The organism is Mesorhizobium tianshanense (assembly GCF_007830515.1).
Lineage (GTDB): Bacteria > Pseudomonadota > Alphaproteobacteria > Rhizobiales > Rhizobiaceae > Mesorhizobium > Mesorhizobium tianshanense.
In genome coordinates, this window is the sequence record NZ_VLKT01000002.1 from 56988 (window position 1) to 113880 (window position 56893).

Here is a 56893-nt window from a genome sequence, read left to right on the forward strand (position 1 = left end):
GTGGCAACGTCACGATCGGCCTCGTCGACACGGCGATCAATCCGGCGCATGCCGCCTTCGCGAAAGGCCGGATCGAAGTTCTTCGCCTGTCGGACGACGGCCTTCCCGAGTCCGGCCGCCAGCACGGCACGGCCGTCGCGGCGCTGCTCGTCGGCGGCGCCGACAGCCGCACGCCGGGCCTCCTGCCGCACGCCAGGCTGATCGCAGTCGATGCGTTTCACCGGGGCGATCGCCAGGATGACCGCTCGGATGTCTATGATCTTCTTCGCGCGCTCGATCTTCTTTCCGTGCGCGGGGTGCAGGTGACGAATATGAGCCTGTCGGGTCCCGCGAATGCTCTTCTCGAGCAGGTTGTCCGAAAACTTGCCGAACGCGGCATGGTGATCGTCGCCGCCGCCGGCAATGGCGGTCCAAAGGCCGGACCTGCCTATCCGGCGGCCTATGCGGATGTGATCGCGGTGACGGCGGTGGACCGCAGGAAACGTCCCTACAGGCGTGCCGGGCGTGGCGATCATATCGACCTGGCCGCCCCCGGCGTCGAAGTGTGGACGGCCGCCTCGGTCAGCGGCGCGCGGCCGAAGACCGGCACCTCCTTCGCGGCGCCGTTTGTTGCCGCCGCGGCGGCGTTGATGAAATCGGCAAACAGCAACGCCACCGCGGCCGACATTCACGACGCGCTTGGCAAGTCGGCGGAAGATCTCGGCGCGCCGGGCAAGGACGCCGTCTTCGGCTGGGGCCTGCTCAATGCCCGCGCTGCTTGTGCCGTCTCGCAGAAGAAAGCGACGTGAAGCTCGGGGTCGAAACTCGGCGCCGCCAACCGGGGATCTAGCGCCCCAAGGAGGGATTGCGCCTCGCCCGTTTCTGCTTACGGTTGCTGTTGGAGTTTTCCACCACAAGAATAGCAACGGAGAGTCTGCGTGAACCGTGTTTTGCCAACCGTCTTTGTTCTCGCGCTCGGCGCGCCTGCCTTCGGCCAGACCGTCGATGGCGAGGGCGCGAAGCAACTCTCCGAAGACCTGTCCCGCTATGTCGGCAAGCAAGCGATCGACAAAGGCATTTTGGCGGTTTCGGTCGAAGGCGATGCTTACAAGATCAGCTTCGATTTGAGGGCGCTTGCAGCGAAGCTGCCGAAGCAGGATCTGCCGAAATTCGACTTCCCGCTTTACACGCTGCTGGTCAAACCGCTCAGCGACGGCAGTTGGAACGTCTTCTCCGATTTTTCGACCAGCGCGTCATTCGAGATGAATGGGCCGGACGGCCAGCAAAGCACGCAATTCGTCATCAAGGACGGCAAATTCACCGGCGTCTATGACCCCGAATTGGCGGCGTTTGCCAACGGCTCCAGTTCGTTGTCGGGCATGACAATGACGTCGCGTAGTGCCAAGCAAGAAACGGATTTGAGTGTCGGCTCGAGCACTTCCAAGCTTGCCGCCACCAGGTCGGCCAATGGCGGCGTCGATTTTACCGTGACGCAGGCGTCGGCCGGCTTCGTCGAGACGATCAAGATCAATGATCCCGCGATCGGAATGAAGGTTGCAGGGGCATTCAAGGCGTCGGATCTAGCCGTGGATGTGAGCGCCAAAGCCATGCGGACAAAGCCGCTTCTTGATCTGTTGGCATTTGGCGTGGCCCACGAAGACGAGGCTCAACTGAGAGCCGATCAGGGAGAACTCAAAGCTCTTCTGCTCGCCGCACTGCCGCTGTGGGAACGGATCGACGGCACCTACATACTCAAGAACTTCGCCCTTGAAACATATGGCGGCAATTTCGGCGCGGCGCAATTGAGCACCTCATTCGGGGCCGACGGCGTCGCCCAGAACGGCAAGCTCGATTATGCAATCAAGGCCTCCGGTTTGACCCTGCCCCAGACTCTGCCGGGCTGGACAGCCACATTGCTGCCCACTGACATCGATCTCAATTTCGGCGGCGCCAACATCGATCTCGACAGCATGGCGAGAAAAGCGATCGAGGCCTTTGATCTCAACCAGAATCCGCCGCTGCCGGTCGGCTTCGGCGACACGCTGACCGCCGATTTCATGGCCAAAGCGCCGAAGGCCGTCATCGGGCACAGCACCATGAAGAACAGCGACATCGAGGTCGCGATGGAAGGGGAGATGACGTTCCCCGGCATGAAGCCCGAGGCAAATGTGACGATCGATATCGCCGGCTACGACAAGATCGTGGAAAGCCTGCAGACCGCGGCGAAGTCGGAGCCGGAAGCCGCGCAATATTTCCCGGTGGTGCTGGCTGTCAAAGGGTTTGGCAAGACGCTGCCGGATGGCCGGATGGAATGGGTCATCAACGCCAAGGCCGACGGCTCGATCACGGTCAACGGCGCCATGCTGAAGCCGGCCGATGCCGTCCAGGGCGGTCCCCTTACTGACCCGAGTGATGCTACCGCGGGCGATAACGGCGGAGCCGGAACGAAGCTCCAGCCTTAAGCGTTTGATCAAAATCCGAGCGCTGCCGCGATCTTCGGTGTGGCTTCACGCCAGTGGATGAATTCGAGCACGACATCGTCGACATCGAGCACCAGCAGCGGCCGGTCGTCGGCGGCCAGTTCCTCGATTTGCCGCGCTGTTTCGGGATCGTCGCTCATATGGAATGCTCATGATCGTCGTTGCCAAGCGGCAGCGCCCGCAGCGCCTTGCCGACGGAAGCCGGCGGCGTGCCGGTTTCCTGCGCGAACCGCATGAGCGTCGGCTCGTGGGCGAGGATGAACTGCAGAACGCCGGCCAAAAATCCCGGCTCGCCGGCTGCCTGGCGGATGGAATGCGCCTCGATGCCGGTGATCGCCAGGAAGCGGGGCAGAAGTTCCGGATCGGCGGCGACGAAGCCCAGCGCCTTCACGGCAATGGTTTCCGCTTCCTCACGCATTGACGCTGCGTTTGCCATCACTACCTTCTTGTGCGGTGGAAATGAGTCTCTTTTCGGCAGTAATCGCAAGCGCCGCCTGCGGCAAGCCATCTACCTCTTCAATGCTGTGTTCGAGGTGAAATCCGAAGCTTTTCCGGCAGCCGGTTTCCGTTTCGTCAATTATATTGCCGTAGCGTCGAGCAGGGTTTGGTGCGTGCCGGCGAGGGCGCATGACGGCAACCTTCCAGCGGAAGGCGGGCCGGGACGGGAATTTGATGCCTAAGAAGGTCATGATCGTCGAGGACAACGAGCTCAACATGAAGCTCTTTCGTGACCTCATCGAAGCGAGCGGTTACGAGACGGTCCGCACGCGCAACGGCCTTGAAGCGCTGGATCTGGCGCGGCTGCACAGGCCGGACCTCATTTTGATGGACATCCAGCTGCCCGAAGTGTCGGGGCTGGAAGTGACCAAATGGCTGAAGGAGGACGATGACCTCCATGTCATCCCGGTCATTGCGGTCACCGCCTTCGCGATGAAGGGCGATGAGGAGCGCATCCGCCAGGGTGGCTGCGAAGCCTATATCTCCAAGCCGATCTCGGTGCCGCGTTTCATCGAAACCATCAAATCCTACCTGGGCGACGCCTGATGCGTCCTTCCAGCCGAGCCGGAGCTTTGTGATGACTGCACGGATCCTCGTCGTCGACGACATCCCTGCCAATGTGAGGTTGCTCGAGGTCCGGCTGCTTGCCGAATATTTCGATGTGCTGACCGCCACCAACGGGCTGGACGCGATCGAGACCTGCGAGAACGGCAAGGTCGACGTCGTGCTGCTCGACGTGATGATGCCCGATATGGACGGGTTCGAGGTCTGCCGGCGGCTGAAGAGCGATCCGGCGACGTCGCACATCCCTGTCGTCATGATCACCGCGCTCGACCAGGTTTCGGACCGGGTGCGCGGCCTCGAGGCCGGGGCCGACGATTTCCTGACCAAGCCTGTCAACGATCTGCAATTGATGACGCGCGTCAAAAGCCTGGTCAGGCTGAAGACGTTGACCGACGAGCTGCGCCTGCGCGCCTCGACCACGCGCAACATCGGCATCGAGGAGCTTTTGAGCCGCAACTTCGCTTCCGAAGACATCACGCCCAAAGTCCTGCTGATCGACGAGCGCAAATCTTCCTTCGAGCGCGTCCAGAAAATGCTGCGCGGCAGCGCCGACCTCGACATCGCCACCGATCCGCATGCCGGCTTCTTCCAGGCCGCCGAGACGCCCTATGAATGCGTGATGATCTCGACGGCGTTTGCCGATTTCGATCCGCTCAGGCTCTGCTCGCAACTGCGTTCGCTCGATCGCACCCGTTTCCTGCCGATCATCCTTCTGGCGCAGGAGGGCGAGGAAGGGCGCATCATCCGCGGCCTCGAACTCGGCATCAACGACTACCTGATGCGGCCGATCGACCAGCAGGAGCTGACCGCCCGGCTGCGCACTCAAGTGCGCCGCAAGCGCTACAACGACCAGCTCCGCGCCAGCGTCACCCAGACCATCGAGATGGCGGTGACCGACGCCCTGACGGGACTGCACAACCGCCGTTACCTCGACAGTCATCTGCAGACCTTGTTCGATCGCTCCGTGGCACGGCGGCGGCCGCTGTCGGTGATGATCACCGACCTCGACCGCTTCAAGACCGTCAACGACACGCATGGCCATGATGGCGGCGACGACGTGCTGCGCGAATTCGCGCGGCGGCTGCGCAAGAATGTGCGCGGAATCGATCTCGCCTGCCGCTTCGGTGGCGAGGAGTTCGTCGTGGTCATGCCGGACACGGACGGCGCGGTCGCCGAAAAGGTCGCGGAGCGCATTCGTGCGGAAATCGCCCAGATGCCGTTTGCCGTCGGCCACGCGGGCGAGACGATCGAGGTCACCGTCAGCGTCGGTGTTTCTTCGGTGCTGAAGGGCCTGGACTCGGTTGCCGGGCTGATGAAACGCGCCGACCTCGCGTTGTACGAAGCCAAGAGCGCCGGCCGCAATCGTGTGGTCGCCAAGGCGGCGTAAGGTCCGTTGATATCCAGGTGAGGCTGGCCTGCAACTGGCAGTTTCCTGCGCTTCCAGTACTCGCGTACCCGAACGTACGCTCCGTTCCAGTTCTCGGAACCACCTGTTCGGTCGCTTCGCGCCCGTCTTCGACACCGGCTCGGCCTGACCTGAATCTCAACAGACCTTAGTTCAGAGGCAGGCGCCGACGCCCAATTATTCAGTCAGTGCGACAGGGTTACGAATTTACCTTAATGCAAGCGATTCGGCGGGCTTGGTTAAGAAATTGTTGATTTTCGTAAGCCGTTGCGCGAATGTGCAGGCCAGTGACGGAACCGGCGCGAGGGTAGATCGCCGGGTCGATCCGAAAAATACCCCATGATTCAGGTCCGCCGCATCTCCTGGGTCCGTGGGGTCGGCCGGCCGGCGCTGGCACATAGTGGCCTCCTCGTACCGCTGCCAAACGCCGACCGGCCCCCTTTTCCGAAAAGACATCGAGACTCTGCGCCAAGCATTGGAAAATTCGGGGCTTTTCGAGGCCTTGAAACCAAAACGCCGCCCACAGGGGCGGCGTTTTGGTTGTTAAGCAGGAAACCGGATTACTTGATCTTGGTTTCCTTGAATTCGACGTGCTTCTTGGCGACCGGGTCGTATTTGCGGAACGACAGCTTGTCCGTCTTGGTGCGGCTGTTCTTGCTGGTCACGTAGAAGAAACCGGTGTCGGCGGTCGACAGAAGCTTGATCTTGATGTTTGCGGCTTTGGCCATGATATCAGTCCGTTATGTTCGTGGAGTTTTGGCCGCTGGAGCACGGGAAAACACCCGGACGCGGGAAACTTGGCGCGACACATAAAGAACGCGCCCGGAAAGTCAACCCCGTGAGGCCTCGGCGAAGTCTGTTGCGCAAGCCGTGTCCACTATCCGAGCCACGGGGGAGGCGGCGACGTTCCTGACTAAGCCCCTTCCCTAACAGGCGGCGCCACCCTTTTCCAGTCTCCCGTCGTGTTCCACCAGCGGTGCGGGTTGGAGCGGTCGTCGAGGCCCTTGGAGCGGCTGGCGAGGATCGGCTGAATGCGGATCACCGGCTCCTGATAGCTGTGGACCCGGAATATCGCTTCGACGATGCGGGCGGCCAGCGCCTGGTCGTCGGGCAGTTCGAACGACACCTCCACCGTACCCGGCCGTCTGCGCAATTCCGTCTCGGCGCCTGCGGCCGCCCCTTCGAGCGGCCGGTAGCGCTCGATGCCGTGCGCCGACTGGTAGGCGTTGCTGTCGTATTTGCCCATGGTCAGCGGGGCAATCGCAACCACCGCTTCCATGATGCGGTCGACATCGCCCACCGGTGCCTGAAAGGTCACCAGCAGCAGCAATTCCATCCGCACCGATTTTGTTTCAAACCCGGAATCGATCATGACGGTCTCCTCAAATTCTGCTGCTGACAATCTATCCGAGTGCTGCTGACACGGTTATGTCAGCAGCCTTGAGCCGCACGAGGCGTCGATCGGGTCTTTTTACAGGATTTTTCGGACGAGCCTGGCACCGACCAGCGCTATATAGAAGGCGAAGAACATGCCGAGCGCCCAGCCGAAGCCCGAGGGTCCGAAAATGTCCATGCCGATGCCGATCGCCTGCGGGCCGAGCACCATGCCGACACCGTAGCAGAGCACGAAGGCAGCGTTGGCCTTGGCCAGTTCGTGGCCGGAAAGCTGCGAGCCGAGATGGGCCAGGCCGATCGTGTACATGGCCGCGACGACGCCGCCCCAGACGAACAGAAGCGCCGCCATCAGATGCCAGTTCTGCGCGAAGTGCGGCATGAAGATGGTGCCGGCAAGCCCGATGGTCGCACAAGCCAGAAGCAGATAGCGGCGGTCACTGACACGATCGCTGATCATGCCGAGCGGGATCTGCAACAGCACGTTGCCGAGGCCGATCATGGTGAGCAGAAGGGCGGCATTGGCCTCGGAGTAGCCGATGCGGTTGCCATAGACGGGGAACAGCGCAAAGCCGCCGGTCTCGACCGCGCCGAACACCAGCACCGCGGCGGTCGCCGTCGGCACCAGCCAGATGTAGCGCAGGAAGTTGCTGGTTTCGCCATTGGAGACGATCGTCGGGCTCTCATTGCGTGCCGCGAGAACCGGAATGGCGGCCAGCGTCACCAGCGCTATGGTGACGCCGAAGGGCAGGAAGCCGCTGCTGCCGAGATGGGCGAACAGCCACGGCCCGGCGGCAAAGCCGAGCGACAGCACGGTGGCATAGATGCCCAGGACCAGACCGCGCCGGTGCGGCGGCGCCGATGTGCTGATCCAGAATTCCGACAGGATGAACAGCACGGTCAGCGCGATGTGCAGCAGGACGCGCAGCGGAAACCACATCCAGAAGTCCGGCGCGAAATGGAAGCCGACAAAGGCCAGCACTCCGGTGGCGATCATGGCCAGCATCGTCCAGGCGACGCCGAACCGCATGGCGAGCGGCGTGGCGAGCGGTGCGCCGGCGATCGAGGCGAGGCCGGCAACAGCGGTATTGAGGCCGATCATCGACGCCGAATGGCCGCGCGTTTCGAGGATGACGCTGAGCAGCGGCATGCCAAGGCCGATGGCGATGCCGACGACGCTGATCGACGAGATCGCAGCGATCATCGGCAACCAGTGTACGCGTTCCTCGACCTCTTGCTGGGTATCGACCGTCATGGGATGTGAGTGCTCTATGCTTTACAGAATTTCGCGGACGAAGCGATTGCCGACAAGCCGGTAGAACGGCACGGAACCACCGGGGCGCAGCAGCGGATCATCGACGAGCCGCTTTTCCAGTTCCTCCAGGATGGCCCTGGTGATGTCGGGAATATCGGCCTGCCTCGCCTTGGCGAGCGGCAGCCAGACCAGTTCTTCCAGCTCGTTGGTCGGGCCGCCGTCCGGCAGCTCCACGGCGACATCTTCGCGCCAGGCGCTGAAGAAGCGTGTATCGAAGCGCCGCACCCGGTTGGGCGGCGTGATGGCACGCGCGATGAAGCGCAGCGCTTCCAGCGAAGGCCTCACGCCGTGCTCGGCAAAACCCTGCCAATCGCGTTTGGTCGTCGCGAAGGCGCCTTTCCGGCCGATGAGCAGGCCAGCCTCCTCATAGGTCTCGCGTATCGCCGACAGGGCGATGGCGCGGGCGCGGGCCGGGCTGGTGCGGCCGGCACCCGCCGTCAGCTTCGCCTCTTCCTCAGGGTGCAACGCCGTGGCTATGGGAATGCGGCTGTCGGCCGGGTCGGTGCGGCCGCCGGGAAAGACGAATTTTCCCGGCATGAAGGCGTGACGGGCGTGGCGCCGGCCCATCAGCACCCGAAACTCGTGGCCCTCGCGGTCGAGCAGGATCAGCGTCGCGGCGTCACGCGGGCGAATCGGCTGGCTGTGAAGCGCGATCGCGCTCCGCTCAACCCTGTCGACGTCCGCCTTGGTCATACCGTCCATGCGCACGACCTAGCGGAATCTTCTCCGATGCGAAAGTGGCGTCCAGCCATGCCGATTGCGCCAGCCTCGGTTTTCAAGCCTCGGGATGCGACTCGATCAGATCGTCTTCCCCGCCGAAGCCGTGCATATAGAACGCCCATTGCAATCCAATGACGGCGCCCTTGATCGGCTGCAGCAGGACGACCGCCAGGAGAATGGTCAGCGGCACCCAGATGGCTATGTGCTGCCAGGTGGACAAAGTGGAGGTCGCTTCGATGCCCATGAAGGCGCCGAGCACGATATGGCCGACGATGACCACCACCAGATAGGCGGGCAGGTCGTCGGCGCGATGGTGATGAAGCTCCTCGCCGCAACGGTCGCATTTGTCGACGGTCTTGACGAAGGCGCGAAACAGCTTGCCTTCGCCGCAATGCGGGCAGCGGCCGAGCGCGCCGCGCTTCATCGCCGTCCACAGCGGTCGTGCGGCCCGGCCCGAGTGATGTTCGCCGCCGAAAACCTGTTGGTTCATTTTCAAATCGCCTGGCATTACCGTCTCCTGCCGCGCGAGCCTGGACGCGATTGCGACGCGCGGGCGCGGCCCTTGGCCTTGTGAAACGACCGTTTGGAGCCGGGCAGCGGCTTTGGGTCGGTCAGCATCTCGAAACGCATCGCGCCGGCCATAGGCGCCACCTCGATCAGGCGAACCTCGACGCGGTCGGCAAGCTGGTAGCCCTTACCGGTGCGTTCTCCGAAAAGCGATCGCGCAGTTTCGTCGTATATATAGTAATCGCCGTCCAGACTTGACACCGGGATGAAACCATCTGCGCCGTACTGCGGCAATTGGACAAATAGTCCCGATTTGGTGACGCCCGAAATGCGTGCATCGAAGCGATCCTCGACACGCTCGGCCAGATAGGCGGCGATCAGCCGGTCGACCGTGTCGCGCTCGGCGGCCATGGCACGGCGCTCGGTGGCCGAGATCAGCGCGGAAACCTCTTCCAGCCGCTCCGCTTCGTCCTGCGTCAACCCGCCCGCACCGAAGCCGAGCGCGGCTATCAGCCCGCGATGCACGATCAGGTCGGCATATCTGCGGATCGGCGAGGTGAAATGCGCGTAGCGCTTCAGATTGAGGCCGAAATGGCCGATGTTGCTGGGCGAATATTCGGCCTGCATCTGCGTGCGCAGCACCACTTCGTTGACCAGTCCCTCATGGTCGGCGCCGCGGACGCGATCCAGAATGCCGTTGAACTGGTTCGGCCGCATCTGTGCGCCGCGCGCCAGCGACAGGCCAAGCGTCTGCAGGAATTCGCGTAGCGATTCCTGCTTGGCGAGCGACGGCGCGTCATGGATGCGGTAGACCAGCGCCTGTCGCTTCGCCTCCAGCGTCTCGGCCGCCGCGACATTAGCCTGGATCATGAACTCTTCGATGAGCTTGTGCGCGTCGAGCCGCTCCGGCACGACGACCCGGTCGACGGTGCCGTCCTCCTTGAGCAGGATTTTTCGTTCAGGCAATTCAAGCTCGAGCGGCTGGCGCGTGTCACGGCCGCGCTTCACGACGGCGTAGGCATCCCACAGCGGCTTCAGCACGGTGCCGAGGATCGGGCCGGTCTTGTCGTCCGGCGCGCCATCGATCGCCGCCTGCGCCTGCGAGTAGGCGAGTTTCGCCGCCGATTTCATCATGATGCGGTGGAACGAATGCCTGAGCTTGCGGCCATCGGCCGCGAAAATCATGCGGACCGCCAGCGCCGGGCGATCCTGGCCTTCGCGCAGCGAACACAGGTCGTTGGAGATGCGCTCCGGCAGCATCGGCACGACGCGATCCGGGAAATAGACCGAATTGCCGCGCTTCAGCGCCTCGCGGTCGAGCGCGGTGCCATAGCGCACATAGGCGGCCACATCGGCAATCGCCACGGTGACGACCACACCGCCGGGGTTCTTCTCGTCCGGATCGGATAGGGCGAATACGGCGTCGTCATGATCCTTGGCGTCGGCGGGATCGATGGTGACCAGCGGCAGGTCTCGCCAATCCTCGCGGCCGGCCAGCGTCGCCGGCTTGACCGCCTCCGCCTCGGCAATGACGTCCGCCGGAAAGATATGCGGAATGTCATGCGCGTGGATGGCGATCATCGAGACCGCCTTTTCGCTGGTCAGCGAACCCAGAACGCTGAGCACCTTGGCTCTGGGCAGCCCGTAGCGGGAGGCCCGCGCCGGCTCGACCTCGACCAGATCGCCGTTCTTAGCGCCGTTCTGGAATTCCTTGTCGACGACCAACTCCGGCTGGCGTCTTTCGACGGGCTCGATCCGGAAGGTACCGTCCTGCAGCACCCGAAAAACGCCGAGAACGGCATCGGTGCGCTTCTCGAAGATCTTCATCACCCGCCCGGTGTAGGCGGGACCCGTCGCATCGTCGGTCGGAAAGGTCTTGGCCAGCACGCGGTCGCCGATGCCCGGTGTCGGGCCGCCGCCACCGCGCGACACGCGGATCGCTATGACGGGAGGCTCGCCGTTGCCCAGGGCTTCCGTCGGGTGCGCTAGAAGCACGCCGTCGGCGTCGCGACCATAGATGTCGAGCACGGCGACATGGGGCAGGGCGCCGACACGGGCGAGCCGCTTGCGCTCCTTGGTCAGCAGGCCCTCGTCCTGCAGGTCGCGCAAAATGTCCTTCAGCCAGATACGGTCCTCGCCGCGCAGCGCAAACGCCTTGGCGATGTCGCGTTTGCCGGAGCGATCCGGATTTTCGGCGATGTAGCGCAGGATTTCGTCACGGGAGGGCCGGTAGTCGTCCTTGACCTTGGCCCTCGTGTCGGCGGTGCGCAGATCGCCATGGCTTCTTCCGGAGACTCTGCGCGCCACGCTGCCCTATCCCTTTTTCTTGGCCACTTTCCTGGCCGCCGGTTTTTTGGCCGCCGCCGGCTTTTTGGCAGGTGCGGCGGCTTTGCGGAAGGGCTTTCTGCCGCCATTGCCACCCTTGGCTTCCTTCTCGGCAATCAGCGCCACCGCGTCCTCGATCGTCACCGACTGCGGGTCCTTGCCCTTGGGCAGCGTCGCATTGACCTTGCCGAAATTGACATAGGGCCCGTATTTGCCGTCGCGCACGACGATCTTGCCGCCGCCCGCCGGATGGTCGCCAAGCTCCTTCAGCGCCGCGGGCGTGCCGCCATTGCGGCCGCCCGGGCCCTTCGCCTGCTTCTCGGCGATCACCGACACGGCGCGGTTCAGACCGATCGAGAACACGTCCTCGATGCTGTCGAGATTGGCGTAGGTGCCGTCATGCAACACGAACGGGCCGTAGCGCCCCAGCCCGGCCGAGATCATCTTGCCGGATTCCGGATGCTTGCCGACGTCGCGCGGCAGCGACAGCAGGGCCAGCGCCTTTTCGTGGTCGATCGAATCAGCCGTCCAGCCCTTGGGCAGGCTTGAGCGCTTGGCTTCCTTGCCGTCGCCGCGCTGGATATAGGGGCCGAAGCGACCGCTGCGCAGCGTGATCTCCTCCGCCGTATAGGGATCTTTGCCAAGCACCTTGGTGCCATCCTCGCCATTGCCGTTTTCGCCATTGGGATTGGCGGCGTCGCCGAGCTGGCGGGTGAAGGAGCATTCGGGATAGTTCGAGCAGCCGACGAAAGCGCCGAACTTGCCGAGCTTGAGCGAGAGGTTGCCAGTGCCGCATTTCGGGCAGATGCGGGGATTCGAACCGTCTTCCCGCGCCGGAAACACCAGCGGCGCCAACTCCTCGTTGAGCGCGTCGAGCACGTCGGTGACACGCAATTCCTTGATGTCGGCGACGGCGCCGGAAAAATCCTTCCAGAAATCGCGCAGCACATCCTTCCAGGCGAGCTTGCCGTCCGAGATTTCGTCGAGTTTTTCCTCGAGCGAGGCGGTGAAATCATATTCGACATAGCGCTCGAAGAAGCTTTCGAGGAAGGCCGACAACAGCCGGCCCTTGGCCTGCGGCAACAGCTTGCGCTTGTCCATGCTGACGTAGTCGCGGTCCTCGAGCGTCTTCAGGATCGCCGTGTAGGTCGACGGCCGGCCGATGCCGAGCTCTTCCAGCTTCTTGATCAGCGAGGCTTCCGAATAGCGCGGTGGTGGCTCGGTGGTGTGCTGGGTGGCATTGATCGCCTCACGGGCGAGCTGTTCGCCGGCGCGGATCTCTGGCAGACGGCGGTCTTCCTCGTCTTCCGAATCCTCGTCCTTCTGGTCGGTATAGGCGGCAATGAAGCCGTCGAAGCGAACGACCGAACCGATGGCGCGAAGCTCTGCAGTGCGGGCGCCGTTGACCGCCTCGATCTCGGCCGTGGTGCGCTCGATCTCGGCCGGCTGCATCTGGCTGGCGATGGCGCGTTTCCACACCAGTTCGTAAAGCCGCGCCTGGTCGGCATCGAGATATTGCCTGACCGAAGCTGGCGTGCGCATGAAATCGGTCGGGCGGATCGCTTCGTGCGCTTCCTGGGCGTTCTTGGCCTTGGTCGTGTAGAAGCGCGGCTTTTCGGGCAGGTATTTGGGGCCGAATTCTTTTGCGATCGCATCGCGCGCGGCGGTGATCGCCTCGGGCGCCATCTGCACGCCGTCGGTTCGCATATAGGTGATCAGGCCGGTGGTCTCGCCGCCGATGTCCATGCCTTCATAGAGCCGCTGCGCCACCTGCATGGTGCGGTTTGCCGAAAAGCCGAGGCGCGAGGAGGCGGCCTGCTGCAGCGTCGAGGTGGTGAAGGGCGGACCTGGATTGCGCTTGGTCGGCTTGGCTTCGACCGACAGTGCCTTGAAGGTCGCGCCTTCGAGCATCGCCTTGATGTCGTCGGCCTGCGCCTTGTTGGAAATGTCGAGCTTTTGCAGCTTCTTGCGGTCGAAGGCGGTCAGCCGCGCCTCGAAGTTCTCGTTGCGCGGCGTGCCGAGGAGAGCTGATATCTGCCAGTATTCCTCGCGGATGAAGCGCTCGATCTCCAATTCGCGGTCGCAGACGAGCCGCAATGCCACCGACTGGACGCGACCGGCGGAACGGGCGCCCGGCAGCTTGCGCCACAGAACGGGCGACAGCGTGAAGCCGACGAGATAGTCGAGCGCGCGGCGGGCGAGATAGGCATCCACCAGCGGCGCATCGATCTGGCGCGGATTGGCCATCGCCTCCAGCACAGACGACTTGGTGATGGCGTTGAAGACGACGCGGCTGACCGGCTTGTCCTTCAGCGCGCGCTTCTGCTTCAGCACTTCCAGGACATGCCAGGAGATGGCTTCGCCCTCGCGGTCCGGATCGGTGGCGAGGATCAGGCCGTCGGCGTCCTTGACTGCCTTGGCGATGTCGGCAAGACGTTTGCCCGAGGCGGTGTCGACAGCCCAGGACATGGCAAAATCCTCATCCGGGCGCACCGAGCCATCCTTGGCCGGCAGATCGCGGACGTGGCCGAACGAGGCCAGGACCTTGTAGTTCTTTCCGAGGTACTTGTTGATTGTCTTCGCCTTGGCCGGCGATTCGACGACGACGACGTCCATGAGGTCTCATATCAGTTGTGATGCGGCAGAAGAATTCCGCTGCGCGCGACGAAATCTCGTACAATTGTCGCTCACATGGCCGCGCTTTTGCATCCGGTCAAGGGGAGACGCCCAAAATGCAGTTCCGCATTGAGTGCGCAACCCAAGGGCGCGTCATGTGAAATCCGCAATCCTGGATAGGGGAAATGGCAGCCCCGCAGTTGGACAAACCGGCGATGAATCCGGGAGAAACGGTACAAATTCCTCTGCGGATATAAGAGAAACATCGACCATGCGCCAGCCCCAGCCGAGGAGACGTCCGCATGAGGCGACATTTGGGCTCATGCCCGGCTGCGCGGCGCAAATATGTGACGCGCAAGAAGCTGGGCGCCGGGCGCCTGAAGGAATGCCCGGCGACCGGCTGATTTTCCCGTAGGCCGAAGCGGCCCCTGGTTCGAGGCTCAGTCGGCCTTGACGACGTGCCAGACCTCGCCGACGCCGTCGCCGGTCACATCACCGGCCTTCTTGTCCTTGATGAAGGTGTAGACCGGCTTGCCCTCATAGGCCCACATCCTGGTGCCGTCGGTGCGGTCGACGATTGTCCATTCGCCCTCGGCCTTGGCGTCGGCCTCCGCCTTCAGCGGCGGCCAATTGGTGGCGCATTTGTCGTAGCAGTTCGACCTGCCCGTCTCGTCCTTGTCGTAGGTGTAAAGGGTCATGCCGTTGGCATCGGTGTAGATCTTGGTGCCGCCGACATCGGCTTCCTTCCACGCCTCGGCGGCATAGGAAGCGGCGGTGCCGTGCAAAAGCACCGCCAGCCCAATCGTGATCGATTTCATGAGGTTCTCCCTGATATGATCGAGAAGCGCGCGGAAAGTCGCGGCCTCGTTGCATCAACGTGCTTGCGGTGCCGTTTCTTCCTCGATGCGGGGCGGCAACTTGCCACGTAATGGTGATTGGCGGACAAGCCCGTGCGCCGCTATATCGGCGCCGATACGGTTGGAGTTCGGGAATGGCATTGGATATTGGCTATGTCAGCGCGGTCGGGGCGGGGGCGATCTCGTTCCTGTCGCCTTGCGTGCTGCCGCTGGTGCCGCCCTATCTCTGCTACATGGCCGGCGTGTCGGTCGACGATTTCCGTGGCAATGCCGGCGTCACGGCCAGGGCCGATGCGCGCAGCGCGCTGCTTTATGCCTCGATCGCCTTCGTTCTCGGCTTCTCGACCGTCTTCGTGGCGTTGGGCGCCGGCGCCTCGACCATCGGCCGGCTACTGCGCGTCTGGCAGGAGCCGCTGGCCATGGCCGCCGGCGTGCTCATCATCCTGATGGGCCTGAATTTCCTCGGCATATTGCGCATCCCGCTGCTGTCGCGCGAGGCGCGCTTCCAGTCGCAGGGCAAGCCGGCCAGTGTCGTTGCCGCATACGTCATGGGGCTGGCCTTCGCCTTCGGCTGGACGCCCTGCATCGGCCCGGTGCTGGGGCCGATCCTGACGCTGGCCGGCGGCCGCGAGACGGTGGGCGAGGGCGCGGCTCTGCTTGCCGCCTATTCGCTCGGCCTCGGCATCCCGTTCCTGATCGCGGCGCTTTTTTCCGGCGCCTTCATGCGCTTTCTCTCGAAGTTCCGCGTTCATCTCGGCCGTGTCGAAAAGGCGATGGGTGCGCTGCTGGTCGTCGCCGGCGTCTTTTTCCTGACCGGCGGCGTGCAGGCCGCATCCTACTGGCTGCTGGAGAACTTTCCGGTGCTGGGGCGGTTGGGATAGGCTGACCAGATACGAGCCCGTGCCGACAGATGGTTTGGCCACCCAGCTTTTGCCCGATCGAGCGAAGGACCATGTGCGTCGCCAATGTGCCGGCGCGCCCGAGAGGGGAAGTCGGCGGTCCATCTTTCGATGGACATTGCCTGAGCCCGCCGACCCCGCGTTGCCAGTGGCCTCGCGATTCGGAGCTTCGCCAAAGGAAGACGTGCCGTCTAGCAACGCAAACGTGTATCCGCGCCCCTACGCGGCCATTACCGCCGCGGCGTCGCGATGTCCCCACAGGCCCGCGAGATCGTCGAGGCACATGCGCGGCGGATCGGCCGCCGTCAGCCTTTCGCGTTTTCCCGCCGCGATCTCATGCAAGGTCATCCCATGACCTACTGATTGAGAGTCAGCTGCCCCACCTGTCTCACCGGAATTTAACCGCATTGGTGCAGCATGGCGCCAATGCTAGACATGTCTTGATTCCCAACCCTTTTCATATGGTTGCCATTCCATGAGCCAGAGAACCTGCCTGTCCGTCATCCTCGCCGCCGGCGAAGGCACGCGCATGAAAAGCGCTGTGCCAAAAGTGCTGCACCCGATCGCCGGCCTGCCGATGGTCGCCCATGTCGTCAGGGCTGCCGAAGCGGCCGGAGCGGGCGATCAGGCGCTGGTGATCGGCCACGGTGCGGACGAGATGCGCAAGGCCACGCAAAAGTTCGCGCCGAAGGCGGAGAACTTCGTCCAGGACAAGCGGCTCGGCACGGCGCATGCCGTGCTGGCTGCTCGTGCTGCGATATCAAAGGGTTACGACGATATCCTGGTGATGTTCGGCGACACGCCGCTGATCGACCCGGAGGTGCTGACCGCTGCGCGCCTGAAACTGGCAGAAGGTGCTGCCGTCGTTGTGGTCGGCTTCCGCACGTCAAATCCTTCCGGCTATGGCCGCTTGATCGAAAAGGGCGGCAAGCTCGTCGCCATCCGCGAGGAAAATGACTGCACCGACGAGGAGAAGAAAATCACCTTCTGCAACGGCGGGCTGATGGCGATTGCCGGCAAGCACGCGCTGACGCTGCTCGATCAAGTCGGCAACAACAACGCCAAGGGCGAATATTACCTTACCGACATTGTCGAGATCGCCGGCGGGCAGGGCCTCGATGTCGTCGCCACCGAAGCCAGCTTCGAAAACGCTCTCGGCATCAACAACCGTGCCGAACTCGCCGCGGCCGAAGGCATCTGGCAGACGCGCCGGCGGCGCGAGGCCATGCTCTCCGGCGTCACATTGATCGCACCGGAAACCGTGTTCTTTTCGCACGATACCGAGATCGGCGCCGATACGATCGTCGAACCCAATGTCTGGTTCGGGCCGGGCGTGAAGATCGCTACGGGCGCCAAGATCCATGCCTTCAGCCATATTGAAGGCGCCACCATCGCCTCGAATTGCGATGTCGGTCCGTTCGCGCGGCTGCGGCCCGGCGCCGATCTCCGGCAAAAGGCCAAGGTCGGCAATTTCTGCGAGGTCAAGCAGGCGACGGTCGAGGAGGGCGCCAAGGTCAACCACCTGACCTATATCGGCGACGCCCGCGTCGGCGCTGGCGCCAACATCGGCGCTGGTACCATCACCTGCAACTATGACGGCTACTCGAAATTCTTCACCGACATCGGCGAGGGCGCTTTCATCGGCTCGAATTCCTCGCTGGTGGCGCCTGTTACGATCGGCAAGGGCGGCTACATCGCTTCGGGCAGCGTGATCACCGAGAGCGTGCCCGACGATGCGCTGGCCTTCGGCCGCGCCCGCCAGAAGACGCTGCCCGGCAAGGGCAAGGAGTTGCGCGAGCGTTTTGCTTCGGCCGCGGCGGCGAAGAAGGCCGCTGGATGATCATTCTTCGTCAGTCGGCTGGTTCGCATCCTTGCCGAAGACTGCGGTCACCTTGATCCTGCCGACAATTGCTCTGTTGAATTCAGGGAGGTCTTCGGCAGGAATCCAGTATTCCCGATGAGCCTTGCTGCCGGCGTGTTCGACCTGATAGCGGTCGAGAAAATCCTTCAGAACCTCGAACCGGGTGACGAATCCCGAGCCGCTGGCTGGTACGTTCCAGTCACGTGCGATCTGCACGGCATAGGCTTCGGACAGAACGGGGTAGAAAATGGGTTGCTCGGGAAGGCGCGGCGGAAACGCGCGCATGCCCGACTTCTCGATCAGTTTCAGCTCCTGAGGCCCAACCGGACGCCAAAGCGTCACTGTGTCGATTTGTTCAGTCATTATGGCATCATGTCTTTGACGAATTTCAGGAACCACTGAGGCGAGATAGCATGCGCGCACGGAGAAACCGAGCGATCGCGGTAACCGGATTGCAAGAGCGCCGTGTCATGGTGCATCTGTGCAAGAACGGTTCCCGCTGATACGGGACGAAACGCAATGTGATTTTCGCGGCAGCCCGGCCGTCCCTAAATGGCGCTGGGTTTTCATGCCGGAATCGGGGGCAAACGTCTATGTGCGGTATTGTCGGAATTGTCGGTCACTCGCCGGTCGCGCCACTCATCGTCGACGCGCTGAAAAGGCTCGAATATCGCGGCTACGACTCCGCCGGCGTCGCTACGATCGAGCATGGCAAGCTCGCGCGCCGCCGCGCCGAGGGCAAGCTGGTCAATCTCGAACGCCGGCTGAAGGACGAACCGCTCGACGGCATGATCGGCATCGGCCACACCCGCTGGGCAACGCATGGCGTGCCCAACGAGACCAATGCGCATCCGCATTTTTCCGACGGCGTCGCCATCGTCCACAACGGCATCATCGAGAATTTCGCCGAATTGCGCGACGAGCTGATGCGCGACGGCTACACATTTTCATCGCAGACCGACACCGAGGTCGTCGCCCATCTGGTGGCGCGCGAACTGGCCAAGGGTTTGAAGCCGGTCGAGGCCGCGCACCAGGCATTGAAGCGGCTGGAAGGCGCCTTTGCGCTGGCCATCATGTTTAGGGGAGACGAGGATCTCATCGTCGGAGCGCGCAACGGCCCGCCGCTGGCCGTCGGGCATGGTGATGGCGAGATGTTCCTGGGCTCCGACGCCATCGCGCTTGCCCCCTTCACCAATTCGATCACCTATCTGGAGGACGGCGACTGGGCGGTGGTGCGCCGCAACGAGGTCGCCATCTTCGACATGGACGGCAACAAGGTCGACCGCAAGCGCCAGCAGTCGCTCAGCACTTCCTTCATGGTCGACAAGGGCAACCGGCGCCATTTCATGGAGAAGGAAATCCATGAACAGCCCGAAGTGATCTCGCACACGCTGGCGCATTATGTGGATTTTGTCGGCGGCGTCTTGAAGCCGCTCGACCTGCCGTTCGATTTCGCCAAAATCGACCGGCTGGCGATTTCGGCCTGCGGCACCGCCTATCTGGCCGGCCTGATCAGCAAATACTGGTTCGAGCGCTATGCGCGGCTGCCGGTCGACATCGATGTCGCCTCGGAGTTCCGCTACCGCGAAATGCCGCTGTCGAAGAACGACGCCGCCTTCTTCATCTCGCAATCGGGCGAGACCGCCGACACGCTGGCCTCGCTGCGCTATTGCCGCAAGGCGGGCATGAAGATCGGCGCGGTGGTCAATGTGCGCGAATCGACGATGGCGCGCGAATCCGACGTCATCCTGCCGACACTGGCCGGGCCGGAGATCGGCGTCGCCTCCACCAAGGCCTTCACCTGTCAATTGTCGGTGCTGGCTTCGCTGGCCGTGCGAGCCGGCGTGGCGCGCGGAACGATCTCGCGGGAGCAGGAAACGACGCTGGTGCGCCAACTGTCGGAAGCGCCGCGCTATGCCAATCAGGTCTTGAAGCTGGACGGGCAGATCGAAAAGGTCGCGCGCGACCTTTCGCACTACAAGAACGTGCTCTATCTCGGCCGCGACACCAATTTTCCGCTGGCCATGGAAGGCGCGCTGAAGCTCAAGGAAATCTCCTATATCCATGCCGAGGGCTATGCCGCCGGCGAACTTAAGCACGGGCCGATCGCGCTGATCGACGAGAACATGCCTGTCATCGTCATCGCCCCGCATGACCGCATCTTCGAGAAGACCGTGTCGAACATGCAGGAAGTGGCGGCGCGTGGCGGCAAGATCATCCTGATCACCGACAGCAGGGGTGCCGCGCACGCTACGGTGAAGACGATGGAGACGATCGTGCTGCCGGACGTGCCGGAAATCATCTCGCCGATCATCTACGCGCTGCCGATCCAGATGCTGGCCTATTTCACCGCGGTATTCATGGGCACCGACGTCGACCAGCCGCGCAACCTGGCGAAATCGGTGACGGTGGAATAGGCCTGGTTTAAAAATTTTCGCAGTTCCAAAGCGGATGGCGGTTCACTAATGTTGCGCCGCAACCAGTGCTGCGGTGAACCATGTCCGATGCCCCCAAGACCTCAGGCATGACCCGGCTGCGGAATTATTTCCTGACAGGGTTCGTCGTCTGCGCGCCGCTGGCGATCACCGCCTACATCGCCTGGTCGTTCATCGGCTGGGTCGATTCCTGGGTGAAACCCTATATTCCAGCGCGCTACAACCCCGATAGCTATCTGCCGGCGCCGGTTCCGGGATTCGGCCTGATCGTCGCCTTGATCCTGATCACCCTGATCGGTTTCCTGACCGCCAATATCGTCGGCCGCGCCATCGTCTTGTTCGGTGAGCGCCTGCTCGGCCGCATGCCGCTGGTGCGCGGTATCTACGGCTCGCTGAAACAGATCTTCGAGACCGTGCTGTCGAACAAGGGCGACATGTTCCGTCAGGTCGGGCTGGTCGAATACCCGCGCAAGGGCGTCTGGTCGCTGGTCTTCGTCGCCAGCGAGAAGGAAACCGAGATCAACCATAAGCTCGATCAGGAAGGCGATCCGCTGATCGCGGTGTTCATGCCGTGCACGCCCAACCCGACCACCGGCTTCCTGATGTATGTGCCGAAATCCGACGTCGTGCCGCTCGACATGACGATCGAGGACGGCGCCAAACTGATCGTCTCGGCCGGGTTGGTGGCGCCGGAGGTCAAGACGCAAATGGTGACGTTGAACGGCAAGCCGATTGGCGTTCAGATCGCTAATCCGCCGGTCGGCGCCGGGCCTCAGCCGGCGCGCAAGAGCCGCACCGCCTCATCGCGGCCGAACAAATAAAGCAGCATGCGAAGGGCGGCGCCGCGTTCTGATTGCAGTTCCGGATCGCGTGACAGGATCAGCCGCGCGTCGTCGCGGGCGGCTTCGAGCAGGTCGGCATGCGCCTCGATGCGCGCCACCTGAAAGCCCGGCGTGCCCGACTGGCGGGTGCCCAGCAGTTCGCCTTCGCCACGCAGCTTCAGATCCTCCTCGGCGATGCGGAAGCCGTCCTCGGTCTCGCGCATCACCGACAGCCGGCGCGTTGCGGTCTCGCCGAGCGGGTCCTTGTAGAGCAGCACGCAGGAGGACGGTTTTTCGCCACGCCCGACCCGGCCGCGCAGTTGGTGCAGCTGCGCGAGGCCGAAGCGCTCGGCATGCTCGATTACCATGATCGTCGCATCCGGCACGTCGACGCCGACCTCGATGACCGTGGTGGCGATCAGGATACGCGTCTCGCCGGCCTTGAAGGCGCGCATCGCCTCGTCCTTCTCGGCGCCCTTCATGCGCCCGTGCACCAGGCCGACCTGGTCGCCGAACAGCTGATACAGCGAGGTGAAACGGTCCTCCGCCGACATCAGCTTGATCTCTTCGGATTCCTCGACCAGCGGACAGATCCAGTAGATCTTCTGACCGTCGGCGACGGCGTCGCGCATGCGGCCGACCAGTTCGTCGAGCCGCTCGAGCGGCAAAGTGACGGTGCGGATCGGCTGGCGTCCGGCCGGCTTTTCCGTCAGCTTCGATACGTCCATGTCGCCGAATGCGGTCAGCACAAGCGTGCGCGGGATTGGCGTCGCCGTCATCACCAGCATGTCGGGCGCGTCGCCCTTGGCGGTGATGGCCAGCCGCTGATGGACGCCGAAGCGGTGCTGCTCGTCGATGACGGCGAAGACGAGGTCGTGGAACGTCACCGTTTCCTGGAACAGCGCATGGGTGCCGACGACGATGTCGATTCCGCCATTGGCCAGACCAGCCAGCGTGTCGGTGCGTTCGCGGCCCTTTTCGCGGCCGGTGAGGATGGCGACGCGCAAGCCTGCTTGTTCCGCCAAGGGCGCAATCGTCGCAAGATGCTGGCGCGCCAGGATTTCGGTCGGCGCCATCAAGGCCGCCTGGCCGCCGGCCTCGACGGCGCGCGCCATGGCGAGCAGCGCGACCACCGTCTTGCCGGACCCGACATCGCCCTGCAGCAGGCGCAGCATGCGTTCGGGGTCGCCGAGATCGGCATTGATTTCGGCAAGCGCCATTTCCTGCGAGGCGGTCAGCGAATAGGGAAGGGCGGCGCGCAGTTTTTCGACGATGCGGCCGTCGCCTACCAGCGGCCGCCCGGACAAGCGGCGGACTTTTGCGCGCACCAGCGCCAGCGACACCTGGCCCGCCAGCAGTTCGTCATAGGCAAGCCGCCGCCAGGCCGCGCCGTCGACGGACACGTCGAGCGGGTCGGCGGGATTGTGGATGCGGGCCAGCGCATCGCCGAAGGCTGGAAAGGTCCAGCGGCGCAGAAACGCGCCGTCCTGCCATTCCGGCAGCACCGGCAGGCGGCCGAGCGCCTGGCCGATTGCCCGGCGCAGCACTTTTCCCGAGAGCCCGGCGGTGAGCGGATAGACCGGCTCGACCAGCGGCAGGTTTTCCGCTTCGCTGGCCAGCGCGATGTGGTCGGGATGGACCATGGATGGCCGGCCGTTGAACCATTCCATGCGCCCGGAGACCACGACATGCTCGCCCTCGGGCATCGCCTTTTCGAGATAGGCGGCGTGCGCATGGAAGAAGGTCAGCGCGATCTCGCCGGTGTCGTCATGGGCGTAGACCCGGTACGGCACCGACCTGTTGCCGCGCGGCGGCGGCTGGTGGCGGTCGATGCGCACATCGAGCGTGACGATCGCGCCTTCGGCCGAACCGGCGATACCCGGCCGGCTGCGGCGGTCGATCATCGTGTGGGGCAGCACGAACAGAAGATCGCCGGCGCGCGCCGCACGATCACCGAGATCGGCCGGCACGACCTTCTCGATCAGTGCGCCGACCTTCGGCCCGACGCCGGCAAGCGAGGTGATCGGGACAAACAGCGGATCGAGGAGGGAAGGACGCATGATGTCAGCTTATGTCGCGACAGCGGCAGCGCAAGGCTGACACCGCCCTCTATCCACGCTATATGCGCCGCTTCAGGCAAGGATGCGGCACGATGACGGGAACGAGACGATCAAGCGAAGGGCTCGACGCCCGCCGCAGCAAGCTCCTGTTCCGCTCCTGGCATCGCGGTATGCGTGAAATGGACCTCATTCTCGGCAGTTTCGCCGATGCGCAGATCGACGCCTTGACCGGCGACGAACTCGACCAATATGAGAGGCTCCTCGACATTCCCGATACCGAATTCCTGGCCGTGCTCACCGGCGAACGCCCGGTTCCGGCCGATATCGACTGTGCCGTCCTGCAAAAGGTCCTGGCGTCGCGCCAGGCGATGACATTCTGAACAACGTGTACCCATGAGCCTGATCCCCACCATCGGCCTGCCGAAAGGCCGCGCCGGCCAGTTCATCGTCGACGGCGTCGCCGACGGTTTTGAAGCCTTCGCGCTGGTGCAGGCCGCGCACGAGATCGCGCCCGACAAGCCGGTGCTGTTCGTGGCGCGCGACGGCCAGCGCCTGCCTTCGATCGTCGAGGCGCTTACATTTGCCGCACCCGGCCTGCCGGTGCTCGAACTGCCGGCCTGGGACTGTCTGCCGTACGATCGCGTATCGCCCGGCTCGGATGCCGCCGCACGGCGGCTCGACGCGCTCACCGCGATGATCGCGCTGGCGAAAAAACCGCACCGCGCCATCATCCTCACCACCGCCAACGCGCTTTTGCAGCGCATTCCGCCGGCAAGCCTCGTCGAGGCGCAGACGTTTCACGCCCAACCCGGCAACCAGATCGACATGAATGCGCTGGTGTCGCGGCTGGAGACATCAGGTTTCGAACGGGTGCCGACCGTGCGCGGCGTCGGCGAGTTCGCCGTGCGCGGCGGCATTCTGGATCTGTTCGCACCGGGCTGGACGGAAGCGCTGCGCCTCGATTTCTTCGGCGACACGCTGGAATCGATCCGCGTCTTCGACGCTGCCACGCAACGCACCACCGGTCAGCGCAAGTCGATGGCGCTGCAGGCGATGAGCGAAGTGGCGCTGACGCCCGAAACCATCAGCCGCTTCCGTCGCTCCTATATCGAGGCCTTCGGCGCGCCGCAGCGCGACGACGGGCTCTACGCCGCGGTCAGCGAAGGCCGGCGCTTCGCTGGCATGGAACACTGGCTGCCGTTCTTCTACGAGCGGCTGGAGACGGTGTTCGACTATCTGCCGGATACGCCTGTGGTGTTCGACCACCTTGCGCATGAGGCGCTGGCGGAACGCCATACGCTGATCCTCGACCATTACGAGGCGCGCAGGAAGCAGGCCGACGGCGCGCTGAAGGACGCCGTTCCGTACAAGCCGGTGCCGCCGGACCTGCTTTATCTCTCGCCCGAAAACCTCATCGCCTCGCTTGGGCCGCGCGAAGCGATCGACTTCACGCCCTTCGACGCGCCCGATGCCGGCGCGAAGAAAATCTTCCATGCCGGCTCGCGGCATGGCCGCAGCTTCGTCGAGGAACGCGCCGATCCCAACATCAACGTCTTCGACGTCGTCGTGAAGCACATTGCCGACGAGCGTGCCGCCCGCCGCCGCGTCGTCGTCGCCGGCTGGACCGAAGGTTCGCTCGACCGGCTCGGCCAGATCCTGGCTGAACATCATCTTGGCAACCTCAAGCCCGTTGCCACGCTGGCCGAGGCGGGAAAGCTCGAAGCGGGGCAGGCGGGTCTCGCCGTGCTGCCTCTGGAATCCGGTTTCGAGACCGAAAGGCTGGTCGTCGTTGCCGAGCAGGACATTCTGGGCGACCGGCTGATCCGGCGCTCGAAGCGCAAGAAGCGCGCGTCCGACTTCATCGCCGAGGCCTCGGCGTTGTCCTCCGGCGACATCGTCGTCCATACCGACCATGGCATTGGCCGTTTCATCGGGCTGCGCACCATCGAGGCGGTCGGTGCGCCGCATGACTGCCTCGAAATCCATTATGCCGGCGACGACCGGCTGTTCCTGCCGGTGGAGAACATCGAACTTCTGTCGCGCTATGGTTCGGATTCGGCCGAAGCGACATTGGACAAGCTTGGCGGCGGCGCCTGGCAGTCGCGCAAGGCGCGGCTGAAGCGGCGGCTGCTCGACATGGCCGGGCAGTTGATCCGCATCGCCGCCGAGCGGCAGATGCGTGCCGCCCCCGCGCTGGTGCCGGCGGACGGCCTTTATGGCGAGTTCGCCGCGCGCTTTCCCTATGAGGAGACCGACGACCAGCAGACGGCGATCGATTCGGTCATGGATGATCTGGGCGCCGGAAAGCCGATGGACCGGCTGATCTGCGGCGATGTCGGCTTCGGCAAGACAGAAGTTGCGCTTCGCGCCGCCTTCATCGCGGCGATGGAAGGGTTCCAGGTCGCGGTGGTGGTGCCGACGACGCTGTTGTCGCGCCAGCATTTCAAGACCTTCTCTCAGCGTTTCTCCGGCCTGCCGATCCGCGTTGCCCAGGCTTCGCGGCTGGTCGGCGCCAAGGAGTTGGCCGAGACCAAGAAAGGCATCGCCGAAGGTACGGTCGATATCGTCGTCGGCACCCATGCGCTGCTCGGCGCCTCGATCTCGTTCAAGAATCTCGGCCTCTTGATCATCGACGAGGAGCAGCACTTTGGCGTCAAGCACAAGGAGCGGCTGAAGGATCTGAAGACCGATGTCCATGTGCTGACGCTGTCGGCGACGCCGATCCCGCGCACGCTGCAACTGGCGCTGACCGGCGTGCGCGAGCTGTCGCTGATCGCCACGCCGCCGGTCGATCGCATGGCGGTGCGCACCTTCATTTCGCCCTTCGACCCGCTGGTCATCCGCGAGACCCTGCTCCGGGAACGCTACCGCGGCGGTCATTCCTTCTATGTCGTGCCGCGCATCAGTGATCTCGCGGAAATCCATGATTTCCTTCGTGAATCGGTGCCCGAGCTGAAAGTGGCGGTTGCCCATGGCCAGATGCCGCCCGGTGAGCTCGACGACATCATGAATGCCTTCTACGATGGCCAGTACGATGTGCTGCTGTCGACCACCATTGTCGAATCCGGCCTCGATATCCCGACCGCCAACACGCTGATCGTGCATCGCGCCGACATGTTCGGCCTGTCGCAGCTCTACCAGCTGCGCGGCCGCGTCGGCCGCTCGAAGGTGCGCGCCTATGCGCTGTTCACGCTGCCGGCCAACCGCAAGCTGACCGACACCGCCGAGCGGAGGCTGAAGGTGCTGCAGTCGCTCGATACATTAGGCGCCGGCTTCCAGCTTGCCAGCCACGATCTCGACATTCGCGGCGCCGGCAATCTTCTCGGCGAGGAGCAGTCCGGCCACATCAAGGAGGTCGGCTTCGAGCTTTACCAGCAGATGCTGGAGGAGGCGGTGGCCGAGGTGAAGGATTCCGGCGAGGTGCAGGACGGCGGCTGGTCGCCGCAGATCGCCGTCGGCACGGCGGTGATGATCCCGGAAAGCTATGTTCCGGATCTGCAACTGCGGCTGGCGCTCTACCGCCGCCTCGGCGATCTCGAAAACACCGAGGAGATCGACGCCTTCGGCGCCGAACTGATCGACCGGTTTGGACCGCTGCCGGAGGAGGTGAAGCATCTCTTGAAGATCGTCTTCATCAAGGCGCTCTGCCGCAAGGCCAATGTCGAAAAGCTCGATGCCGGGCCAAAGGGCGTCGTCATCCATTTCCGTAAGCGCGAGTTTTCCAATCCTGTCGGGCTGGTCACGTTCATCGGCGAGCAGGGCTCGCTGGCCAAGATCCGGCCGGACCACAGCGTCGTCTTCGTCCGCGACTGGTCGACGCCCGAAAAGCGGCTGGCGGGTTCCGCGGTGGTCATGACGCAGCTGGCAAGGCTGGCGGAGAAGGCGGCTTAACGAGGCATCGGCTCGGGCTTTTGGCAACGAACCAGCCGGCATCTTCGCTGTGCCGCGCCATTCGCCACGCGTCCAAATCCGGTCTAGAATAGGAAATCGGCTTCGTGTATGGAGCCGCGATCCCCATATGGGGCGAAATGGCGGGCGATGACGCCGGCTGGAAAGAGCGTTGGGTGCAACGATGACGAAATGGTCGCCGAATTCGTGGAGAGCAAAGCCGATCCAGCAGGTTCCTGCCTATCCGGATCTTGCCGCGCTGAAGAACACGGAAGCCCAGCTCGCCACTTTTCCGCCGCTGGTTTTTGCAGGTGAGGCACGCAAGCTGAAGAAGCAGCTTGCGACCGTCGCTGCCGGTGACGCTTTCCTTCTCCAGGGCGGCGATTGTGCCGAGAGCTTTGCCGAGCACGGCGCGGACAACATCCGCGACTTCTTCCGCGTCTTCCTGCAGATGTCCGTGGTGCTGACCTTCGCCGGTGCGCAGCCGGTGGTGAAGGTTGGCCGCGTTGCCGGCCAGTTCGCCAAGCCGCGCTCGTCCGACAATGAGACCAAGGGTGGCGTGACGCTGCCCAGCTATCGCGGCGACATCATCAACGGCATCGAGTTCGACGCCAAGTCGCGTATTCCCGATCCGGCACGCCAGGAGATGGCGTACCGCCAGTCGGCGGCGACGCTCAACCTGTTGCGCGCCTTCGCGCAGGGCGGCTACGCCAGCCTGGAAAACGTGCATCAATGGATGCTCGGCTTCGTGTCCGACAGCCCGCAGGGCGAGAAATACGAGTCGCTCGCCAACCGCATCACCGAGACGATGGACTTCATGAAGGCCGTCGGCATCACCTCGGAGACCAATTACGCGCTGCGCGAGACCGATTTCTACACCAGCCACGAGGCGCTGCTGCTCGGCTACGAGGAGGCGCTGACCCGCGTCGATTCGACCTCCGGCGATTGGTACGCCACATCAGGCCACATGATCTGGATCGGTGACCGTACCCGTCAGCCCGACCATGCCCATGTCGAATACTGCCGAGGCATCAAGAACCCGCTGGGCCTGAAATGCGGCCCGTCACTGACACCGGACGGCCTGCTGCAGCTCATCGACCTGCTCAACCCGGAGAACGAGCCCGGCCGGCTGACGCTGATCGCCCGCTTCGGCTCCGACAAGGTCGCCGACCATCTGCCGAAACTGGTGCGCGCAGTGAAGAAGGAAGGCCGCAGCGTGGTGTGGTCGTCGGATCCGATGCATGGCAACACCATCGAGGCCGCCGGCTACAAGACGCGGCCGTTCGACCGCATCCTGAAGGAGGTGCAGACCTTCTTCGAGGTGCATCGCGCCGAAGGCACGCATCCGGGCGGCATCCATGTCGAGATGACCGGAAAGAACGTCACCGAATGCACCGGTGGCGCCCGCGCCATCACCGCCGAGGAGCTGCAGGACCGCTACCACACCCATTGCGACCCGCGCCTCAACGCCGACCAGGCGATTGAATTGGCGTTCCTGGTGTCGGACCTGCTCAAGAAGAGCCACCCGGTCCAGCACAAGCAGGCCGTCAACGGCTGACTTCAGTCGCCATCGGAATTTCACGATCAAGAAGCGCCGGAGAAATCCGGCGCTTCTTGATTCAGTCAGCGGGCCTCATCGTGCCGGTCCCGCTCTGCATTGAATTTCCACTCACCTTGCGATAAACTGATTGCATATTGCAATTGGTTTGCACCTTTGTGCGAGGACAGAACGGAGGTGTCCCGAGGTGGAATGCCGGTTCCAACCCCTGAGCGGAAGCTTGTTCGAGCTCGGCCAAATTCATGCCCGTGACCGAAGCCGTTATCCGCTAGCAAAGGTGTATGTCCTAAGATCGGTGCAGATCTGCCGGCACCGTTCGGGGGCAAGATACGACCGCCCACCGTAGGGCCGAAATGGCGCAATCACATCATCACTGCCTAATTAAGCAATTCCTTTATTCTCTCCGACTCCAGTGTCAAAGTACGAGCTGCGTAGCTTGCGGGAGGTCCTCATGAGAAGTCTTCAATCGACGTTGAGACGGATTCAAATCGTGGCCCTTGATCGGACACATGCTGCGACGCTGAGAGGGTTGGGCAAGGTTTGTGAATACAGGCATTGCCCCTTGTGCGGGTGGACGGGATTCCAATTTTCTGCCGGTAAACCTGGCCCGTTCTTCCGGTTTGACGCTCGATGCCCATCATGCTGGTCCGCGGAGCGTCACAGGCTGGCTTACGTCCTTCTGAAGGATTCCCTTCCGGCCAAGATAGATGAAATTCTGCACTTCGCTCCCGAACCAGAGATCCAGAAATGGCTCCAGGGAAGTTGCACTGAGTACCACACTGCCGATCTTATGGACCCACGAGTTATGCATAAGGTCGACATTCAGGAGATGCCGTTTGAGGACAACACCTACGATCTCATCTGGTGCTCGCACGTTCTCGAACACGTCCCCGATGACCGAAGGGCTCTGAGCGAAATCCGCCGTATCCTCGCCCCAAACGGCATCGCCGTGATTCAGGTACCTCTTTGGGGATCCAAAACCATCGAAGGCGACCTCCCAACTTCCGAACGCGTGCGGGTCTATTATCAGGAAGACCACCTTCGCCGTTACGGAAAGGATATTCTGGAGCGGCTGTCCATGGATGGACTTTCTGTCAGCGTCCGCAATGTTCAAGAGCTGGAACTTCAGTTGGTATTGAGGTGCTCACTGAACGACATGGCGAGCAACGATGTCTTCCTTCTCAGGAAGCTCGCCTGACGTCGCTCGGCTCTTCCAGCCCGCGGTCTACTCGGCGGCGGAGAATCTCATCTTGCTCCAGCCCCAACGGCAAGTTCCATCAAGGAGTAGCGCTGCTGCCGCTGTTGCGGAGCGCCACACGCCGCAACTTACTCGGGCGCCGTCTCGTAGACGACTTTGACGGGCAAGTCCGTATGGACGGCGTGGTGCGGCTTAGTACCCCGGTTGTCGCCGAGCGGGACTGGGCGCGCGACACGCCGTTGTCCTTATCGAAATCTTCATCGCTATTGGCTGGCGTTTCACGCGCCCGCGCGGCCAGCCGCTTAGCCGTGCCGTGCAGAACATGCCCGCCGCATGTCGCATTTGCTTGGGCACGGCCGCTGCAAAACTGGAATCCTGGCGAGGATGCCGCTGCCATGGACAGCGATTTGGGATGGCGATTTCGTTTGGAGGCCAAGATGGATGACAATCACAGCGGATCATGCCTGTGCGGAGCCGTGCGCTTCAGGACGCGAGGCCGGCTGCGCGGTGTCGTCTATTGCCATTGTTCTCAGTGCCGGAAGCAGACCGGACATTTCGTCGCCGCAACCGCCGCCAAGGACGCCGACATCGATATCGAAGGGAAGGATGCGCTCACCTGGTATGGTGTGTCCGATGTGGCCAAGCGCGGGTTCTGCGGCACCTGCGGTTCGTTGCTGTTCTGGAAGCATGGCGAACTGGACTCGATTTCGATCATGGCCGGCTCCTTCGACAGGCCGTCCGGCCTTTCCGGCCAAAGCCATATCTTCGTCGGCGACAAGGGCGACTATTATTCGATCGACGATATGCTGCCGCAGTTCGAAACGTCGGCCCCATCGATCAAGGTGGCGGACGAATGATTTTTGGCGAGGTCGCCTTATTCCATTGATCCGGCCATTGCGGTATCCCCTGCCGGTGATTCGGAAAGGGACTGCGCATGCAGCGGCTGATCGATGCTTTCTTCAATTCAGTGCGGGCGTTCCAGAAATTGGCCGCCAGCGAAAAGGCCTTCCAGCAGGAGCTGATGCTGCTCGTGCTTGCCTTGCCGCTCGGCTGGTTTGTTTCGGTATCGTGGCGCGGCTATGCGCTGCTGATCGGCGCGGTGCTGCTGCTGATCATGGTCGAAGTGCTGAACACCGGCATCGAGGCCGCATGCGATGCGTTCAGCCGGGAATTCAACGTCGACATCCAGCTCGCCAAGGATTGCGGCTCGCTGGCGGTGCTGATTTCGGTGGTGATCGTCGCCGGCGTCTGGGGCATCGCCATCATCGAACGCATCACGGGACTACCGATCTAGCACTTCAGGCGCTCTTTGGCCTCTCCTGAGGGCGGACGCGTCCAGCGGCAGCTCGCACCGAGATGTTCAGTGCCACGGCGGCGCGAATGAGCGCCTTCAACGCCTCTTCGTCGATGTCGTCGCTCTCATGGATATCGATGGCGCGCCTGGTGTTGCCTTCCAGGCTGGAGTTGAAGAGGCCTGAAGGGTCCTCCAACGAGGCGCCCTTGGCGAAGGTCATCTTCACGACATTCTTGTACGTCTCGCCGGTGCAGATGATTCCCGCGTGCTCCCAGACTGGAACCCCTCTCCACTTCCACGCCTCGACCACTTCGGGGTCGGCCTGCTTGATGAGGGTCCGGACCCGAGCGAGCATCTGGCCCCGCCAATCACTCAGCTCCTCGATTCTCGCATCTATCAGCTGAGAGGGAGAGGCTTGTGCCTTTCCTTCCTGCGGGCTGCTTTTCTTCATGGTGGTGTCGCTTTCTCTAGGGTTGTTGTCGTTCGCCCGTCACTTGAATATCGCTAGTCGGCACTTGGTACCATCGCTCGTCTCCCGTCAGGATCCGCTGGCCGCTTACAGTCGTTCGCCGGGCAACTGGCTGGCTTGCTTCACCCAGGCAGCGAACTGAGTTTCGTCGAGCTGGTCCTCATAGATGTCGAGGTAGCGCACGTCCTTGTGCTTGGACTCTCCGGGAGGAACAGGACGCAGCGACGTGCCTCGGAAGAAGGTCACCTTGATGTAGCGGGCGAAGACATGGAACGACAGGAACCAGCCCTGGCCCTCGATGCCGTAAAATGGCGAGTTCCATTTGACTGCCTTTTGCACGCCGGGGACAGTGCGCACGATGAGCGCGTCGAGGCGGCGCCCGACGTCGCTTTTCCAGTCCGGCATGGCCGCGATGTAAGCCTGCACGGGGGCGTCGCCGTATCCCTTTGGGATCTGAGGGTTGCCGCCTGAGAGCAGGACCGGCTGCGCTGCGACCTGCTTGGTGTCGACCTTCCTTGCGGCCTTCGTTGGCTTAATGGACGTCTTGTCGGTCATTGCGCTCACTCCACTGATAGAACTTGATTCTGGGATGTGTTGACACACCCTGAGCAGGATGAGGTCAGGTCTTGGTCGATCCTCATGTTTCCTTGCCACGCTCTTTTTTGGCAATGGCGTGAGCGACGAGCCAGGCCAGAACGGCTACGCCCAAGCCGATGGCCAGAGCCACCAGCAGACGTTCGTGACGGGCCAGCGCCTGGCCGATGATGCGCTCCGCGCCCAGTCCGAAAACATAGCCGATGGTGCCGAAAAATGCGGCCCAGACCGCTGATGAGAGGGCGTTGAGAATGACAAAGCGCGTCACACTTATGCTTGAGAAGCCGGCGGCGATGCCGCCCACCAGGCGCAGCCCATAGATATAGCGGTTCGACAGCACGAAGATGTTGGGGTGGGAGGAGACGAGACGGTAGGCATGGCTGAAGCCCGGCCTAGCCTTCAGTTTGAGAACGGAGGGATGATCGGCGAAACTTCGGCCGAGGATGAAGAAGAGCGTGTCGCCGGCAAAGGCGCCGCTGGCCGCCGCGAGGAAGGCCTGCCACAGGACGAAGACATGCTGATGCGCGAAAAAACCGCCGAGGAGGGCGGCGCTTTCGCCCTCGGCGACACAGCCGAGAAAGACGGCGATCAACCCATATTGCTCGATGAGATCATGGATGGCGTCCGTCATGAACGCGTCCGCGGCTTCGACAGAATCTCATCGATCCGCTTCACTTGTTGGGCCATCTGCGCAATCTCGTCGCGCATGCCGATGATCTGGCTGTGGCGCAGTTCGTCCAGCTTTTCATGCAACGCCATGATCTCGATCTCGGCCTTGAGATTGACCTCGTAGTCGTGGGCGGCGTCGACGCGGTCACGCGCGGCCTGACGGTTTTGCGACATCATGATCACCGGCGCCTGCAGGGCGGCGATCATCGACAGGACGAGATTGAGGAAAATGAAAGGGTAAGGGTCGAATGAAGCGCGCCCCAGGAGCCACCAATTGGCGCCGATCCAAAGCGTCAGAAAGGCGATAAAGGACAGAATGAACGTCCATGAGCCGCCGACTCGCGCGATGGCGTCGGCGATCCGGTCGCCTGCATTCTGTGTGCCGGCAAGGCTGTCGTTGATGTTCTGCGATACCGGCTGGCGATCGACGGCGCTCTGCAGTACCCGCCTCTCGGGTTCGCTCAAATTCTCCGGTTCTAGCCCCAGCCAACGGTTGGCCAATTCGGGCACGGTCTTGTTCATGGATGTCTCCATACGAAAGCATCGGCTTGGCAGTCTCGTTTCCATATAGGAAGATGCCGTTCCGTCAAAAGCGCGGCGTGAGGATGGAAACAAGATGCCCGATTTCGCGAAAATCCGCGCCCGCGCGGCAAAACGCAAGGGCGGGGAAGCGGCGCTCGCGACACTGTTGGGTCCCATGCCCGACAACGCCGCCGTGGCTGACATTACCGACGACCGCATCCTCTCGACCATGGCCGAGCGTGTTTTCGCCGCTGGTTTCGTCTGGCGCGTCATCGAGCAGAAATGGCCTGGTTTCGAAGAAGCGTTCCTCCGCTTCGAGCCGAAGCGGCTGTTGTTCCAGCCCGACGATTTCTGGCACGATCTGACCGCCGACAAGCGCATCGTGCGCAATCCGCAGAAGATCAAATCCGTCCGCGACAACGCGGCCTTCGTCGAGCGCGTGTCGACGGAGCATGGCGGCTTCGGCAAATTCCTCGCCGATTGGCCGGCGGACGACCAAATCGGGCTGATGGCCTATCTCGGCAAGCATGGCAGCCGGCTCGGCGGCAACACCGGCCAGTATTTCTTGAGGTGGCTGGAGTGGGACGCCTTCATCGTCTCGGCAGACATGGCGGCGGCGCTGCGCGACGCCGGGCTCGACATTGCCGAAAGCCCAACGTCGAAGAAGGATCTCGACAAGATCCAGAACCAGATCAATGCCTGGGCCGCCGAAACCGGCCTGCCGCGCCGGCATATTTCGCGCATTCTGGCGATGTCGATCGGCGAGAACCATTCGCCGGAAGCGCTGCGCGAATATATGGGCGAGTAGGACGATCGACATTCGATCGGTCCGACACGAATGACAGATGTCATTCGGTCCGGAGTGGCCCAAACGAACGCCATTGCCCGGTGAATTCTGCCGCGCTAAGTCAGCAGGCATGACGAACAAGACCGCCCCTGACATTCTGCGCATCGCCGTCGCCCAGCTCAACCCGACAGTCGGCGATATATCAGGCAACCTCGCCAAGGCGCGCGAGGCGAGGGCGGATGCCGCCCGCCAAGGCGCCGACCTCGTGCTGTTCACCGAGCTTTTCCTCGCCGGCTATCCGCCCGAGGACCTGGTGCTGAAACCGGCTTTCCTGAAGGCCTGCGAGCGGGCGGCGCAGGATTTCGCCGGGGATACCGCCGATGGCGGGCCGGGCGTCATCATCGGCACGCCGCTGAAGCGCAAGAGCGGCACGCATAATTCGATCATTTTTGCCGATGGCGGCAAGATCCTTGCCGAGCGCTACAAGCTCGATTTGCCGAACTATGGCGAGTTCGACGAAAAGCGCGTGTTCCAGGCCGGGCCTGAAATCCAGGGGCCGGTCAATTTCCGCGGCGTGCGCCTGGGGATTCCGATCTGCGAGGATATATGGGGCGATGTCGCCGTCTGCGAAACGCTGGCCGAAAGCGGCGCGGAAATCCTGCTGGTGCCGAACGGCTCGCCCTATTATCGCGGCAAGGTCGATGTCCGCCACCAGATCGTCATTCGCCAGGTCATCGAATGCGGATTGCCGATCATCTACGCCAACCAGCTTGGCGGCCAGGACGAGCTGATCTTCGACGGCGCGTCGTTTGCCATAGGTTCTGACAAGACGCTGGCCTTCCAGATGAGCCAGTTCGAGGAGACGGTCAACGTCACCACTTGGAAGCGGAACCGCGCCGCCGCAGGCGCGCAAAGTGGAAATAATCCCGAGGGCTGGGTCTGCTCCGACGGACCGATGTCGAAGATACCGGAAATGGAAGAGGCCGATTATCGCGCCTGCATGCTGGGCCTGCGCGACTACGTCAACAAGAACGGTTTCAAGAATGTCGTGCTCGGCCTTTCCGGCGGCATCGATTCGGCAATCTGCGCCGCACTTGCGGTCGATGCGCTCGGCGAGGAGCGGCTGCGCGCCGTGATGATGCCTTATCGCTATACCTCGAAGGATTCTCTGAAGGATGCCGAGGATTGTGCCCGCGCGCTTGGCTGCCGCTACGATATCGTGCCGATTTTCGAGCCGGTCGAGGGATTCCTGCACACGCTGACGCAGCTTTTCGAGGGCACCAAGGAAGGCATCACCGAGGAAAACCTGCAGAGCCGCGCGCGCGGCACCATTTTGATGGCGATCTCCAACAAGTTCGGCTCGATGGTGGTCACCACCGGCAACAAGAGCGAGATGTCGGTTGGCTACGCCACGCTCTACGGCGACATGAATGGCGGCTTCAATCCGATCAAGGACCTCTACAAGATGCAGGTCTACGCGCTGGCGCGCTGGCGCAACGGCCAGGTGCCGCCGGGCGCGCTAGGCCCCTCCGGCGAGGTGATCCCGAACAACATCATCGACAAGGCGCCGTCGGCGGAATTGCGCGAGAACCAGACGGACCAGGATTCGCTGCCGCCTTATCCGGTGCTGGACGACATATTGGAGTGTCTGGTCGAGAACGAGATGGGCGTCGACGACATCGTTGCCCGCGGCCATGATCGGGCGACGGTAACGCGCGTCGAGCACCTGCTCTACATCGCCGAATACAAGCGCCGGCAGGCGGCGCCCGGCGTGAAGATCACCAAAAAGAATTTCGGCCGCGACCGCCGTTATCCCATCACCAACCGGTTCAGGGATGGCGGATAGACCTGGCAATGTCTGATTGTGAAATCAGCTTCGACGTCTCGCGGATCGACTTCCGGGCGACCTCTGACCTGTTGATGGCAAGCTACTGGGGCAGCGGGCGCAGCGACGAGATCCACCGCCGCGCCTTTGCAACTCGCTTTGCGTGGGAGCCTATCTCAACCAGGTCGGCTTCGGCCGGGCAATCACCGACCGCACGGTGTTTGCCTATCTGGGCGATGTCATCATCTGGCCGGAATGTCGCGGGCGAGGCATTGGCACTCGGCTTGTCCAGGCGCTAATCGATCATCCGGACTGCAAGACAGTCACGCACTGGAGCCTGTCGACCAATGACGCCCACGGGCTGTACGAAAAGCTCGGTTTCAGGACGGCGTACAACCCGCGATTGTTGCAAAATCGCCTCACTATTTGGACCAGATGCGCTTTCGGTGCCCCGCTGGCTTGGCGAGGCGTTGAGGCGTCTCTATAAACGCCTTTCCGCGATTCCCTACGCATCGGCCCGAAAATCGGAATCGATTTTCGGAAAGCACGATGCGCAGATTCAAAGTGTTAGAGCGTACTTTGTGCGTCCAAATGGACGCACGTCGCTCTAATGGGAGGTCCCGAATGCCACGATTTGACATCGTTATGCGAGGCCGCCAAGCCTAGGTCTCAGATGGCGCGCCGGAAGGTTTTCACCTTCACGGGCAAGCCGATCTGACAACAGGCATTCGTCGATGCCGGTCGCCGCCCGTATTCGGGTGAGCCGCCACAATGCCGAACCTCCGCATTCCTGGGCGCTATTTGAGCCCAACGCGGGTTTTTCAATTTTCGACCTTACCGGGACCGGGCTCGCTTGCGCCCGGATGACATCATGGCTCGTTTTCAGATCGATTTGCGCGCGGGCGCTTTTCGCAGCGTCCTTGGCTTCACGCTCGGTCATTGGCGGCGCCAGCCGTGGCGGCTTTCGCTCATCATGGCCACGTTCCTGCTGTCGACCTTGGCCGACGTGCTGACGCCGCTCTATTCCGGCCGGCTGGTCGACGCCGTTGCCAGCGGTGCCGCGGCCGACGATGTCGCGTGGAATGCGGCGATGGCGGCCTTTTCGATGCTGGTGGCGCTGGCGCTTGCCGGTGTCGTGCTGCGCAACCTTGCCTTCATGGCCATCGTCGAGCTGACCCTGAAGATGATGGCGGATATTGCCGCCGACGCCTTCCACCGCGTCCAGCGCTTCTCCAACGACTGGCACGCCAACAGCTTCGCCGGATCGACGGTGCGCAAGATTACGCGCGGCATGTGGGCGCTCGACCTGCTCAACGACACGATCCTGATCGCGCTGCTGCCGTCCGTCGTCATGCTCGTCGGCTCGACGCTGCTGCTCGGCTGGTTCTGGCCTCTCATGGGTGCTGTCGTCGCGGCGGGCTCGGTGCTGTTTATCGCGGTGACGGCGATGCTGTCGCTCGGCTATGTCGCGCCTGCGGCGAGGCTTGCCAACGCATGGGACACGAGGCTGGGCGGCTCGCTGGCCGATGCGGTGAGCTGCAACGCCGTGGTCAAGGGTTTTGGCGCGGAGGAACGCGAGGAGTCGCGCCTTGCCAAGGTCGTCGCCAGATGGCGCGCGCGCACGCGCCGCACCTGGGTGCGCGGCACCATCAACGGCACCACGCAAGGTTCGATGCTGCTGCTCCTGAGATCAGCGGTGATCGGGTTCTCTCTGTTTTTGTGGGCATGGGGGCAGGCGAGCGCCGGCGACATCGCCTTCGTGCTGACCTCGTTCTTCGTGCTGCAAGGCTATCTCAGAGACATCGGCACGCATATCCGCAATCTGCAGCGCTCGATCAACGATATGGAGGAACTGGTCGACTTCCAGTCCGAACCGCTCGGCATCGAGGATGTGGCAAGCGCCATGCCGATCCGCATCACCGACGGCCGCATCAGCTTCGACAACGTCACCTTCCACTATGGCAGCCACCGGCTGCCGCTCTATCGCGACTTTTCGGTGGACATCGCGCCGGGCGAACGCGTCGGGCTGGTCGGCCACTCAGGCTCGGGCAAGACGACCTTCGTCAAGCTGATCCAGCGCCTTTACGACGTAAGTGCGGGAACGATCCTGATCGACGGCCAGGACATTGCCGGGGTGGCGCAGGCGTCGCTGCGCGGGCAGATCGCCATCGTCCAGCAGGAGCCGATCCTGTTTCACCGGTCGCTGGCGGAAAATATCGCCTATGCCCGGCCGAGCGCCACGCAAGCCGAGATCGAGCACGCCGCGCGGTTGGCCAGCGCGCACGATTTCATCGTCAACCTGCCGAAAGGTTATGGCACGCTGGTCGGCGAGCGTGGCGTGAAACTGTCCGGCGGCGAGCGCCAGCGGGTGGCGATCGCGCGGGCTTTCCTTGCCGATGCGCGGATCCTCATTCTGGACGAGGCGACATCGAGCCTCGATTCGGAATCGGAGGTGCTGATCCAGCAGGCGACGGAGCGGTTGATGGTCGGCCGCACGACGCTGGTCATCGCGCACCGGCTTTCGACGGTGCGCGCGCTGGACAGGCTTCTGGTGTTCGATCGCGGCCGCATCGTCGAAGAGGGCTCGCACGACCAGCTGATCCGACTGCAAGGCGGCATCTATCGCCGGCTGTTCGAGCGCCAGGCGCTCGAACTGACCAAGGGGCTGGCGATCTGACGGGGTTGCAGCACCGCGCGGCGGGCTCCGCTCTCTCAGGTTAGAGGCGATCAATTCTCGACGTTGGCGCTGCCCCCTCATCCGGCCGCTACGCGGCCACCTTCTCCCCGCGGGGAGAAGAGGCTGGCGTCAACGCTGGCGACCTCCTCTCCCCTCGGGGAGAGGTCGGATTGCCCCGAATTGCCCTTCGCAATTCGGTTGGCAATCCGGGTGAGGAGGCTCTTGCCCATATGCGATCGTCTCGCAACTTTGGGTAGCTTCAACTTGACAGGTGACGGCAGCTATGCTAGGAATTTATTCATGGTGCTGATTTGCGCCAATGAACCCGCCCCTAAGGGCCCGCCCGCCGAGGCGGGTTTTTGATTTAGGCTCTGCTGGGCCGGACTCCGCCCCGCGCTGCAGGCTTTTCATCGCTTCCGTCATGTTCTATGTCTGCCGCCAAGCGCGGGGGCGTGTCTTGTCAACTAGAAAACCATCCGGTACGCCCCGTTCATGACAGTTACCGTCCGTTTCGCCCCATCACCGACCGGCCGTATTCATATCGGCAATGCGCGCACCGCGCTGTTCAACTGGCTGTTCGCCATGAACAACAAGGGCCGCTTCATCCAGCGCTTCGACGACACCGACGTCGCGCGCTCGACGCAGGAATTCTCCGACGCCATCCTCTACGACCTGCATTGGCTGGGCATCTTTCCGGACGCCACGGAATACCAGTCACGGCGCTTCGAAATCTACGATGCGGCGATGGAGAAGTTGAAGGCGGCGCGACTTCTCTATGCCTGCTACGAAACCCCGGAAGAGCTCGATCTCAGGCGCAAGGTGCGTCGCACGCGCGGCCTGCCGCCGGTCTACGGCCGCGAAGCGCTGACGCTGACGCCCGAGCAGATCGCCGAATACCAGGCCGATGGCCGCCGGCCGCACTGGCGCTTTCTCCTGCCCAATTTCACCAGTGATCCCTTGGCGTCGGAGCGCACCGAAGTCCACTGGAACGATCTGGTGCGCGGCGAGGAAACCGTCGACCTCGCCTCGCTTTCCGACCCGGTTCTGCAGCGCGAGGACGGCACCTATCTCTACACTTTGCCCTCGGTGGTCGACGACATCGAAATGTCAGTCAGCCATATCATCCGCGGCGACGACCACGTCACCAATACGGGCGTGCAGATAGCCCTGTTCCAGGCGCTCGGTGCCGAGCCGCCGGTGTTCGGCCACCACAATCTCTTGACCACCGCATCGGGCGAGGGCCTGTCGAAGCGGACCGGCGCTCTGTCCATCGAGAGCCTGCGTGAGACCGGCATCGAACCGATGGCCGTCGCTTCGCTGGCGGTGCTTGTCGGCACCTCGGAAAATGTCGCGGCGGTGCCTGACATGGTCGAGCTTGCCCGGCGCTTCGACCCGGCCGCGGCGTCGAAATCCGCCGCCAAGTTCGACCCGGACGAGCTCTTCGTGCTCAACCGCGCGCTGCTGCACCATATGCCGTTTTCCGAGGCGCGCGACCGGCTGATCGTGCTCGGCATTTCCGGCGAACAGGCCGAGCCCTTCTGGCTGGCGGTGCGCGGCAATCTCGACAGACTGGCCGATGCGGCGATCTGGTGGCGCACGCTTCGCGACGGCCCGCAGGAGCAGCCGGACTTTTCCGACATCGATCGCGATTTCCTTCGCCAGGCGTTCGATCTTCTGCCGGAAGACCCGTGGGACGGGTCGGTGTGGAAGGACTGGACTGGCAAGATCAGGGAAGTGACCGGCCGCAAGGGCAAGGCGCTGTTCATGCCGCTCAGGCTGGCGCTTACGGGACAGCCTTCGGGGCCGGAGCTTGCGGATCTATTGCCGCTTATGGGTCGGGAAGGAACGCTGGCCCGACGACCCTGACCTTGCGCCGTTCCGGCGGCTGCAAGGTTGTCGGCGATGGCTTGACGGCGAGCCGCTTGATGGTTTCGCGGTCGAGCCTGCCTTCGACATTGGCCAAACTCTCGGGGTCGACGCCTGGATCTGGCCTGGCGACAGGCCCCGGAATGAACGGCGTGGTCTCAACATCGGCCTCAGTCTGTTCCGGGCTAGGCGGATTGCCGGCAATGATTTCGAAATTCTGTGCGGCGTTGCAGCCGCAGGCCGGCGGGCGCGACGTTTCGGGCTGCTTGTAGAGATAGGCGGTCGGCAATTCGCTGTAGGGTCTGCCGGTCACCGAAGACGTCATGTCAGCCGAATCGTCGCCAATGCCGCGCGTATAGAACACCTGCATCTCGGTGCCGGGGCAGCTCGAATCACAGTTTTTCTGGTCGCGCTCGAAATCGCCCAGCGAGGCGGCGTTCGACATCGGGAAGAAATAGCCGTCGCAGGTGCGCACGCACATTGTGCGGAATTCGCCACCAATGCGCGGCAGATCCGTGCCGTCGGGCTGGTTGATCATGGCGCGGATACCGCGTTCTTCGTCGGGATCGCTCGGCTCGTCCAGCGCCTGGGGCTGACTTCCGGCGTCGCCCAAAAGCCGATCGAGCAGATTTCCTTTGCCGTTTTCGCGGTTCGCTTCCAGGACAGGCGCACGCTTCGAAGGCTCATTGCCGTCGCGGCAGCCATTGGCATCGAGCGAGGCCAGTATGCGTGCACGATCGCGGCGCGAGCCGCCGCCGGCGAGCTCAGCGCGCTTGACCTGCAAGGCATCGAGGTTGGCGTTCATGCGGTCGAGCATGGCATCGAGCGCGGCGCATGCGTTGCGATTGCGCTCGAACAGCGAAAAGCCGCAACCGGCACGGTCGGACTGGTGGCCTGCCTTTGAAATCTGCTCGCGCTGCCGCACGATCGCGTCGTCGTATTTCCTGAGCAGGGCCGGCTTGCCGCCGCCACCGCGCGAAGCGGCCGCGAGATCGGCCTCCAACTGGCGGCAAACACGGGAGGCCGCCTGCGGCTGGGTGACGGCAAAGCCTAACAACGCCACGGCGCCGAGCAGCGCCGCGGCACACGTCAGCTTCCACCCTCGGCCCGTCATTCGTCCTGAGCTCCGTTTGCCCATCCGTTGCGAAAGTTACCGCGTCTGAGGTCAACTGTTTGTTCAGCTTACCGCATGACCCCGGAAACCGAAATCGGTTTCCGGAAAGGATCATGCGGAGATACAAAGTGTTAGAGCGTCCTTTGCGCGTCCAATTGGACGTGCGGCGCTCTAATGCCAAATCGGGTTTCAGCCCAGATTTACAACCGCCTGCGCCTTTTGGGCAGCTTCGACCACGGCGAGCGCCGTCATGTTGACCACGCCGCGCGACGTTACCGACGGCGTCAATATGTGCGCCGGTCTGTCGGTGCCGAGCAGGATCGGCCCGACATGCAGCGCGTCCATCATCGCGCGCAGCGCGGTGAGCGTGATGTTGGCCGAATCGAGATTGGGGAACACCAGCAGATTGGCTTCGCCCTTCAGCCGGGAATGCGGATAGACCCGCTGGCGCAGATGCTCGGACAGAGCCGTGTCGGCATGCATCTCGCCGTCGCATTGCAGGTCGGGCGCGATGCGCGCCAGGATCGCCGCTGCCTGCCGCATCTTGAGCGCGCTCGGCTCATCGCGCGAGCCGAAATCCGAGAACGAGAGCAGGGCGGCCTTCGGCTCGATGCCGAAGCGCTGGATCTCTTCGGCCGCCAGCACCGTCATCTCGGCGATCTCCTCGGCGGTCGGATCGACGGTGACATGGGTGTCGGTCAGGAAAATGATGCCGCGCTGCGAGATCAGCATGGAAAGCGTCGACAAATCATGGTCCTTGATGCCGGGGCGCGGGCCGATGATCAAGGTGACATTGCGCAGATGCCGCTCGAAACGTCCTTCGAGGCCGCAGACCATGGCGTCGGCGTCGCCACGCTTGAGGGCAAGTGCCGCGATCACCGTGTTGTTGGTGCGCACCATGGTGCGCGCGGCTTCCGTCGTGACGCCGCGCCGGCCGGCGAGTTCGATCAAAAGGTCGACATAATGGCGATAACGCGGATCATCCTCGGGGTTGATCAGGCCGAAATCGACACCCGGCTTGATGCGCAGCCCATAGCGTTTCAGCCGCACCTCGATGACATGTGGGCGGCCGATCAGGATCGGCTCGGCGATGCCTTCCTCCAGCACCACCTGCGCGGCGCGCAACACGCGCTCGTCCTCGCCGTCGGCATAGATGACGCGCTTGGCGCTCGACGTCTTGGCCATCGAGAACACCGGCTTCATGACCAGGCCGGAGCGGAAGACGAAGCGGTTCAGCGTGTCGATATAGGCGGCAAAGTCAGAGATCGGCCGCGTGGCGACGCCGGTGTCGCAGGCGGCCTTGGCGACGGCCGGCGCGATTCGCAGGATCAGCCTGGGATCAAAGGGCGAGGGGATCAGGAAATCCGGCCCGAAGACCGGCGTTTCGCCGGAGTAGGCGCGGGCGGCGACATCGGACGGTTCTTCGCGGGCAAGGGCCGCGATCGCCCGCACCGCGGCCATCTTCATCTCTTCGTTGATGGCGCTGGCGCCGCAGTCCAGCGCGCCACGGAAGATGTAGGGAAAGCAGAGTACGTTGTTGACCTGATTGGGGAAATCGGAACGGCCGGTGCAGATCATCGCGTCTGGTCGCGCCGCCCGTGCCGCTTCCGGCATGATCTCTGGCGTGGGGTTGGCCAGCGCCAGGATCAGCGGTTTTGGCGCCATGTGCTGGAGCAATTCCGGTTTCAGCACGCCGGCGGCCGAAAGCCCCAGAAACACGTCGGCGCCCGGCAGCACGTCGGCCAGCGTGCGCGCCTCGGTGTCCTTCACATAGGGGTCCTTCCAGCGGTCCATTTCGTCGACGCGGCCCTTGTAGGCGACGCCGAACCGGTCGGTGACCCAGATGTTCTCGACGCGCGCGCCGAGCGAAACCAGCAGATTGAGGCAGGCGAGGGCAGCAGCGCCTGCGCCGGAGGTGACGATCTTGATGTCGGAGATCGTCTTGCCGGCAAATTCCAGCCCGTTGAGCACGGCAGCGGCGACGATGATCGCGGTGCCGTGCTGGTCGTCGTGGAAGACCGGTATGGCCATACGGGCCTTCAGCCGCTCCTCGACCTCGAAGCATTCGGGCGCCTTGATGTCCTCGAGGTTGATGCCGCCGAAGGTCGGCTCCAGCGCCGAGATCGTCTCGACCATGCGCTCGATGCCAGGCGCGTCGATCTCGATGTCGAACACGTCGATGCCGGCGAACTTCTTGAACAGGACAGCCTTGCCTTCCATCACCGGCTTGGAGGCCAGCGGACCGATATTGCCCAAGCCCAGCACGGCCGAGCCGTTGGAAACGACGCCGACCAGATTGGCCCGCGCCGTGTAGTCGGCGGCGGTTGCCGGATTGTCGCGGATTTCCAGGCAGGGCGCCGCGACGCCGGGCGAATAGGCAAGCGCCAGATCGCGCTGATTGCCGAGCGGCTTCGTTGCCTGGATCTCGAGCTTCCCAGGCCTTGGGTGCTTGTGGAAGTAGAGTGCAGCTTCGTCGAGGTCCGACCGGGCCGCTTTTTTGCTTTCGCCTTCCATACCGGCCGCTCCTCAGTCCGTTTGGTGTTTTGAGTCTCTTAGCATGCAGCCGTGGCTTTTCGAGAGGTGATATGTCGCGAGCGCATGCTTACGCTTCCGCTTCGCATCGCCGCTCTGCCTGTGCGGACTGCCATTGAAATGTTGGGACGACGGGCGGCTCTGCGGCGAGCTACGCCGCCGCCCAGTTTGAATGTCCGGCAACGGGTGGAAAGTTGCTGTTCGGCTCGTCAATGGGAATGAGCAAGTAGCGCCAATCCCGGTCATTCGTGGCGCAATCCGAAGCGGAAATTCCTTTTTGCTGGCTCGCATGGCGGGCAAAGCGAGAGCCTACCGAACTTGTACTCCATCCCCGCGCGTGCTATCGGTGGTGATGCGTCGACTACTAACATCTTTGATGTTGGCGTTCGCGGCAACGACGGCAGCCGCCGGCGATTTGTTGTTCGACGCGGTCGCGGCCGGCGATAAGCCTGCGGTGGAGCAGGCCTTGGCCAGCGGCGCCGATGTCGATAGCCGGGCTCCTGATCAGGCAACCCCCCTCATAGCTGCTGCCCTCGGCGACCAACTCGCGATCGCGGAATTGCTGCTGGGCAAGGGCGCCGACGTCATGGCGCGCAATTCGGGCGGCTTCACGCCGCTCCACGCGGCAGCTTTTTCGGGCAGCCTACCGATTGCCAAGCTGTTGCTCGAGAAGGGGGCGGTGCTCGAAGACTCGGCCAACAAGTCGGGAGTCACGCCGTTAATCGTCGCGGGAGAGGAAAACCACGTCGAACTCGCAGAATTTCTCATTGGGCAGGGCGCGGATGTGAAACACCCTGAGGGTCATGGCTACTGGCCGATCACTCGCGCGTTCTGGAAGGGCAATACGGACATGATAAAGCTCTTCAAACGCCACGGGGCCACCTGCCAGACGAAGGTCCTCGGCGAAGCGAATGCAGCGAAATGCGAAGCCATCCACGATTGAATGGAGAATGCAGATGAGCACATCGATCACATCGAAACTGGTTCGCTATTCAGTGTCGGCGGCCGCATTTGCGCTTGCCGCGGTTGCTGGCGCGGGATCTGCCTTCGCCGACGACTCAGTGAACACCGGCTATTTCGGCGGCGTGGCGCTCATGGGCTACGACACGGTTGCTTATTTCACGGACGGCAAGGCGGTGAAGGGGTCAGAAGAATACTCCTACGAATGGTTGGGGACGCCGTGGCATTTCGCCAGCAAGAAACACCAGGAAATGTTCATGAGCGAGCCGGCCAAATACGCTCCCCAATACGGTGGTTACTGCGCCGGCGAGGTCGCACTCAACGATTCCGTCACCGTCAATGTCGATCCGGAAGCGTTCAAGATCATCGATGGCAAGCTCTACCTGATCTACGACGAAGGGAACGCGGCCGCTTTTGCGGACAATGCCGATGATCTTGTTCCGAAGGGCGATGCTAAATGGCCGGTCGTCGAAGCAAAGTTGGCAGTCGATGAGCCGGATTGGAACTTGATCAATAACCCCTGAGACTTGCGAGTTCAATTTACGGTCACGAAGTGAAACACCATAGTTGCATTGACATAGGAATACCCCGTACCAGCCCCTTCGGTACGTCGGTAGACGGGACCACAGACGGGGAGTCCAAACAGATTCTCGCTCTGCTCGCATAAGAGATCGCGCTCGACATAGACTCTCTCCGTCAACATTCGCGTCATCGTCCGGAAGCCCGTCGTGCCATCCGGTCCGACCTGCATGATGGCGGGTTGGCCATCGGGTTCGAGCTGGCCTTTCAGGGTTTTGCCAATAACGAGTGACGTAATCTCCTCACCCTTCAATCGATCTTTTTCGTCGGCGGTGAAGCCAAACGGCCATTCAGGCAGTCCGGCTTCGCGCAGGGCATCGACGATAAAAGTGAGGTCCTCAACATTGCGAAGGTGGCCAAAAATATTCCCAACTGATGCCAATGACCGCGCCCGAGCGAAGGATTCGGTCCTAGCCACCAGCCGGAGGCCATCAGCGATTGCGGCCTTTGCGTCGTGCAAGCGGCCGGCGCGAGCGTATGCCGCTGCGAGCAGAATCCGGAAACCACCATCCGCCGGCGCATCGTCGCGGGTACGCTCGAGAGTCTCGATGGCCTTCGCGGTGTCGCCCTGAAGGAGAAAGACGAGACCAGCGATTTCCCGGTCCATGGGGGGCAGATTGGGATCGAGCTTCAATGCCGTCTCGACGGCATTGGCCGCCTCGGCGTGATTGCCAGCGAACAACTGCACGTATCCGAGGGCTATATGAGTCCCAGCGTCTCCCGGGCCGATTGCAACGGCCCGCTTCGCCGAGGCGATCGCTTCGTCGTAATGGCGATCGATGACCTGCATGATGCCTAGAAGGGCATAGGGCGATGAAAGGTCCGGATCGAGTTCCAATGCCTTGCCTGCCTTTTCATAAGCTCTCTTTCTCGCAAGCGCGCTCTGGGTGATGTCATCGAAGCCAGCCCGCCAAACATAGACACTCGTGCGTGCGTCGGCCGCGAAGGCTTCAGCGAAAGCGGTGTCGACTTCCTCCGCCTTTTCATAGAGCGCAAGTGCTTTCCTCAGACCTGAGCCCCCACCGGATCGAGCCGCCTGCTCGGCGCGCAGGTAGTAATCGTAGGCTTCAAGATTGGAAGTCGGCGGGCGTGCCATCCGCTCGCTCTCCGTAGCAGAAGGCTGCACGCCGAGCGCTTTGGCAACTTCCAGGCTCATCTCGTCCTGGACGGCAAAAACCTCCGCAATGCCGCGATCGAACCGATTGGCCCACAGATTGTCGCCAGTCGCTATGTCAATCAGCTGCGCATTGAGACGGATTTGATCGCCTGTCCGCCTCACGCTGCCGTCAACGACAAAGCGCACACCAAGGTCACGCCCGACATCGGCCAGAACGAGGGGCTTGCCCTTGTAGGCGAAAACGGAATTGCGAGCGATGACATCGAGACCCGAAAGCTTGGCCAGATCGGTGATCAGGTCCTCGGTGATGCCGTCGGCGAAATAGTCCTGGCTCGGATCGCCGCTGAGGTTTGCAAATGGCAGTACCGCAACGGATGGTTTTCCGAGCGCTGCGGGCCTTTGCCATTGCCATGCAAAAATGCCTGCAAGCAAGACGATGAGCAGGCCTGCTACCCCTGCCAAAATCATGATGGGCGAACCTGGCCGGTGTGGCGCGGCCACGATCTTCCCCGATTCTCCGGGATCTAGCAGGACCCGATAGACGCGAATCGGATTCGCGATATTCTTGAGGCGCTGCTCTCCGAGACCGGCGAAGCCGACATCCACTTTGTGCGCTGCGTGATCGAACGCCGTGCCGGAGATGCAAATTCCGCCGGGCTCTGCGATCGCCTGCAGACGGGCGGCGATGTTTACCCCGTCGCCGTAGATATCGTCACCCTCAACGATGATATCACCGAGATTGACACCAATGCGAAACCGGATTTGCCGGGCTTCGGCGGTGCCTTTGTTGCGGTCGGCCATCCGGCGCTGGATCACAGCAGCACACTGGACGGCATCGACGACGCTGGCGAACTCGACGAGCGCGCCGTCGCCCATGAGCTTGATCATGCGGCCGTGGTGCTTCTTGATCTCGGGGTCGATCAGTTCGCGACGGCAGCTCTTCAGTCCCTCGAGCGTGCCTACCTCGTCCTCGCCCATGAGGCGGCTGTAGCCAACCACGTCGGCAGCAAGTATTGCCGTAAGCCGTCGTTCCATACGTGCCGTGCGCCTTCCCTGGTCGGTCGTAGCGGCTTTGCCTTTCACCCTATTCTAGTCCTGCTTCGGACGCGAGTGTGCGCGACTGTGCTCTAGCTATAACTAGAGGATGGCGGGGTTCTCGGTATACGCAACGCGCCGGTCCCTTCCATCCACGAGTTCTGAACGGAATGCTCTCTCGACAAGATGTCGGCTTAGGTCATCAGCGCCGGCTTGGCTGAGTGTCCGCTTTGGAGATGCGGAGATGCGGAGATGCGGTGGGAATGACCGGATTGGGTGGATATTGTTGAAAAAGTCCGCGTCGCTGCTGCCCATGGCATTTGCATAGAACGGCGTTCCTCGAAGACCCTAAAAATGAATCCTGATTCCTTGAGAAGCGCTGCCATGGAACGGGATTCTATGGTCGGCGCCGACTTTGCGGTGCGTCGGACTTTTTCAATATCGGTCGTTTCCCGCCGTTCCCAGCGGGTACCAAGCGCTAGATACTAGAACGCGCTGACGTAGGCGCCACCATCCACCGGTATGTTCTGCCCGGTCAGATAGCCGGCATGAACCGAGCACAGGAAGGCGCAGATCTGGCCGAATTCCTCCGGCGTGCCGAGCCGCTTGGCCGGAATGTTGGCTGCCGCCTGGGTCTTGCGTGCGGCGGCGGCTGCCGGATCTTCGGGGGTGCCGGCTTCATGCGGGGGGCGCAGCCGGTCGGTGTCGAGCTTGCCCGGCAACATGTTGTTGATCGTCACATTGCGGTCGACCACCGTCCGCGCGACGCCGGCAAGGAACGAAGTCAGGCCGGCGCGCGCGCCCGACGACAGGTCGAGGCCGGGAATGGGAACATAGACCGACAGCGAGGTGATGTTGATGATGCGGCCGAAGCCGCGTTCGGCCATGCCGTCGATCACAGCCTGAACCAGTTCGATCGGGGTCACCATGTTCTGGGCGACGCCTTCGAGGATCTTTTCGCGGTCGAGCTCGCGGAAATCGCGAAACGGCGGTCCGCCATTGTTGTTGACGAGAATATCGGGATCTGGACAGGCGGCAAGCAGCGCCTTCTGCACCTCGGGCTTTGAGACGTCGCCGACGATCTCAGTCACCTTGACGCCAAATCTTTCGCGAAGTTCGGCGGCGGTCTTGGCCAGTTGGTCGGCGTTGCGCCCATTGACGACCAGGTCACAGCCGGCTTCGGCCAGCGCCGTGGCGCAGCCGCGTCCAAGTCCCTTGCTGGAGGCACAGACGATGGCCTTTTTGCCGCGAATGCCGAGATCCATGATGATTTTCTCCTCTGATTGGCTCGGCAACCTACTCTTGGGGCTGGACCAATCGCAACCGTCATACGGTTGTTGCATGAATCGGCGCATAGGCTCACGCGAGAGCAACGGTGAGAATCCAATGCCTGGCGCAGAGCCCCGCACTTTCCGCAGCATGTTCATCTCCGACGTCCATCTCGGGTCGAAGGCGGCGAAGGCCGAGTTCCTGATCGATTTCCTGCGCCATCACGACGCCGATATCATCTATCTCGTCGGCGACATCGTCGACGGCTGGCGGCTGAGACGGAGCTGGCACTGGCCGCAGAGTCACAATGACGTCGTCCAGAAATTGCTGCGCAAGGCGCGCAAGGGCGCCAGCATCACCTATATCGCCGGCAATCACGACGAGTTCGCGCGCCAGTTCCAGGGCGTGCATTTCGGCGGCATCGTCGTTGCCGATCGCGTCACCCACGAGACCGCCGACGGCAAACGGTTTCTGGTCATCCATGGCGATCAGTTCGACACCGTCGTCCATAATGCGCGCTGGCTCGCCTATCTTGGCGACTACGCCTATGACGCGGCCATGCTCGTCAACCGCGTGGTGACGCGGCTTCGCCAACTGCTCGGCCTGCCTTACTGGTCGTTTTCGTCCTGGGCCAAGGTCAACGTCAAGAAGGCGGTGAATTTCATCGGTTCGTTCCAGACCATGCTGACCGAGGAAGCACGCCGCTCGCAGGTCGACGGCGTAATCTGCGGGCACATCCACCATGCCGCGATCGAAAGCTACGAGGACGTGCAATACATCAACACCGGGGACTGGGTGGAGAGCTGCACGGCGGTGGTCGAGCATTTCGACGGCCGGATGGAGATACTGCAATGGGCGCATGTCCTGCCGGAAGCTCCTGTCGGCAGCGAAGTGCTGGTGCCGGTCGACATCAGGGGCAGGGCAGTCCAGGCGGCGTGAGCAAAGCCGACCTGATCTCGCTCTAATCGATTAGTCCAAGCGGTTCCGCCGACTTTTTCAGCATGTTATGGAGTTGGCGTGCGCTGCAGGCCGACTCGGCCGAAGGCCGCGCCGACGGATTGCCTGTTGATGTCCTCCCTGCCGCCGCTTTCGCCCGAACAGCTCGTCAAGCCGCGCCATTTCGAACTGCGCATGAGCCTGATTTTCTTCACGCTTTTCGTGCCGCTCGGAATGCATGTGCCTTACTTTCCGCTGTGGCTGCAGGCGAAGGGATTCCAGGCCGAGCAGATAGCCGTGATCCTCGCCGCGCCGATGTTCCTGCGCGTGGTGACGACACCTTTGCTGACTGCGCTGGCCGACCGGGCGAGGGACCGTGCGCATGTCTATGTCGCGCTGGCGGCCGCGTCACTGATCCTGTCGGCCGGCTACTTTCTGACGCCGACCTACGCCATGGTGCTCGCCGTTTCGCTGGCGCTCACCGTGGCCTGGACGCCGCATTCGCCGATCGCCGATTCGCTGGCGCTTTCAGGCGTGCGCCGCTTCGGCTCCAACTACGCAAGCATGCGCAAATGGGGATCGATCTCCTATCTGTGCGCCAACCTCGCGGGCGGCTTCATCCTGGCGGCAACGAGCCCTCAGGCGGTGCCGGTGATCATTTTCGCAGCGCTTGGCGCAACGCTTGCCGCCGGACTGGTCGCGCCACGCCTTGGCCGTCCCCGGCTGGCCTCGCCGCTTTCGGCGACCGACATCCAGCAATCGGCGCCAAAACTCCTCAACGCCTATTTCCTCTATTTCTCCATCGGCGTCGGCGTCATCACCGCCAGCCATGCGTTTCTCTACGGCTTCGTGTCGATCTACTGGAAATCCATCGGTATCAGCGATTCGGTTGTTGGGCTCTTATGGGGTTGGGGCGTGGTGGCGGAGGTCTGCATGTTCATGATCTTCACCCGCGTCTTCGGCTCCTTCTCGGTGGTGTCGATCATGGTGATGGCCGGGCTCGGTTCGATTGTCCGCTGGATCGCCTTTCCCTTGATCTGGCCGCTTGGCCTTGGCGTTGCCGGATTTTTCGCAGTCCAGGCACTGCACGCGGTTTCGGTGGCGCTGGTTCTGATCGGACTGCAGAAGATGATCGGCGAGACGGTCGCGGAGGAACGCACCGGGGCCGCGCAAGGCATCGCCTATTTCTCCAACGGCTTTTTCATGGCGGTGGTGACGCTCATGTCCGGCCCTCTCTATGACCGCTTCGGCGTGGACGGCTTTTTTGCCATGATCCCGATCGCCCTGGCCGGCCTGGCGCTGATCGGACTTGCGGCGCGTTCAGCCCCACAGCGCCGTATCGGGCGGTGACACCAGCGAACCTTGGTAGACGAGACCTGGAACGCGGTCGCGGGCCAGCAGCAGCGGACCGTCGAGATCGACGAAATCGGCATCCTGGGCCAGGAGCACGGCCGGCGCCATGGCCAGCGACGTGCCGACCATGCAGCCGACCATGACGCCGAAGCCCAGTTCGCGGGCGCGGTCGCGAAGGGCAAGCGCCGCGGTCAGTCCGCCCGATTTGTCGAGCTTGATATTGATGGCGTCGTAGAGGCCGACAAGCGAAGCAAGATCCTTTGCCTCATGCACGCTTTCATCGGCGCAGATCGGCACCGGATGCGCGATGTGGCGAAGCATGCCGTCGCGGCCTGCCGGCAGCGGCTGTTCGATCAGCGCAATGCCGTGCTCGGCGGCAAAGGCCAGGTTTTCCACGATGTTGTCGTCGCTCCAGCCCTCATTGGCATCCAGGATGATGCGGCTCGCCGGTGCCGCCTCTCTAACCGCCCTGATACGGGCCATATCGTTGTCGCCGCCGATCTTGACCTTGAGCAACGGGCGCTGGGCGTTGGCGCGGGCTTGGGCGGCCATCGCCTCGGGCTCGCCGAGCGACAGCGTATAGGCCGTCTCGAGCGCCCTCGGCGGCGTCGCGCAGATGCTGGAGGCGACCGGCTTGCCTGCGATCTTCGCCTCCAGATCCCACAGAGCGCAGTCGACGGCGTTGCGCGCCGCACCCGCCGGCATGGCGTCGAGCAACGCGGTGCGGCCGATGCCGCCGGCAATCTGCTCCCGCATAACCTCGATCGCATCACGGACACCGACCATGGTCTCGCCATAGCGCTTGTAGGGGACGCATTCGCCGCGCCCGGTATGGCTGCCTTGGCTGATCGTGCAAGCGATCACCTCGGCCTCGGTCTTCGAGCCGCGCGAAATGGTGAAGATCCCGGCGATGGGAAAGCGCTCGGCCTCGACCGAAATGACACGCGCCATATTTTTCTGCTCCGGCTATGCGACAACGAGCCCGTCGGCAAATCGACAGGTCGGCCCCGTCAGGCTAAACAGGACGCCATGTTGACCATCCGCAAACGCTTCGCAAGCGGCACGACCGCCAATGGGGCCGACCACCAGCCGCGTGTCGCGGTCGGCGAGGAGGGCGGCGTTCTCGGCTGCGCCTTCTCCGGAAACTGGACGACGCGCACCGTGACGCTGGTCGACGCCGAGATGCGCAAGATCGAGAAGCGCAGCGGTTTTAAGACGCTGGCGCTCGATCTTTCGCATATCGAGAAGATGGACACCGCCGGGGCCTGGCTGATCGACCGTTTGGTCAGCGCCTTCGAAAAGAAGGGCGTCGAGATCAAGCTGCAAGGGCAAAGCGAGATTGCCTCGATCCTGCTCGGCGCCGTTGGCGATGCCGTTCGGCGCGAACCCGATTCCGGCGGCACAAAGCCGCCCAACATCATCATTCGCGCGCTCGAGCTGGTTGGCCGGCGCGTCTATGAAATGCGCGACGATTTCCTGGCCTCGATGAACATACTGGGCGCCACGATACGCGGCTCGCAGATGAAGCTCGGCCGTGGCCATGCGGTCAATCCGGCGGCGATCTTCAACCAGATCGACCGCATGGGCGTCGGCGCCATACCGGTGGTCGTGCTGATGTCGGCCATCGTCGGTGCGATCGTTGCCCAGCAAGGCGCCTACCAGCTCAGCTATTTCGGCGCCGATATCTTCGTCGTCGATCTGGTCGGCGTGCTGATCCTGCGCGAACTCGGCGTGCTGATGACCGCGATCATGATCGCCGGCCGTTCGGGCAGCGCCATCACGGCTGAAATCGGCTCGATGAAAATGCGCGAGGAGGTCGACGCGCTGAAGGTCATCGGCCTCAATCCGATCGGCGTGCTGGTGTTTCCGCGGCTGGTGGCGCTGGTGATCGCACTGCCTTGCCTGACGATCATCGCCAATTTCGCCGCACTTGGCGGCGGCATCGCGGCGGCATGGCTCTATTCCGATATCGCACCGGCCGCCTTCATCGACCGGTTGCGCGTCGCCATCGATCTCAGCACCATCTTTGCCGGACTGATCAAGGCGCCGTTCATGGCCTTGATCATCGGCACGATCGCTTCGGTCGAAGGCATGAAGGTTGGCGGCAGCGCGGAATCGCTGGGACAGCACGTCACGGCCTCGGTGGTGAAGTCGATCTTCGTGGTCATCATCCTCGATGGGCTTTTCGCCATGTTCTACGCGGCGATCGAGTTCTGACATGGCGATGCAGGGCAACACAAAGGCGACTGGAGTTGCGGACGCGGCTGACGAAGACGAGATCGTGCTTTCCGCGCACGACATCACCGTGTCCTTCGGCGACAAGGTCATTCTCGACAAACTGTCGCTCGATATCAGGCGCGGCGAGATTCTCGGCTTTGTCGGCGCCTCCGGTGCCGGCAAATCGGTTCTCTTGCGCGCGATCCTCGGCCTGGTGCGCAAGCAGTCGGGAACGATCAAGCTGTTCGGCGTCGATGTCGAAAAGGCGAGCGAGAAGGAACGCCTTCGCATCGACATGCGCCTTGGCGTCCTCTTTCAGCACGGCGCGCTGTTTTCGGCGCTTACGGTCCTGGAAAACGTGCAGGTGCCGATGCGTGAATATCTCGATCTTCCGAGAAAGCTAATGGACGAACTGGCAATGCTCAAGGTCGAACTGGTCGGGTTGCCGCCGGATGCGGCGCAGAAATTCCCGTCCGAGCTTTCCGGCGGCATGATCAAGCGTGCGGCGCTGGCACGCGCGCTGGCGCTCGATCCCGACATTGTCTTCCTGGACGAGCCGACATCCGGCCTCGATCCGATCAGCGCGGCCGAGTTCGACGAACTGGTCGTCAAGCTGCGCGATACCATGGATCTGACCGTGTACATGGTCACGCACGATCTCGACACGCTGTTCACCGCTTGTGATCGGGTGGCCGTGCTCGGCAACAAGAAAGTGCTGGTCGAAGGCACGATCGACGACATGCTCAAAAGCGAGGAACCTTGGGTGAAATCCTATTTCCGCGGAAAACGTGCGCGGCAGCTTGATCTTGCGGCACGCGCATAGCCATAAGTGGGTAAATGGAAACCAGAGCCAACTACGTCATTGTCGGCATTTTCACGCTAGCAGCGATCCTGGCGGCCTTTGCGTTCGTCTATTGGACGGCCGCGATCGGCGACAGGGGTGAGACGGCGATGCTGCGGGTGCGCATTCCGGGATCGGCTTCCGGCCTCGGCCGCGGCAGTTTCGTGCTGTTCAACGGCGTCAGGGTTGGGGATGTCAAACGCGTCTATATCGACCTCGACAATCCGACCGCGGCAATCGCCGAGGCCGAAATAGGCCGCACGACGCCGATCACCAAATCGACGCAGGCCGATATCGGCCTTGCCGGCCTCACCGGTCAGGCCAATATCGAACTCAAGGGCGCCGACCCCAAGGAAGTGAACCTTCTTGACCAGGCCGAGGAGGAGGGCCGCGTCGCCGAGATCGTCGCCAACCCGTCGGCGGTCACCAACCTGTTGCAGACGGCGCAGGACATCTTCACCCGCGCCGATACGGTTCTCACCCAGCTCGAAGGCTTCACCAAGGACGTTCGCGGACCACTGACGCAGACCGTCAACAACGTGCAAACCTTCTCCGATGCGCTGGCCAAGAATTCCGACGGCATCGACAAATTCCTCGCCAGCGTCAGTTCGCTGTCGGAAGAGTTGAAGGGCGTTTCGGGCAAGCTCGACGGCACGCTGAAGGCGGCGGAAGGGCTGCTCAACGCGGTCGACAAGGACCAGATCAAGAGCATCGTCGACAATGTCGATACGGTGACGGCGAACCTGAAGGAAACCTCGAAGCAGTTTGACGGGGTCGTCAGGAACGTCGACACGGCGGTGGGATCGATCAACGACTTCGCCCAAAGGACGCAAGGCACGCTCGCCAAGGTCGAAGGCGTCCTCGATGGCATCGATCCGGCACAGGTTCGCACGGCGCTGGCCAACATCCAGAAGGCCAGCGAAAATGCCAACGAGGCTGCCGCCGACATCGCCAAGGTGACCAATAAAGTCGCCAACCGGGCCAACGATATCGACCAGACGATCAAGGACGCACAGCAACTCGCGGAGCGCCTCAACGACGCCTCGGTGCGCGTCGACGGCATTCTCGTGAAGGTCGATACGTTGCTCGGTTCGGGCCAGGCCGACGGCATGATAGCCGATGCCAGGAATACGCTGAAATCGTTCAAGCAGGTTGCCGACACGCTGAACGCGCGCCTCGGCACCATCACCGACAATCTGGCCCGTTTCTCCGGCCAGGGCCTGCAGAACGTCGAAGCGCTGGTCCAGGACAGCCGCCGTTCGATCACCCGCATCGAAGAGGCGGTGACGGATCTCAGCCGCAATCCGCAGCGGATCCTGTCAGGCGGCGAAGGCGAGGTTCGGCAATTCGACGGCAGGGTGCGGCGTTGACTTCGGCTTTCGCCCGCCCCAAGAACATGAGTTGCAAGTGCAGGTTGATCTTACGATCCGGGGACAACGGGGATCGCGTGTGAAGTCATTCATGTCTAAATTTGGCGGGGTCAAATCGGGTGGGCTCAAAGCGGGTGTGGCATTGCTTACGCTTTCGCTAGCCAGTTGCGCGTTTTTGCCGGGTGGCGGGCCGGCGCCCCTGGACACATTCGAGCTGTCGGCGCCGGCACTCGATGCGCGCGGCCGCGGCCGCCGCCAGATCCTCATCGCCCAGCCTTCCGCGCTCAAGGCGCTTGACAGCCAGAACATCGTCATCAAGCCGTCGGCGCGCTCGATCCAGTACCTCAAGGGTGCGCAATGGGCCGATCGGCTGCCGCTGATCGTGCAGGCGCGGCTGGCCGAAACATTCCAGCGCTCGGGCAGCTTCGCCGGTGTCGGCAAGCCGGGTGAGGGGCTGGCGATCGACTATCAGGTGATCGTCGAGGTCCGTTCCTTCGAAGTCCGGGTCGACGGTGGCGAACATGCCGAAGTCGACCTGTTCGTGCGGATATTGAACGACCGCAACGGCGAGGTGCGTGCCTCCAAGAGCTTCACCGCGACGGCGCCCGTCTCGGGCAGCGGCAACCAGGCCTATATCGGCGCGCTCGACAGTGCGTTCGGCGATGCGGCCAAGGACATCGTCCGCTGGACCGATTCGGTGATCTGATCCAAATCGAATAGTCGTAGTCGGGCGACAGGCATTGGCGCTGACCGACGATATGGCGCATGTCGCGTCACATGCTTGCCCGGGATCGAACAAAAAGGCGGGACATGTCCCGCTTTTTTGGTCCCTATCGCCTGATCAATGCAGGCGGCCGCTGGCGTGGGCAAGCATCGTATAGACCTTGCCGGTGTCCGACGTCAGGTAGGTCTGCGCCATCATGTTGTCGCGGTCGTTGCGCGACACGTCCTTGAGCAGTTTTTCGAAATCGTCGCAGTACCGGTCGACGGCGGCGCGGAACTCAGCCTCCATCTGATATTTGCGGCGGATCTCGTCGAAGGTCTGCTGGCCTTTCAGCGTGTAGAGACGCCGGGTGAACACGTCACGCTCGCCGCGCCGGTAGCGGTTCCACAATTCGATCGAGGCATCGTGATCGATGGCGCGGGCGATATCGACGGAAAGCGAGTTGAGCGACTCCACGACATGAAGCGGCGAACGCTGGGGCGGGGCCGAGCGTGGCGCTTCCGACGGTGCCGCGGGCTTGGCGGCGTCTTCGCGTGATGCCCCGGTCAAGAGATCTCGCACCCATCCGCCCTGTGCCGTACGGCCGTTGGAATCGCGCTGGCGCGACACCGTGTCCACCGGGCGTTCCAGGTCGAGCGTGCCGCGCAGTGCGGACTCACCACCCAATGGCGGCTGAGGGGCACGAGGCTCCTGTGGGGCTGGAGGACGGCGCTGCGGCTCAGCGGCGCGCGCGGCAGGCGCTTGCGGTGCTGGACGCAGGCTGCG

General features: G+C 62.9%; 51 protein-coding genes (2 of these 51 only partly in view). 27 read left to right on the plus strand and 24 right to left on the minus strand.

Annotated features, from left to right (window positions below; genetic code table 11):
• Both IQ26_RS01740 and IQ26_RS01745 read left to right on the plus strand, forming a co-directional pair.
• Positions 1-788 carry the 3' portion of a S8 family serine peptidase gene (locus IQ26_RS01740; RefSeq protein ID WP_240546964.1) on the plus strand. It extends 292 nt beyond the left edge of the window, so only the last 788 of its 1080 coding nucleotides appear in the window; the start codon falls outside the window, past its left edge; it ends in the stop codon at positions 786-788.
• 129 nt (positions 789-917) lie between these two features.
• Positions 918-2441 carry a hypothetical protein gene (locus IQ26_RS01745; RefSeq protein ID WP_145712198.1) on the plus strand — a complete coding sequence of 508 codons (1524 nt, stop codon included), beginning with the start codon at positions 918-920 and terminating at the stop codon, positions 2439-2441.
• An 8-nt stretch (positions 2442-2449) separates the two neighbouring features.
• On the opposite strand, the gene IQ26_RS39060 is transcribed toward IQ26_RS01745, so the two are convergent.
• The 3 genes from IQ26_RS39060 to IQ26_RS01755 are packed head-to-tail and all read right to left on the minus strand — an operon-like array spanning position 2450 to position 3148.
• Positions 2450-2599: a hypothetical protein gene (locus IQ26_RS39060; protein WP_156090917.1), complete on the minus strand. Its 150-nt coding sequence runs from the start codon at positions 2597-2599 to the stop codon at positions 2450-2452.
• Positions 2596-2895 (minus strand): DUF3572 domain-containing protein, encoded by a 300-nt coding sequence (locus tag IQ26_RS01750; RefSeq protein ID WP_145712211.1) that lies wholly within the window; start codon positions 2893-2895, stop codon positions 2596-2598. Before IQ26_RS01750 ends, IQ26_RS39060 begins: the two co-directional genes overlap by 4 nt.
• The gene (locus IQ26_RS01755; RefSeq protein ID WP_145712238.1) at positions 2870-3148 is read right to left on the minus strand and encodes a hypothetical protein; all 279 of its coding nucleotides are present in this window, start codon (positions 3146-3148) and stop codon (positions 2870-2872) included. Before IQ26_RS01755 ends, IQ26_RS01750 begins: the two co-directional genes overlap by 26 nt.
• Between IQ26_RS01755 and IQ26_RS01760 the strand changes: the two genes are divergently transcribed.
• Entirely contained in the window at positions 3147-3503 is a 357-nt protein-coding gene (locus IQ26_RS01760) for a response regulator (RefSeq protein WP_281035461.1), read from the plus strand. The genes IQ26_RS01755 and IQ26_RS01760 overlap by 2 nt on opposite strands.
• 31 nt (positions 3504-3534) lie before the next feature.
• Entirely contained in the window at positions 3535-4908 is a 1374-nt protein-coding gene (locus tag IQ26_RS01765) for a PleD family two-component system response regulator (protein ID WP_145712250.1), read from the plus strand.
• Between the two features lie 578 nt (positions 4909-5486).
• Here IQ26_RS01765 and rpmG read toward each other — a convergent pair.
• The 8 genes from rpmG to IQ26_RS01810 form a co-directional block, all read right to left on the minus strand.
• The gene (rpmG, locus tag IQ26_RS01775) at positions 5487-5654 is read right to left on the minus strand and encodes a 50S ribosomal protein L33 (RefSeq protein WP_006201775.1); all 168 of its coding nucleotides are present in this window, start codon (positions 5652-5654) and stop codon (positions 5487-5489) included.
• Between the two features lie 185 nt (positions 5655-5839).
• The gene (locus IQ26_RS01780) at positions 5840-6298 is read right to left on the minus strand and encodes a YqfO family protein (protein ID WP_145712261.1); all 459 of its coding nucleotides are present in this window, start codon (positions 6296-6298) and stop codon (positions 5840-5842) included.
• Positions 6299-6397: 99 nt separating this feature from the next.
• Positions 6398-7573: an MFS transporter gene (locus tag IQ26_RS01785; RefSeq protein WP_145712264.1), complete on the minus strand. Its 1176-nt coding sequence runs from the start codon at positions 7571-7573 to the stop codon at positions 6398-6400.
• 21 nt (positions 7574-7594) lie between these two features.
• Positions 7595-8335 (minus strand): NUDIX hydrolase, encoded by a 741-nt coding sequence (locus IQ26_RS01790; protein WP_145712267.1) that lies wholly within the window; start codon positions 8333-8335, stop codon positions 7595-7597.
• A 73-nt stretch (positions 8336-8408) separates the two neighbouring features.
• Entirely contained in the window at positions 8409-8843 is a 435-nt protein-coding gene (locus tag IQ26_RS01795) for a DUF983 domain-containing protein (RefSeq protein ID WP_240546965.1), read from the minus strand.
• Between the two features lie 17 nt (positions 8844-8860).
• Positions 8861-11167 carry a ribonuclease R gene (gene rnr, locus IQ26_RS01800; protein WP_145712273.1) on the minus strand — a complete coding sequence of 769 codons (2307 nt, stop codon included), beginning with the start codon at positions 11165-11167 and terminating at the stop codon, positions 8861-8863.
• Between the two features lie 6 nt (positions 11168-11173).
• Positions 11174-13801 carry a type I DNA topoisomerase gene (gene topA / locus IQ26_RS01805; protein ID WP_145712277.1) on the minus strand — a complete coding sequence of 876 codons (2628 nt, stop codon included), beginning with the start codon at positions 13799-13801 and terminating at the stop codon, positions 11174-11176.
• Between the two features lie 440 nt (positions 13802-14241).
• On the minus strand, positions 14242-14619 hold the full coding sequence (locus tag IQ26_RS01810) for a COG4315 family predicted lipoprotein (RefSeq protein WP_145712280.1): 378 nt from the start codon (positions 14617-14619) through the stop codon (positions 14242-14244).
• 173 nt (positions 14620-14792) lie between these two features.
• Between IQ26_RS01810 and IQ26_RS01815 the strand changes: the two genes are divergently transcribed.
• Positions 14793-15539, plus strand: a complete 747-nt coding sequence (locus tag IQ26_RS01815; protein WP_145712282.1) for a cytochrome c biogenesis CcdA family protein — start codon at positions 14793-14795, stop codon at positions 15537-15539.
• A 237-nt stretch (positions 15540-15776) separates the two neighbouring features.
• Here the strand turns inward: IQ26_RS01815 and IQ26_RS41005 are convergent, their stop codons facing one another.
• Entirely contained in the window at positions 15777-15905 is a 129-nt protein-coding gene (locus tag IQ26_RS41005) for a hypothetical protein (RefSeq protein WP_276316397.1), read from the minus strand.
• Positions 15906-16032: 127 nt separating this feature from the next.
• On the opposite strand from IQ26_RS41005, the gene glmU reads away from it, so the two are divergent.
• The gene (glmU, locus tag IQ26_RS01820) at positions 16033-17397 is read left to right on the plus strand and encodes a bifunctional UDP-N-acetylglucosamine diphosphorylase/glucosamine-1-phosphate N-acetyltransferase GlmU (RefSeq protein WP_145712286.1); all 1365 of its coding nucleotides are present in this window, start codon (positions 16033-16035) and stop codon (positions 17395-17397) included.
• On the opposite strand, the gene IQ26_RS01825 is transcribed toward glmU, so the two are convergent.
• The gene (locus tag IQ26_RS01825; RefSeq protein ID WP_145712289.1) at positions 17398-17781 is read right to left on the minus strand and encodes an ADP-ribosylation/crystallin J1; all 384 of its coding nucleotides are present in this window, start codon (positions 17779-17781) and stop codon (positions 17398-17400) included.
• 230 nt (positions 17782-18011) lie between these two features.
• On the opposite strand from IQ26_RS01825, the gene glmS reads away from it, so the two are divergent.
• Positions 18012-19835: a glutamine--fructose-6-phosphate transaminase (isomerizing) gene (gene glmS, locus IQ26_RS01830; protein WP_145712292.1), complete on the plus strand. Its 1824-nt coding sequence runs from the start codon at positions 18012-18014 to the stop codon at positions 19833-19835.
• Between the two features lie 80 nt (positions 19836-19915).
• The gene (locus IQ26_RS01835; protein ID WP_145712302.1) at positions 19916-20674 is read left to right on the plus strand and encodes a DUF502 domain-containing protein; all 759 of its coding nucleotides are present in this window, start codon (positions 19916-19918) and stop codon (positions 20672-20674) included.
• On the opposite strand, the gene recG is transcribed toward IQ26_RS01835, so the two are convergent.
• The gene (gene recG / locus IQ26_RS01840; RefSeq protein ID WP_145712317.1) at positions 20626-22734 is read right to left on the minus strand and encodes an ATP-dependent DNA helicase RecG; all 2109 of its coding nucleotides are present in this window, start codon (positions 22732-22734) and stop codon (positions 20626-20628) included. The genes IQ26_RS01835 and recG overlap by 49 nt on opposite strands.
• 92 nt (positions 22735-22826) lie before the next feature.
• On the opposite strand from recG, the gene IQ26_RS01845 reads away from it, so the two are divergent.
• The 6 genes from IQ26_RS01845 to IQ26_RS01870 all read left to right on the plus strand — a co-directional run bounded on the left by IQ26_RS01845 (position 22827) and on the right by IQ26_RS01870 (position 30672).
• The gene (locus tag IQ26_RS01845; protein ID WP_145712985.1) at positions 22827-23114 is read left to right on the plus strand and encodes an FAD assembly factor SdhE; all 288 of its coding nucleotides are present in this window, start codon (positions 22827-22829) and stop codon (positions 23112-23114) included.
• A 13-nt stretch (positions 23115-23127) separates the two neighbouring features.
• Positions 23128-26625: a transcription-repair coupling factor gene (mfd, locus tag IQ26_RS01850; RefSeq protein WP_145712335.1), complete on the plus strand. Its 3498-nt coding sequence runs from the start codon at positions 23128-23130 to the stop codon at positions 26623-26625.
• Between the two features lie 181 nt (positions 26626-26806).
• The gene (locus tag IQ26_RS01855) at positions 26807-28180 is read left to right on the plus strand and encodes a class II 3-deoxy-7-phosphoheptulonate synthase (protein ID WP_145712988.1); all 1374 of its coding nucleotides are present in this window, start codon (positions 26807-26809) and stop codon (positions 28178-28180) included.
• 790 nt (positions 28181-28970) lie between these two features.
• Positions 28971-29378 (plus strand): class I SAM-dependent methyltransferase, encoded by a 408-nt coding sequence (locus IQ26_RS39410; RefSeq protein WP_276316398.1) that lies wholly within the window; start codon positions 28971-28973, stop codon positions 29376-29378.
• Between the two features lie 437 nt (positions 29379-29815).
• Entirely contained in the window at positions 29816-30235 is a 420-nt protein-coding gene (locus IQ26_RS01865; RefSeq protein WP_145712356.1) for a GFA family protein, read from the plus strand.
• A gap of 77 nt (positions 30236-30312) precedes the next feature.
• Positions 30313-30672 (plus strand): diacylglycerol kinase, encoded by a 360-nt coding sequence (locus IQ26_RS01870; protein ID WP_145712359.1) that lies wholly within the window; start codon positions 30313-30315, stop codon positions 30670-30672.
• 4 nt (positions 30673-30676) lie between these two features.
• On the opposite strand, the gene IQ26_RS01875 is transcribed toward IQ26_RS01870, so the two are convergent.
• From IQ26_RS01875 to IQ26_RS01890, 4 genes are all read right to left on the minus strand, one after another.
• Entirely contained in the window at positions 30677-31123 is a 447-nt protein-coding gene (locus IQ26_RS01875) for a DUF1801 domain-containing protein (protein WP_145712361.1), read from the minus strand.
• Positions 31124-31228: 105 nt separating this feature from the next.
• A complete protein-coding gene (locus IQ26_RS01880; RefSeq protein WP_145712364.1) occupies positions 31229-31696 on the minus strand; it encodes a DUF1801 domain-containing protein in 468 nt (155 codons plus the stop codon).
• 82 nt (positions 31697-31778) lie between these two features.
• Positions 31779-32366, minus strand: a complete 588-nt coding sequence (locus tag IQ26_RS01885; RefSeq protein ID WP_145712367.1) for a DedA family protein — start codon at positions 32364-32366, stop codon at positions 31779-31781.
• Positions 32363-32926: a DUF1003 domain-containing protein gene (locus tag IQ26_RS01890; RefSeq protein WP_126041773.1), complete on the minus strand. Its 564-nt coding sequence runs from the start codon at positions 32924-32926 to the stop codon at positions 32363-32365. The genes IQ26_RS01885 and IQ26_RS01890 overlap by 4 nt, the downstream gene beginning before the upstream one ends.
• 94 nt (positions 32927-33020) lie before the next feature.
• Between IQ26_RS01890 and IQ26_RS01895 the strand changes: the two genes are divergently transcribed.
• The 5 genes from IQ26_RS01895 to IQ26_RS01915 all read left to right on the plus strand — a co-directional run bounded on the left by IQ26_RS01895 (position 33021) and on the right by IQ26_RS01915 (position 40081).
• A complete protein-coding gene (locus tag IQ26_RS01895; RefSeq protein WP_145712370.1) occupies positions 33021-33734 on the plus strand; it encodes a DNA-3-methyladenine glycosylase I in 714 nt (237 codons plus the stop codon).
• 109 nt (positions 33735-33843) lie between these two features.
• Positions 33844-35559 carry an NAD+ synthase gene (locus IQ26_RS01900; protein WP_145712374.1) on the plus strand — a complete coding sequence of 572 codons (1716 nt, stop codon included), beginning with the start codon at positions 33844-33846 and terminating at the stop codon, positions 35557-35559.
• 196 nt (positions 35560-35755) lie between these two features.
• Positions 35756-36025 carry a GNAT family N-acetyltransferase gene (locus tag IQ26_RS41215; RefSeq protein WP_338101576.1) on the plus strand — a complete coding sequence of 90 codons (270 nt, stop codon included), beginning with the start codon at positions 35756-35758 and terminating at the stop codon, positions 36023-36025.
• 384 nt (positions 36026-36409) lie between these two features.
• On the plus strand, positions 36410-38215 hold the full coding sequence (locus tag IQ26_RS01910; protein WP_145712380.1) for an ABC transporter ATP-binding protein: 1806 nt from the start codon (positions 36410-36412) through the stop codon (positions 38213-38215).
• A gap of 492 nt (positions 38216-38707) precedes the next feature.
• Positions 38708-40081: a glutamate--tRNA ligase gene (locus IQ26_RS01915; RefSeq protein ID WP_145712385.1), complete on the plus strand. Its 1374-nt coding sequence runs from the start codon at positions 38708-38710 to the stop codon at positions 40079-40081.
• On the opposite strand, the gene IQ26_RS01920 is transcribed toward IQ26_RS01915, so the two are convergent.
• Together IQ26_RS01920 and IQ26_RS01925 are read right to left on the minus strand one after the other, a co-directional pair.
• Positions 40044-41195 carry a DUF2865 domain-containing protein gene (locus IQ26_RS01920; RefSeq protein WP_145712390.1) on the minus strand — a complete coding sequence of 384 codons (1152 nt, stop codon included), beginning with the start codon at positions 41193-41195 and terminating at the stop codon, positions 40044-40046. The two genes, IQ26_RS01915 and IQ26_RS01920, sit on opposite strands and share 38 nt — an antisense overlap.
• A gap of 189 nt (positions 41196-41384) precedes the next feature.
• A complete protein-coding gene (locus IQ26_RS01925; protein WP_145712397.1) occupies positions 41385-43709 on the minus strand; it encodes an NADP-dependent malic enzyme in 2325 nt (774 codons plus the stop codon).
• Between the two features lie 370 nt (positions 43710-44079).
• Here IQ26_RS01925 and IQ26_RS01930 point away from each other — a divergent pair, with 370 nt between their 5' ends.
• Together IQ26_RS01930 and IQ26_RS01935 are read left to right on the plus strand one after the other, a co-directional pair.
• Positions 44080-44670, plus strand: a complete 591-nt coding sequence (locus tag IQ26_RS01930) for an ankyrin repeat domain-containing protein (protein WP_145712991.1) — start codon at positions 44080-44082, stop codon at positions 44668-44670.
• Positions 44671-44683: 13 nt separating this feature from the next.
• On the plus strand, positions 44684-45211 hold the full coding sequence (locus IQ26_RS01935) for a YHS domain-containing (seleno)protein (RefSeq protein WP_208760091.1): 528 nt from the start codon (positions 44684-44686) through the stop codon (positions 45209-45211).
• Positions 45212-45222: 11 nt separating this feature from the next.
• On the opposite strand, the gene IQ26_RS01940 is transcribed toward IQ26_RS01935, so the two are convergent.
• Positions 45223-47418, minus strand: a complete 2196-nt coding sequence (locus IQ26_RS01940; RefSeq protein ID WP_145712994.1) for an adenylate/guanylate cyclase domain-containing protein — start codon at positions 47416-47418, stop codon at positions 45223-45225.
• Positions 47419-47903: 485 nt separating this feature from the next.
• Positions 47904-48683, minus strand: a complete 780-nt coding sequence (locus IQ26_RS01945; protein WP_145712406.1) for an SDR family oxidoreductase — start codon at positions 48681-48683, stop codon at positions 47904-47906.
• Between the two features lie 121 nt (positions 48684-48804).
• On the opposite strand from IQ26_RS01945, the gene IQ26_RS01950 reads away from it, so the two are divergent.
• Positions 48805-49626: a UDP-2,3-diacylglucosamine diphosphatase gene (locus tag IQ26_RS01950; RefSeq protein WP_145712410.1), complete on the plus strand. Its 822-nt coding sequence runs from the start codon at positions 48805-48807 to the stop codon at positions 49624-49626.
• A gap of 129 nt (positions 49627-49755) precedes the next feature.
• The gene (locus IQ26_RS01955; RefSeq protein ID WP_145712417.1) at positions 49756-50973 is read left to right on the plus strand and encodes an MFS transporter; all 1218 of its coding nucleotides are present in this window, start codon (positions 49756-49758) and stop codon (positions 50971-50973) included.
• Here the strand turns inward: IQ26_RS01955 and dgcA are convergent.
• Complete coding sequence (gene dgcA, locus IQ26_RS01960; protein ID WP_145712420.1) at positions 50944-51927, minus strand: N-acetyl-D-Glu racemase DgcA; 984 nt, start codon at positions 51925-51927, stop codon at positions 50944-50946. The genes IQ26_RS01955 and dgcA overlap by 30 nt on opposite strands.
• Before the next feature lie 78 nt (positions 51928-52005).
• Here dgcA and IQ26_RS01965 point away from each other — a divergent pair, with 78 nt between their 5' ends.
• The 4 genes from IQ26_RS01965 to IQ26_RS01980 all read left to right on the plus strand — a co-directional run bounded on the left by IQ26_RS01965 (position 52006) and on the right by IQ26_RS01980 (position 56110).
• Positions 52006-53193 carry an ABC transporter permease gene (locus IQ26_RS01965; RefSeq protein WP_145712423.1) on the plus strand — a complete coding sequence of 396 codons (1188 nt, stop codon included), beginning with the start codon at positions 52006-52008 and terminating at the stop codon, positions 53191-53193.
• A 1-nt stretch (position 53194) separates the two neighbouring features.
• Positions 53195-54016 carry an ABC transporter ATP-binding protein gene (locus IQ26_RS01970; RefSeq protein ID WP_145712426.1) on the plus strand — a complete coding sequence of 274 codons (822 nt, stop codon included), beginning with the start codon at positions 53195-53197 and terminating at the stop codon, positions 54014-54016.
• A gap of 14 nt (positions 54017-54030) precedes the next feature.
• On the plus strand, positions 54031-55404 hold the full coding sequence (locus IQ26_RS01975) for an MlaD family protein (RefSeq protein WP_145712431.1): 1374 nt from the start codon (positions 54031-54033) through the stop codon (positions 55402-55404).
• A gap of 91 nt (positions 55405-55495) precedes the next feature.
• Positions 55496-56110, plus strand: coding sequence for an ABC-type transport auxiliary lipoprotein family protein (locus IQ26_RS01980; RefSeq protein WP_208760092.1), 615 nt, complete (start codon positions 55496-55498; stop codon positions 56108-56110).
• Between the two features lie 135 nt (positions 56111-56245).
• Here the strand turns inward: IQ26_RS01980 and IQ26_RS01985 are convergent.
• Positions 56246-56893, minus strand: part of the annotated coding region (locus IQ26_RS01985) for a coiled-coil domain-containing protein (protein ID WP_476738616.1) (this coding region is incomplete at its 5' end). The annotated region continues 2877 nt past the right edge of the window; 648 of its 3525 annotated nt are in view.

Excerpts from the sequence above, each read along its gene's own strand:
- IQ26_RS01835 (WP_145712302.1), top strand. The coding sequence starts at position 19,916 with ATGTCCGATGCCCCCAAGACCTCAGGCATGACCCGGCTGCGGAATTAT.
- mfd (WP_145712335.1), top strand. The coding sequence starts at position 23,128 with ATGAGCCTGATCCCCACCATCGGCCTGCCGAAAGGCCGCGCCGGCCAG.
- IQ26_RS01915 (WP_145712385.1), top strand. The coding sequence starts at position 38,708 with ATGACAGTTACCGTCCGTTTCGCCCCATCACCGACCGGCCGTATTCAT.
- IQ26_RS01810 (WP_145712280.1), bottom strand. The coding sequence starts at position 14,619 with ATGAAATCGATCACGATTGGGCTGGCGGTGCTTTTGCACGGCACCGCC.
- IQ26_RS01940 (WP_145712994.1), bottom strand. The coding sequence starts at position 47,418 with ATGGAACGACGGCTTACGGCAATACTTGCTGCCGACGTGGTTGGCTAC.
- IQ26_RS01880 (WP_145712364.1), bottom strand. The coding sequence starts at position 31,696 with ATGACCGACAAGACGTCCATTAAGCCAACGAAGGCCGCAAGGAAGGTC.
- IQ26_RS39410 (WP_276316398.1), top strand. The coding sequence starts at position 28,971 with ATGGACCCACGAGTTATGCATAAGGTCGACATTCAGGAGATGCCGTTT.
- IQ26_RS01750 (WP_145712211.1), bottom strand. The coding sequence starts at position 2,895 with ATGGCAAACGCAGCGTCAATGCGTGAGGAAGCGGAAACCATTGCCGTG.
- IQ26_RS01870 (WP_145712359.1), top strand. The coding sequence starts at position 30,313 with ATGCAGCGGCTGATCGATGCTTTCTTCAATTCAGTGCGGGCGTTCCAG.
- IQ26_RS01795 (WP_240546965.1), bottom strand. The coding sequence starts at position 8,843 with ATGAACCAACAGGTTTTCGGCGGCGAACATCACTCGGGCCGGGCCGCA.
- glmU (WP_145712286.1), top strand. The coding sequence starts at position 16,033 with ATGAGCCAGAGAACCTGCCTGTCCGTCATCCTCGCCGCCGGCGAAGGC.
- IQ26_RS01755 (WP_145712238.1), bottom strand. The coding sequence starts at position 3,148 with ATGACCTTCTTAGGCATCAAATTCCCGTCCCGGCCCGCCTTCCGCTGG.
- IQ26_RS01785 (WP_145712264.1), bottom strand. The coding sequence starts at position 7,573 with ATGACGGTCGATACCCAGCAAGAGGTCGAGGAACGCGTACACTGGTTG.
- IQ26_RS41005 (WP_276316397.1), bottom strand. The coding sequence starts at position 15,905 with ATGACCTTGCATGAGATCGCGGCGGGAAAACGCGAAAGGCTGACGGCG.
- dgcA (WP_145712420.1), bottom strand. The coding sequence starts at position 51,927 with ATGGCGCGTGTCATTTCGGTCGAGGCCGAGCGCTTTCCCATCGCCGGG.
- IQ26_RS01975 (WP_145712431.1), top strand. The coding sequence starts at position 54,031 with ATGGAAACCAGAGCCAACTACGTCATTGTCGGCATTTTCACGCTAGCA.
- IQ26_RS01875 (WP_145712361.1), bottom strand. The coding sequence starts at position 31,123 with ATGAAGAAAAGCAGCCCGCAGGAAGGAAAGGCACAAGCCTCTCCCTCT.
- topA (WP_145712277.1), bottom strand. The coding sequence starts at position 13,801 with ATGGACGTCGTCGTCGTCGAATCGCCGGCCAAGGCGAAGACAATCAAC.
- IQ26_RS01815 (WP_145712282.1), top strand. The coding sequence starts at position 14,793 with ATGGCATTGGATATTGGCTATGTCAGCGCGGTCGGGGCGGGGGCGATC.
- IQ26_RS01925 (WP_145712397.1), bottom strand. The coding sequence starts at position 43,709 with ATGGAAGGCGAAAGCAAAAAAGCGGCCCGGTCGGACCTCGACGAAGCT.
- IQ26_RS01930 (WP_145712991.1), top strand. The coding sequence starts at position 44,080 with ATGCGTCGACTACTAACATCTTTGATGTTGGCGTTCGCGGCAACGACG.
- IQ26_RS01855 (WP_145712988.1), top strand. The coding sequence starts at position 26,807 with ATGACGAAATGGTCGCCGAATTCGTGGAGAGCAAAGCCGATCCAGCAG.
- IQ26_RS01825 (WP_145712289.1), bottom strand. The coding sequence starts at position 17,781 with ATGACTGAACAAATCGACACAGTGACGCTTTGGCGTCCGGTTGGGCCT.
- IQ26_RS01885 (WP_145712367.1), bottom strand. The coding sequence starts at position 32,366 with ATGACGGACGCCATCCATGATCTCATCGAGCAATATGGGTTGATCGCC.
- IQ26_RS01900 (WP_145712374.1), top strand. The coding sequence starts at position 33,844 with ATGACGAACAAGACCGCCCCTGACATTCTGCGCATCGCCGTCGCCCAG.
- IQ26_RS01965 (WP_145712423.1), top strand. The coding sequence starts at position 52,006 with ATGTTGACCATCCGCAAACGCTTCGCAAGCGGCACGACCGCCAATGGG.
- IQ26_RS01790 (WP_145712267.1), bottom strand. The coding sequence starts at position 8,335 with ATGGACGGTATGACCAAGGCGGACGTCGACAGGGTTGAGCGGAGCGCG.
- IQ26_RS01945 (WP_145712406.1), bottom strand. The coding sequence starts at position 48,683 with ATGGATCTCGGCATTCGCGGCAAAAAGGCCATCGTCTGTGCCTCCAGC.
- IQ26_RS01765 (WP_145712250.1), top strand. The coding sequence starts at position 3,535 with ATGACTGCACGGATCCTCGTCGTCGACGACATCCCTGCCAATGTGAGG.
- IQ26_RS01780 (WP_145712261.1), bottom strand. The coding sequence starts at position 6,298 with ATGATCGATTCCGGGTTTGAAACAAAATCGGTGCGGATGGAATTGCTG.
- IQ26_RS01760 (WP_281035461.1), top strand. The coding sequence starts at position 3,147 with ATGATCGTCGAGGACAACGAGCTCAACATGAAGCTCTTTCGTGACCTC.
- recG (WP_145712317.1), bottom strand. The coding sequence starts at position 22,734 with ATGCGTCCTTCCCTCCTCGATCCGCTGTTTGTCCCGATCACCTCGCTT.
- IQ26_RS01865 (WP_145712356.1), top strand. The coding sequence starts at position 29,816 with ATGGATGACAATCACAGCGGATCATGCCTGTGCGGAGCCGTGCGCTTC.
- IQ26_RS01980 (WP_208760092.1), top strand. The coding sequence starts at position 55,496 with ATGTCTAAATTTGGCGGGGTCAAATCGGGTGGGCTCAAAGCGGGTGTG.
- IQ26_RS01950 (WP_145712410.1), top strand. The coding sequence starts at position 48,805 with ATGCCTGGCGCAGAGCCCCGCACTTTCCGCAGCATGTTCATCTCCGAC.
- IQ26_RS01910 (WP_145712380.1), top strand. The coding sequence starts at position 36,410 with ATGGCTCGTTTTCAGATCGATTTGCGCGCGGGCGCTTTTCGCAGCGTC.
- IQ26_RS01955 (WP_145712417.1), top strand. The coding sequence starts at position 49,756 with ATGTCCTCCCTGCCGCCGCTTTCGCCCGAACAGCTCGTCAAGCCGCGC.
- IQ26_RS01920 (WP_145712390.1), bottom strand. The coding sequence starts at position 41,195 with ATGACGGGCCGAGGGTGGAAGCTGACGTGTGCCGCGGCGCTGCTCGGC.
- IQ26_RS01895 (WP_145712370.1), top strand. The coding sequence starts at position 33,021 with ATGCCCGATTTCGCGAAAATCCGCGCCCGCGCGGCAAAACGCAAGGGC.
- glmS (WP_145712292.1), top strand. The coding sequence starts at position 18,012 with ATGTGCGGTATTGTCGGAATTGTCGGTCACTCGCCGGTCGCGCCACTC.
- IQ26_RS01890 (WP_126041773.1), bottom strand. The coding sequence starts at position 32,926 with ATGAACAAGACCGTGCCCGAATTGGCCAACCGTTGGCTGGGGCTAGAA.
- IQ26_RS39060 (WP_156090917.1), bottom strand. The coding sequence starts at position 2,599 with ATGAGCGACGATCCCGAAACAGCGCGGCAAATCGAGGAACTGGCCGCC.
- IQ26_RS01845 (WP_145712985.1), top strand. The coding sequence starts at position 22,827 with ATGACGGGAACGAGACGATCAAGCGAAGGGCTCGACGCCCGCCGCAGC.
- rpmG (WP_006201775.1), bottom strand. The coding sequence starts at position 5,654 with ATGGCCAAAGCCGCAAACATCAAGATCAAGCTTCTGTCGACCGCCGAC.
- IQ26_RS01970 (WP_145712426.1), top strand. The coding sequence starts at position 53,195 with ATGGCGATGCAGGGCAACACAAAGGCGACTGGAGTTGCGGACGCGGCT.
- IQ26_RS01935 (WP_208760091.1), top strand. The coding sequence starts at position 44,684 with ATGAGCACATCGATCACATCGAAACTGGTTCGCTATTCAGTGTCGGCG.